The organism is Bradyrhizobium sp. BRP23, from assembly GCF_020194135.1.
In the GTDB taxonomy this organism is placed as follows: Bacteria; Pseudomonadota; Alphaproteobacteria; order Rhizobiales; family Xanthobacteraceae; genus Bradyrhizobium; species Bradyrhizobium yuanmingense.
Genome location: NZ_JADYVW010000026.1, coordinates 1 through 51,239, shown reverse-complemented (window position 1 = coordinate 51,239; position 51,239 = coordinate 1). Strand labels below are relative to the sequence as shown.

Annotated in this window: 37 protein-coding genes, 10 pseudogenes and 1 other annotated feature; of the genes and pseudogenes, 30 read left to right on the top strand and 17 right to left on the bottom strand. The window is 59.1% G+C overall.

Annotation, left to right across the window (positions count from 1 at the left end):
• Window positions 1-1,911: 1,911 nt before the first annotated feature.
• From I6F24_RS35930 to I6F24_RS35920, 3 genes and pseudogenes are all read right to left on the bottom strand, one after another.
• Window positions 1,912-2,711 (bottom strand): annotated as a pseudogene (locus I6F24_RS35930) (transposase); the annotation flags it as partial.
• A gap of 125 nt (window positions 2,712-2,836) precedes the next feature.
• Window positions 2,837-3,037 (bottom strand): annotated as a pseudogene (gene tnpB / locus I6F24_RS35925) (IS66 family insertion sequence element accessory protein TnpB); the annotation flags it as partial.
• Between the two features lie 132 nt (window positions 3,038-3,169).
• On the bottom strand, window positions 3,170-3,400 hold the full coding sequence (locus I6F24_RS35920) for a hypothetical protein (protein ID WP_249786645.1): 231 nt from the start codon (window positions 3,398-3,400) through the stop codon (window positions 3,170-3,172).
• A 464-nt stretch (window positions 3,401-3,864) separates the two neighbouring features.
• On the opposite strand from I6F24_RS35920, the gene I6F24_RS35915 reads away from it, so the two are divergent.
• Window positions 3,865-4,341, top strand: coding sequence for an Lrp/AsnC family transcriptional regulator (locus tag I6F24_RS35915; RefSeq protein WP_071917732.1), 477 nt, complete (start codon window positions 3,865-3,867; stop codon window positions 4,339-4,341).
• 378 nt (window positions 4,342-4,719) lie between these two features.
• On the opposite strand, the gene I6F24_RS35910 is transcribed toward I6F24_RS35915, so the two are convergent.
• Together I6F24_RS35910 and tnpB (I6F24_RS35905) are read right to left on the bottom strand one after the other, a co-directional pair.
• Window positions 4,720-5,517, bottom strand: a complete 798-nt coding sequence (locus I6F24_RS35910) for a polysaccharide deacetylase family protein (protein WP_225131281.1) — start codon at window positions 5,515-5,517, stop codon at window positions 4,720-4,722.
• Window positions 5,518-5,718: 201 nt separating this feature from the next.
• Window positions 5,719-5,874: an IS66 family insertion sequence element accessory protein TnpB gene (tnpB, locus tag I6F24_RS35905; protein ID WP_225131278.1), complete on the bottom strand. Its 156-nt coding sequence runs from the start codon at window positions 5,872-5,874 to the stop codon at window positions 5,719-5,721.
• Between the two features lie 222 nt (window positions 5,875-6,096).
• Between tnpB (I6F24_RS35905) and I6F24_RS35900 the strand changes: the two genes are divergently transcribed.
• Window positions 6,097-7,178, top strand: a protein-coding gene (locus tag I6F24_RS35900; protein ID WP_225148724.1) for an IS3 family transposase whose coding sequence is annotated in 2 segments (ribosomal slippage) — window positions 6,097-6,337 and window positions 6,337-7,178 — 1,083 coding nt in all. Because the reading frame shifts where the segments join, the coding sequence is not laid out codon by codon here.
• Here I6F24_RS35900 and I6F24_RS35895 read toward each other — a convergent pair.
• Window positions 7,179-8,411 (bottom strand): IS256 family transposase, encoded by a 1,233-nt coding sequence (locus I6F24_RS35895; protein ID WP_225131268.1) that lies wholly within the window; start codon window positions 8,409-8,411, stop codon window positions 7,179-7,181.
• On the opposite strand from I6F24_RS35895, the gene I6F24_RS35890 reads away from it, so the two are divergent.
• Together I6F24_RS35890 and I6F24_RS35885 are read left to right on the top strand one after the other, a co-directional pair.
• Window positions 8,410-8,583: a hypothetical protein gene (locus tag I6F24_RS35890; protein ID WP_225131267.1), complete on the top strand. Its 174-nt coding sequence runs from the start codon at window positions 8,410-8,412 to the stop codon at window positions 8,581-8,583. The genes I6F24_RS35895 and I6F24_RS35890 overlap by 2 nt on opposite strands.
• Window positions 8,584-8,891: 308 nt before the next feature.
• Entirely contained in the window at window positions 8,892-9,902 is a 1,011-nt protein-coding gene (locus tag I6F24_RS35885) for an IS110 family transposase (RefSeq protein ID WP_225131265.1), read from the top strand.
• Between the two features lie 610 nt (window positions 9,903-10,512).
• Here I6F24_RS35885 and I6F24_RS35880 read toward each other — a convergent pair.
• On the bottom strand, window positions 10,513-12,195 hold the full coding sequence (locus I6F24_RS35880) for an MFS transporter (RefSeq protein ID WP_225131263.1): 1,683 nt from the start codon (window positions 12,193-12,195) through the stop codon (window positions 10,513-10,515).
• A gap of 618 nt (window positions 12,196-12,813) precedes the next feature.
• A complete protein-coding gene (locus I6F24_RS35875) occupies window positions 12,814-13,287 on the bottom strand; it encodes an Lrp/AsnC family transcriptional regulator (protein ID WP_225131261.1) in 474 nt (157 codons plus the stop codon).
• A 582-nt stretch (window positions 13,288-13,869) separates the two neighbouring features.
• On the opposite strand from I6F24_RS35875, the gene I6F24_RS35870 reads away from it, so the two are divergent.
• The 5 genes and pseudogenes from I6F24_RS35870 to I6F24_RS35850 form a co-directional block, all read left to right on the top strand.
• A complete protein-coding gene (locus I6F24_RS35870) occupies window positions 13,870-15,273 on the top strand; it encodes an aspartate aminotransferase family protein (RefSeq protein ID WP_225131259.1) in 1,404 nt (467 codons plus the stop codon).
• Window positions 15,274-15,478: 205 nt separating this feature from the next.
• Window positions 15,479-16,918: an aldehyde dehydrogenase family protein gene (locus tag I6F24_RS35865; RefSeq protein WP_225131258.1), complete on the top strand. Its 1,440-nt coding sequence runs from the start codon at window positions 15,479-15,481 to the stop codon at window positions 16,916-16,918.
• 246 nt (window positions 16,919-17,164) lie between these two features.
• Entirely contained in the window at window positions 17,165-18,448 is a 1,284-nt protein-coding gene (locus I6F24_RS35860) for a methylaspartate ammonia-lyase (RefSeq protein WP_225131256.1), read from the top strand.
• On the top strand, window positions 18,445-19,578 hold the full coding sequence (locus tag I6F24_RS35855) for a CaiB/BaiF CoA-transferase family protein (protein WP_225131254.1): 1,134 nt from the start codon (window positions 18,445-18,447) through the stop codon (window positions 19,576-19,578). Before I6F24_RS35860 ends, I6F24_RS35855 begins: the two co-directional genes overlap by 4 nt.
• Before the next feature lie 248 nt (window positions 19,579-19,826).
• Window positions 19,827-19,982: pseudogene (locus tag I6F24_RS35850) on the top strand (transposase); the annotation flags it as partial.
• Window positions 19,983-20,019: 37 nt separating this feature from the next.
• Here the strand turns inward: I6F24_RS35850 and I6F24_RS35845 are convergent.
• Together I6F24_RS35845 and I6F24_RS35840 are read right to left on the bottom strand one after the other, a co-directional pair.
• Window positions 20,020-20,241, bottom strand: coding sequence for a hypothetical protein (locus I6F24_RS35845; RefSeq protein ID WP_225131252.1), 222 nt, complete (start codon window positions 20,239-20,241; stop codon window positions 20,020-20,022).
• Window positions 20,242-20,258: 17 nt separating this feature from the next.
• Window positions 20,259-20,510 carry a hypothetical protein gene (locus I6F24_RS35840; protein WP_225131243.1) on the bottom strand — a complete coding sequence of 84 codons (252 nt, stop codon included), beginning with the start codon at window positions 20,508-20,510 and terminating at the stop codon, window positions 20,259-20,261.
• A 518-nt stretch (window positions 20,511-21,028) separates the two neighbouring features.
• Here I6F24_RS35840 and I6F24_RS35835 point away from each other — a divergent pair.
• From I6F24_RS35835 to I6F24_RS35825, 3 genes are all read left to right on the top strand, one after another.
• Window positions 21,029-22,135 (top strand): ABC transporter substrate-binding protein, encoded by a 1,107-nt coding sequence (locus I6F24_RS35835; RefSeq protein WP_225131241.1) that lies wholly within the window; start codon window positions 21,029-21,031, stop codon window positions 22,133-22,135.
• Between the two features lie 165 nt (window positions 22,136-22,300).
• Window positions 22,301-23,350, top strand: coding sequence for an ABC transporter ATP-binding protein (locus I6F24_RS35830; RefSeq protein WP_225131276.1), 1,050 nt, complete (start codon window positions 22,301-22,303; stop codon window positions 23,348-23,350).
• Window positions 23,351-23,389: 39 nt separating this feature from the next.
• Window positions 23,390-25,165, top strand: a complete 1,776-nt coding sequence (locus I6F24_RS35825; protein ID WP_225131239.1) for an ABC transporter permease subunit — start codon at window positions 23,390-23,392, stop codon at window positions 25,163-25,165.
• Window positions 25,166-25,236: 71 nt separating this feature from the next.
• Here I6F24_RS35825 and I6F24_RS35820 read toward each other — a convergent pair.
• The 4 genes and pseudogenes from I6F24_RS35820 to istA all read right to left on the bottom strand — a co-directional run.
• Window positions 25,237-25,548, bottom strand: a pseudogene (locus tag I6F24_RS35820) (transposase); the annotation flags it as partial.
• Between the two features lie 7 nt (window positions 25,549-25,555).
• Window positions 25,556-25,918: pseudogene (locus I6F24_RS35815) on the bottom strand (IS3 family transposase); the annotation flags it as partial.
• Window positions 25,603-25,719, bottom strand: a sequence feature (AL1L pseudoknot). It overlaps the preceding pseudogene by 117 nt.
• A gap of 77 nt (window positions 25,919-25,995) precedes the next feature.
• Complete coding sequence (istB, locus tag I6F24_RS35810) at window positions 25,996-26,853, bottom strand: IS21-like element helper ATPase IstB (protein ID WP_225131228.1); 858 nt, start codon at window positions 26,851-26,853, stop codon at window positions 25,996-25,998.
• Window positions 26,850-28,112 (bottom strand): IS21 family transposase, encoded by a 1,263-nt coding sequence (istA, locus tag I6F24_RS35805; RefSeq protein ID WP_225131226.1) that lies wholly within the window; start codon window positions 28,110-28,112, stop codon window positions 26,850-26,852. The genes istB and istA overlap by 4 nt, the downstream gene beginning before the upstream one ends.
• A 574-nt stretch (window positions 28,113-28,686) precedes the next feature.
• On the opposite strand from istA, the gene I6F24_RS35800 reads away from it, so the two are divergent.
• From I6F24_RS35800 to I6F24_RS35780, 5 genes are all read left to right on the top strand, one after another.
• Window positions 28,687-29,781: a DUF2817 domain-containing protein gene (locus I6F24_RS35800; protein WP_225131225.1), complete on the top strand. Its 1,095-nt coding sequence runs from the start codon at window positions 28,687-28,689 to the stop codon at window positions 29,779-29,781.
• A 231-nt stretch (window positions 29,782-30,012) separates the two neighbouring features.
• Window positions 30,013-31,170, top strand: a complete 1,158-nt coding sequence (locus I6F24_RS35795) for a Xaa-Pro peptidase family protein (RefSeq protein WP_225131224.1) — start codon at window positions 30,013-30,015, stop codon at window positions 31,168-31,170.
• Between the two features lie 712 nt (window positions 31,171-31,882).
• Entirely contained in the window at window positions 31,883-32,590 is a 708-nt protein-coding gene (locus I6F24_RS35790) for a hypothetical protein (protein ID WP_225131223.1), read from the top strand.
• Window positions 32,591-34,190: 1,600 nt separating this feature from the next.
• The gene (locus I6F24_RS35785) at window positions 34,191-35,339 is read left to right on the top strand and encodes a RidA family protein (RefSeq protein ID WP_225131222.1); all 1,149 of its coding nucleotides are present in this window, start codon (window positions 34,191-34,193) and stop codon (window positions 35,337-35,339) included.
• A gap of 77 nt (window positions 35,340-35,416) precedes the next feature.
• Window positions 35,417-36,667, top strand: coding sequence for a serine hydrolase (locus tag I6F24_RS35780; protein WP_225131221.1), 1,251 nt, complete (start codon window positions 35,417-35,419; stop codon window positions 36,665-36,667).
• Window positions 36,668-36,856: 189 nt separating this feature from the next.
• Here the strand turns inward: I6F24_RS35780 and I6F24_RS35775 are convergent, their stop codons facing one another.
• Complete coding sequence (locus tag I6F24_RS35775; protein ID WP_225131220.1) at window positions 36,857-37,417, bottom strand: cupin domain-containing protein; 561 nt, start codon at window positions 37,415-37,417, stop codon at window positions 36,857-36,859.
• 727 nt (window positions 37,418-38,144) lie between these two features.
• On the opposite strand from I6F24_RS35775, the gene I6F24_RS35770 reads away from it, so the two are divergent.
• The 9 genes from I6F24_RS35770 (at window position 38,145) to I6F24_RS35730 (ending at window position 48,692) form a co-directional block, all read left to right on the top strand.
• Complete coding sequence (locus I6F24_RS35770; protein ID WP_225131219.1) at window positions 38,145-39,116, top strand: D-2-hydroxyacid dehydrogenase; 972 nt, start codon at window positions 38,145-38,147, stop codon at window positions 39,114-39,116.
• A 543-nt stretch (window positions 39,117-39,659) separates the two neighbouring features.
• Entirely contained in the window at window positions 39,660-40,406 is a 747-nt protein-coding gene (locus I6F24_RS35765; protein ID WP_225131218.1) for a class II aldolase/adducin family protein, read from the top strand.
• Between the two features lie 147 nt (window positions 40,407-40,553).
• Complete coding sequence (locus I6F24_RS35760) at window positions 40,554-41,795, top strand: Rid family hydrolase (protein WP_225131217.1); 1,242 nt, start codon at window positions 40,554-40,556, stop codon at window positions 41,793-41,795.
• Window positions 41,796-41,901: 106 nt separating this feature from the next.
• Window positions 41,902-42,285, top strand: coding sequence for a hypothetical protein (locus I6F24_RS35755; protein ID WP_225131216.1), 384 nt, complete (start codon window positions 41,902-41,904; stop codon window positions 42,283-42,285).
• Window positions 42,286-43,516: 1,231 nt separating this feature from the next.
• Window positions 43,517-44,632, top strand: coding sequence for an ABC transporter substrate-binding protein (locus tag I6F24_RS35750; RefSeq protein WP_225131215.1), 1,116 nt, complete (start codon window positions 43,517-43,519; stop codon window positions 44,630-44,632).
• A gap of 114 nt (window positions 44,633-44,746) precedes the next feature.
• Window positions 44,747-45,826, top strand: coding sequence for an ABC transporter ATP-binding protein (locus I6F24_RS35745; protein ID WP_225131274.1), 1,080 nt, complete (start codon window positions 44,747-44,749; stop codon window positions 45,824-45,826).
• A gap of 68 nt (window positions 45,827-45,894) precedes the next feature.
• Window positions 45,895-46,737: an ABC transporter permease gene (locus I6F24_RS35740; protein ID WP_225131210.1), complete on the top strand. Its 843-nt coding sequence runs from the start codon at window positions 45,895-45,897 to the stop codon at window positions 46,735-46,737.
• A complete protein-coding gene (locus I6F24_RS35735; protein WP_225131208.1) occupies window positions 46,734-47,525 on the top strand; it encodes an ABC transporter permease in 792 nt (263 codons plus the stop codon). Before I6F24_RS35740 ends, I6F24_RS35735 begins: the two co-directional genes overlap by 4 nt.
• A 345-nt stretch (window positions 47,526-47,870) precedes the next feature.
• The gene (locus tag I6F24_RS35730) at window positions 47,871-48,692 is read left to right on the top strand and encodes a Crp/Fnr family transcriptional regulator (RefSeq protein ID WP_225131206.1); all 822 of its coding nucleotides are present in this window, start codon (window positions 47,871-47,873) and stop codon (window positions 48,690-48,692) included.
• 421 nt (window positions 48,693-49,113) lie between these two features.
• Here the strand turns inward: I6F24_RS35730 and I6F24_RS35725 are convergent.
• Window positions 49,114-49,277: pseudogene (locus I6F24_RS35725) on the bottom strand (IS66 family transposase); the annotation flags it as partial.
• 105 nt (window positions 49,278-49,382) lie between these two features.
• On the opposite strand from I6F24_RS35725, the pseudogene I6F24_RS35720 reads away from it, so the two are divergent.
• The 4 genes and pseudogenes from I6F24_RS35720 to I6F24_RS35710 all read left to right on the top strand — a co-directional run.
• Window positions 49,383-49,538, top strand: a pseudogene (locus I6F24_RS35720) (transposase); the annotation flags it as partial.
• 236 nt (window positions 49,539-49,774) lie between these two features.
• Window positions 49,775-49,849, top strand: a pseudogene (locus I6F24_RS37850) (IS66 family insertion sequence element accessory protein TnpB); the annotation flags it as partial.
• 56 nt (window positions 49,850-49,905) lie between these two features.
• On the top strand, window positions 49,906-50,121 hold the full coding sequence (tnpB, locus tag I6F24_RS37495; RefSeq protein ID WP_346277235.1) for an IS66 family insertion sequence element accessory protein TnpB: 216 nt from the start codon (window positions 49,906-49,908) through the stop codon (window positions 50,119-50,121).
• A gap of 70 nt (window positions 50,122-50,191) precedes the next feature.
• Window positions 50,192-50,506, top strand: a pseudogene (locus tag I6F24_RS35710) (transposase); the annotation flags it as partial.
• Here I6F24_RS35710 and I6F24_RS35705 read toward each other — a convergent pair.
• Window positions 50,503-51,117, bottom strand: a pseudogene (locus I6F24_RS35705) (IS5/IS1182 family transposase); the annotation flags it as partial. The pseudogenes I6F24_RS35710 and I6F24_RS35705 sit on opposite strands and share 4 nt — an antisense overlap.
• Window positions 51,118-51,239: the final 122 nt, after the last annotated feature.

Genomic DNA, 51,239 nt, shown 5'->3' with positions numbered 1-51,239 from the left:
ATGAGGGAGGAGGACGGTGCGGACCATCCCATTAATGGTGACGCAAGCGGCCAAGCGGAAAGCTGTCGCCCATCTCCGTGGAGCCTTCGGGATGAGCGAACTGCGGGCGTGTAAAGTCATCGGCTGCTGCTTTATGACGATGAGCAAGGCGACCCGGGCGGATGATGCCGGCCAACGCCAAGCGCGAGAGGGTGATCGCCGAGGTAGGTCGCCGTTTCGGCTGTCGACGCCCGCACATGCTGCTCAAGCGGGAGGGCTATCTGGTCAACCACAAGGCTACGGCGCCATGGCGGCCGTAAGCGGGCAATTGGGACTATGGCGCTGATATGGCGGCCGATGATCTCCAACGATCGTTGGAGGCTCCCACTTTCTATCGGACCAGCTGACCGACGTCCGTCCCTTCCGTATTCTGACCATTGTCTGGCACTGGTGGCCGATCCCTTGCTCCCGGCACCCGGGTGGCGCGGGAGCTAGACCGGCTGATCACCGAACGCGGGAAGCCCAAGACGCTGGTCAGCGACAACGACACCGAACTCACAGCAACGCAATTCTGACGTAAGCCGATACAGAGCCGCGCTACCTAGCAGTACATCGCGGGGCAAGCCCATGCAGAACGCGTTCATCGGGAACTTTAACACGGCGACATTCGCCGAATTAAGGAGGCTCCCAACTGTGACAGGCCTATGAGTACTGTGGGCAGACCACTGGCAACGGTGCCGCGCCGGGCTTTCGGTGAGGATAACCGGTGCAGAAATTCTTGATGCAGTACGGATTCTTGCCGCTTCCGCACTTTTGGCAGCGGGTGACGCAATCCTCGTAGGTCACTCCGGGTCGTATCTGCTCAATCAGCATAGGTTCTCGCTGAGTTTTCTGAGCCAGAACTGGACCGAGGAGTAACACGGCAAGGAGTAGTCCAATCGGGTATTTCATATGCTCCTCCTCCTGTCGTAAAGGGAGATTCGATGCGGACGGTGATGTCTGCCGAACTCCTGGTCAAGGCAAGCTCACAGCCAAAGTCCCAGCGAGACCGCTCTCTGGGCGGATTCAAGCAGCTCAGAATGACACGTCAATATTCTCGCCAGCCCGCGGAGTATTTGGCGCGTCCCGTCCATCAGCGAAAAAAAGGTCTCACAGATTAATGGCGATCGCAGCTATGCGCAGCCGCTGCCAGATGAGTCGAATTTCGGCGACTGATCCGAGTTAGACGCAGGATTACAGCGACAAAGGGCGAATCGCGCATCAACTAGGATTGCAAACATTGGTATAGTTAGCTTGAAGATTTGGCTGGCGAGGCACGGGGATACAGCGTGCCGCTTCGCCAAGCAGGCGCACACCAGAGTCAACTGTTGCGCCGGTGTCAGTTGATGCAGGCACTTGAAATGCCGACGCCGCACGTGACGTGCGGGCGAGATGCGGCGCCACGACGGTGCGCGGCGACTCTCCGCATGGCATCAGCAGGAGGCGAGAATGCACAACAGCTCTCATAATACCCTCCATGTACAGTAAAGCGCTGTGGCGTCTGCGGCGGATAGTTCGGGCTGATCCGCCACGACTCTTGGCGAACTGTTCTTTGCTCCAGGAAATGCGTGGACCGTTTCACGGCTCGCCGGGAGGCCGACCAGAGATGGTTCGCGGGTCGCACTGGTTTAATGCGCCCCACTCAGTACCAAGCAGACTTTGACGGAGAGCTTAGGAAGGTCCGCACGCAGTTGTTTCATTGAGCGGCTGTGCTTGAAGCAACGCGAGCCTAGTGATTGAAGCTAAAGAAGGACGCGCTATGCGCCGCCGCAAGTGGAGCGCGCGGGGAACGTCGGCCGGTCGCCGTCTGCACCATGGTGGCGCTCGGGACCATTGGCTAAGCTCACCCCGGCCGACCCGCCACTTAAGTGGTCGGCGTTCAGGCGATCGGAGGGCATAGACATGGGAGACGCCCGGCGGATCGGCGCCCGCCCCATGGCCGGTCGTCCGCCGTATAGGCCCAGAGCTGACCCGTCTTGGGGCGCGTGTCGTCTCGTCGGCGAACAGCTTTGGCCGTTGCTTGAGCTTGCCAAGGAGGCGCTCATGTAACGGACGCAGATGGAAGACCGCCTGCCGCACCCGGTCCGCCACGGCCAAACTCAATACCCTGGCGGTAAATCTGGGCCTGCCGATAGAGCGGCAGGTGATCGGCATATTTAGACACCAGAACCTGGGCGACGGCGGCTTCGGTCGGCAGTCCGCCCTCGATCGACCGTGTCGGGGCCGGTGCCTGCATGACACCGTCTTAGCAAGCAGGGCAGGCGTATTTGGGACGCCGCGTCACGAGGATCCGGAACCGCGCCCGAACCGGGTCCGGCCGCTCGCTTCTATCCTCGCCAATCCGATGTAGCTCGCTCTGGCACCAGGCACATGTCTTGTTCTCAATGTCAACGACGAGCTCGATCCGCGCCAGGTGCGTCGGCTAGGCGTCACGGTTGCCGCGGCGCCTACGGCTCGCACCTCACGGCCTTCAGCTGGCGCTGACGTCCTGCGCCATCTCGCTGTACGCTGTCACCTGCTCGACGTCCTCCAGGCCCGGCAGCATCTGATCTTCAGGCAGTGTCTCTGCTGGCCGGCCAAACCGATGCCGCTGCAATTCCTTGATGATCTGACGCAGTCGTTCGCTCTCGCACCGCTCGGCAAGCAGCTTTGCACGTCTCGGGATCGTCAGGCAGGGCCTCGCTAACACCCAATTCAGAGCATATTCGCCGCCATCAGGGCGACGCGTCTGGCGCTTCTGATTCACTTCGCCGCAGCGCCGCCAACAACTATCCAGCTGCGTTGGCGCCGGCGTCTTTCGTCGCGCGTGGACACGCCGCCAGTCGAAGCCTTCGAGCAATGCCGACAATTCGCCGCCGACAGGTACTACGCCATACTCGAACTTCGGCCAGCGGAAGATCCCATCATCGAGCCGCTTGACGAACAAACACGGGCCCGTTCCGGCCCAGAACACTAGCTTGATCCGATCCGCCCGCTTCCGGAACACATAGACAGCTCCCGAGAACGGATTTGCCCCCATGCTCTCGCACGCCGGCTAACAAGCCCCTCCATTCCCATGGAGAAGTCTACCGGTTTGGTCGCCACCATCACCCGGACCGCACCCGACGGCCCGATCACCAGCTCACCTTCAGCGCCTGGATGATCGACGCAATCATCGTCGGGTCCGCACCACGGACGCCCGGATCGTGATGCCGTCAACTTCGATCTCGATGACCCCGGCCTTGGCCTTGCGGCGCACCGCTTTGCGCTCGCGCCCAAGTGCGGCCGCCGGCACTACGGCATCCACCACCGCCGGCACAAACTGTACTTTTTCTGCTTCGAAATGACCGCGCGCTGCTGCTCGCAACTGACGGCGCCAGCAAAACAGCTGCTGCGGCGACAATCCATGCTGTCGCGTTACCGAGCCGAGCCGCCACTCGTAACGATCTCCGCAACAGCCCGGGCCTTGTCCTCGTCGTTCCACTTCCGCCGACGGCCGGCTCGGTTGAAGACCTGGAGCCGCCGCACCGGCTCCGTGATAGTAGTATGCACTGTGCCCATTCTAAACCTAACGGGTCCAAACCGAACCGCAGCCTCGCAGATCACCCCGTCACCCCACCGAACAGCGCTTACCGTTAACCGGCTCGCGGCGTAAGTGTCCTTCTTGACGTGCTCAATCCCGAGATGATTCTGACGATCACAACTTCAGCGGGACCAGACGGGCTTCCTTGGGGTTGCCCGCAGCGACTTCTCATGGGGGCGGGAAGCAGGCGGCGTGTCGAAAACCTTTGCATTTCTTCTTCATTCGGTCGATTTTCTGTATACCGGTGGCATTTATCAATGAAGTTCATCTCCGTGGCAGCAACTATGCGATACGATCGAATAGACGCCCGCATCCTCGAGATCGTGCAAAAGAACAACCGACTGACTTCCGATGTCATCGGCGAAATGGTCGGGCTTTCCGCTACCGCGTGTCAGCGACGACTGAAGCGACTCCGCTCGGAAGGCATCATCGAGGCCGACATCTCGATCGTTTCGCCGAAGGCGGTTGGCAGACCCATTCAAATGCTACTGCTGGTAAGCCTGGAGCGGGAAAGTTCGGAAATAGTCGATAAGTTCAAAAAGGCCATCAAATCGTCCGCTGAAGTCGTGAATGGATTCTACGTTACTGGCGACGCGGACTTCCTTTTATACATTACTGCGCCCACCATGGAGGACTATGAGCAGTTCACCAGGCGGTTCTTCTATACGAACCCAAACATCAAGGCGGTCAAGACGATGGTCGTAGTAGACCGCGTAAAGGTAGGTTTCGCTGTGCCAGTTGAAGCCTCGTCGGAGGATTGACGAAAACTCCGATGTCCGCGCCTGCATCCAGGGGAATGTTGCAAACAGGAATGTAAGAGCTCGCTGAAGTGCGCGACACTGCGGCGAATGACCATAGTGGGGTCGATGCGGATCGCCAGAGTCGTGGTCGAGGCAGCGACCATAGGCATCGCCTCTATGTCCAAGGCGCCGATCGAATTCGTCGCGAAGTCGATGTAGCTCTTTTCAACGTTCTGCCCCGCCGTTCGCAAGTAGAAAATGGTGAGCAGAAGCTGGCGCCTAGCGCCCCGACTGACCTAAGTCGGCGTGATCTTTCACCCCGACTATCTAGCCTGCTAGGTTCACGACCCCCCGTCGTCCGCGCGACAAGTGCGAGTCGTTCAGTCGACCATGCGGGGATTAAGGGGGTATCTCAGCGTTCGTCACGGTCGGGGCAGCCGGCACCAGATGTACTATCCGATAATCGTTCTCATGCAGGTAGCGCAAGAACGGCATCGTGGCGGCCGTTCGGGCCTGGGCGTCGTGCAGCAGAATGACACCCTTTCTCGCGGTCGTTAGCCGCTCGATCAGATTCCGTAGTTCTCGATCTGGGGTTATATTCGCCCAATCGCTCGCCCAAAGGTCAGCACCGAACACAGCAATCCCGCGTGACTTCAAGTGGTCGAGCACCGCAGGGGGCGAGTCGAAATAGGGAAACCGAAAGAAATTTGCCGACGGAGTTGTGATCGAGACGCCGTTGAGCGCCAGTTCATCGGCCGCAATGCCTCGATCGATATCTTCCGTAGCCTGTTCGAGCGGAATCTTCGACATCATAGGATGCGACCAGCTATGGTGCCCAACTGTGTGCCCCTCGGTGGCAATGCGGCGGACGAGCTCGGGGAATGCTGCGGGGGACCTGCCGACCAGGAAGAACGTGGCCCGCACGCATTTCTGCGCGAGTGCCGTCGGCACCTTTTCTGTATTCGGGGGCCGTGGTCCATCATCGAAGGTAAGGACGACCTCATGGTCCGCCAGAGGAAGGGTTTCTGGAAAGCTTCCCAGCCCCACGCGCGGATAGGTCTCCGCATCGACAGCGAGCACGCGCGATGTGCCGAGCGCATACTGCCGCGGGCAGTTGGCGGAATTTGCCACCGCGCTGCCGGCAAACAACGCTGTCACAGCGCCGGCGAGCCGTTTAGCCAATCTGTGCAGGCGCATCCTTCTCATTGCGCTCGGCGCGACCTTGAGGCCAGTGTCGTGCCCGCAGGCTATTCGATGCACGTCGCCGGATTGCTGCGCATTGAGGTATATGGCGCGTAAAAACGTCATCAAGCCTAAGCGATGCGACGAAAGCGACGTCCATAACAATTGAACTCACTTTGGCTGCGTTCCTCATAGGTGGATCCTCAGCACTCCGTATCAAGTGCAATGGTACCAAAGGATCTTGATCAGCTTGCCGCGTTTGCCACGGAACACATAGAGGTCGCCGCCGTGCGGGTCGCACGTGAACGCTTCCTGCACCAGCAAGGCCAGCGAGTTCATGCCGCGACGCATATCGGTGTGAGCGGTCGCAATCTATACCCGCACGCCCGACACAATGGATATCATCACCGCCGTCCATCGGCCAGTGCCGCGACCGCGGCCTTCAGCATCGCCGCGTCGACGGTGCCTGGATCCGGGTATTGTCCAGAATGTTTCGCACTTTTGATCAGGCGATGATCTGAGACCGGCAAACTGGACCATTTTTGGCTAGAGTTGCGCTGCGTAAATCCCCTCGGCTGGGAGAAGCGGACAACGATGAAGGCCTCGAAGTTTTCGGACGCCCAGAAGGCGTTTATCCTGAAGCAGGGCAACGACGGGGTCCCAGCCGGGATCAGCCAGGCGACCTATTTCAACTGGAAGAAAAAGTACGACGGACTGCTGCCGACCGAGATGCGCCGGTTGAAGCAGCTCGAGGACGAGAACGCCAAGCTGAAGAAGCTGGTGGCGGACCTATCGCTCGACAAGGAGATGCTACAGGACGTGATCCGCCGAAAGCTGTGAAGCCTGGTCGGAAGCGCAAGCTCGTCGATGAGGTTTGCGGTGAGTGGCAGGTCTCGATCCGCAAGGCTTGCAAGGCCCTCGAGTTCGATCGATCGACCTATCACTACAAATCTCGTCGCTCCGGCCAGGCGGCCCTCGAAGCTCGGATCAAGGAGATCTGCCATGTTCGCGTCCGCTACGGCTATCGCCGTGTCCATGTGCTGTTGCGCCGCGAAGGATGGCGTCACGGCCAGAACAAGACCCGCCGCGTCTATCGCGAACTGGGCCTGCAATTGCGTAACAAATCGCCAAAGCGCCGGGTCAAGGCCAAGCTGCGCGATGACCGCCGGCCAGCGACGCGGGTCAACGAGATCTGGGCGATGGACTTTGTCCATGACCAGCTGGCAACCGGCGGCAAGCTCCGGGTGCTCACGATCATCGACATTTTCTCTCGCTTCTCGCCGGCGCTGGAGCCGCGGCTCACCTTCCGCGGCACCGATGTCGTGGATGTTCTGGAAAGGCTTTGCAATGAAGTGGGAATCCCTGCCACGATCCGCGTCGATCAAGGCAGCGAGTTTGTGTCGCGCGACCTCGATTTGTGGGCCTACCAGCGCGGTGTCACGCTGGACTTCTCACGGCCAGGCAAGCCGACCGACAACGCCTTTATCGAAGCCTTCAATGGGCGCTTCCGGGCCGAATGTCTCAATGCCCATTGGTTCCTGTCCCTTGCGGACGCCCAGGAAAAGGTTGAGACTTGGCGAAGATACTATAACGAGGAACGGCCCCACGGGGCGATCGGCAATCGGCCGCCGATTTTGCTGCAAAAACACGTCGGCGCTACCAGCCCGCCAACGTGATCAGAGGCGCAAAACTCTAATTCTAGCTGGTCCAAAGTTCGGTCTCGCTGCAGCGACGGCTCCGGTTTCAGAGAGTTGTGGCTGATAGAGCGGTCGCATGTTCATGTAGCATTTGGTCGACCACGCGGTTCCGGCAATGTGCCGCAGCCGGGCCGCCGCCAAGTTGAGACAGGATTGACCGTCGGGGAAGGCGCCGACGACACGGGTTCGTCGCCGGATCTTCTTCATGATGCGCTCGAGCGGATTGTTCGTTCGAATCTTCCGCCAATGGATGTCCGGAAAGGCATAGTAGGCGAGCGTCTCGTGAACCGCCTGCTCGACGAGATCAGCAGCTTTGGCCATACGGCTTGCCCGCAGATCCGCGATGACGGTCCTGGCTTTGTCGTCGGCCGCGGCGCGGCTCTCCTGGGCATGAATGGCCTTGAGCATGTGGCTCACCTCGCGGACCCGGGTCGACGGCACGTGGCTGAAGACATTGCGATAAAAATGCACCATGCATCGTTGATAGCGGGCCTCCGGCAGATAATCCGCAACGCTTTCGACATGACCTCGGCACGCATCGGAAACAACCAACTGCACGCCCCTGAGACCGCGATCGACGAGATGCCGCAGAAACGATGACCAGCCGGATTTGTCCTCCTTGGCGCCCTCACAGAAGCCGAGGATCTCTCGGAACCCCTCGGCATTGACCGCCGAGGCCACCAGCAGCGAGACGTTGCGAACCTCACCAGCCCAGCTGCGCTTCATCACGATGCCGTCGAGATAGAGATATGGATGCTCGCCTTCGATCCTGCGATTCCGCCACGCCTCGATCTTGGTATAGATCTTGTTCAGGTTCGACACTGTGCTCGGGCTGACCCGGGTGCCCCACAGCGCCTCCGTGATGTCTTCGACCCGCCGAACCGAAATTCCGGCCAGATACATCTCGATCAGCGCCTCCTCGACCGAGCTCTCCCGCCTCCGGTAGCGCTCGATAATCGCCGTCTCGAAGGTTTGCCGCCGTAGCTTCGGGACCTTCAGATTGACGTCGCCCCCCTTGGTGTGCAGCGTTCGCTCGTAGCTGCCTGCCCGTGTGTCCTGCCGGGCCGGGCTGCGCTCATACTGCCCAGCCCCGCACAGCTGGTCCGCTTCGGCCTCCAGCATGGCGTTCAGGGTCTCTTCCACCGTCCCGCGGACCATCTCGCCCAGGTGATCTCGAATCCGGGCCTCATCAATTTGGATCACCTGACCCATGGCATTCCCATCGTTCATTCAAAGCCCCTTCATTCTAGAAGAAGCCGTCAATCCTGAAAGTGCGAAAGACTCTGTACGTTATCGTGATCCGCATCCGAACCCCGGCAGCAAACTCGATCTCGATCAATCCGCCGCTGCTTGCCGGCGCGACTGGACAAGGCGCCGGCGCTGATTCCGCGACCACCATCTCCGTTACGAAGCTAGGTTGATGGGCGGCATCCTTCGGCTCAGGCCGAGCGACCGTCGCCATCGCGGAAACAATGAGCGCGAAACAGCGTTGCCGCGACTTGACGCGGCGCCTGTAAACTCTCCAGGACGATCTTGAGCTTCTCATCCTCGGACCAGCGCAGTCGCCGGCCCGTGTCCACCACTTCAAGCCCTTCGACTTGGGCACTGCGCCTATCACTGATGGGGTGGACGCCCCCTCACAGCTTCATTGTGGCAAAGTGGCGCCGCGCATCATTCGAAACGGAGGTTCCCATGTCAGGAGTTGGTACAATTGGGCTGGATCTTGCGAAACACGTGTTTCAAGTACATGGCTCGAGCGTTTCAGGAGCCGTGGTCTTCCGCAAGAAGCTGCGACGGGATCAGGTACTCAAGTTTTTCGCCACGCAGCCGGCCTCTACGGTCGCCATGGAAGCATGCGCGAGCAGCCATCATTGGGGGCGAGAGATCGCAAAATTGGGGCATCAGATTCGTCTCATTGCACCGTCTTACGTCAAGCCGTTTGTGAAGCGGCAAAAGAACGACGCAGCCGATGCGGAAGCGATCTGTGAAGCCGCACAGCGGCCAACCATGCGTTTCGTAGCAATAAAAACAGAGGAGCAACAGGCAGCGTCCCTAGTATTTCGTGCTCGCGTTCTACTGGTTCGCCAGCGAACCCAGGTCATCAATGCAATACGAGGCCATCTGGCTGAGTTCGGGATCGTCGTCGCAAAGGGGCCGTGTCACGTCGCCAAACTCCTGGAAAGGATAGCAGATACTCCCACGATGGCCCAATCGATCCTACAATTGCTCGTCGATCTGTTGCAGTCCCTGGATGAGAAGATCGCACGTTTAGACCAAGAACTTGCCCATCGTATTAAAGCGGATACGGAAGCCAAGCGATTGATGACTATTCCTGGTATAGGACCTGTTACCGCGACAGCGCTTGTTGCATTAGCCCCGACTGCTCAGGCCTTCAAGAAGGGCCGCGATTTTGCAGCTTGGCTCGGTCTAACACCGCTGCAGCGCTCAACCGGAGGAAAACAGAAGCTTGGCGAGACCTCTCGAATGGGTGAGCGAACACTGCGCAGACTACTGATCATCGGCGCAAGTGCTGCGGTGCGATGGGCAAGGCTCAAGGGCTCTTCTAACCAATGGCTCATGAACATGCTGAATCGTAAGCCACCCATCCTGGTGACTGTGGCGCTTGCCAACAAGATGGCGCGCATAGTCTGGGCATTGATGGCAAGAGGCGGAACGTATCGAGCTCCCGCTATGGCGGGCTAGCTTCACTGCTACCCGCGGTGCGAGAAGGTCGAACGGAGAGTATGGCGCAAAGGTCAGAGACGGGATCGGGAAAACCAGGTTATGGACACGCGCCCCGAGCGCGCATCACTGAATTGGACCCGCTCCGCGAACTCCCATGCGGGCCGGCGGCACGTAACGGCCGCATCAGAGGCCGGACACATGTCAGCACCCGACCGCGCTCCTTGCTCGTTCCAAAGATTCTTCTTGCATCATTGGGGGCGTCCACACATGTCCATAAGGACAGTACTCAACAACACGCCTCATTCGGCAACGCGGCCTTCACCGCACGGATACGGAAAGCAGACATCAAGTACGCACCAAACCGGCACTCTCCTGCGCTAAAGCCATCGGTGCCGGTGTTCACAATCCTTCCACGTTAAGGACCGAGCAGCGGCGCCGGGCACGTTCACAGATGGCTAGCTTGTTCCGGGGATGTTGATTGAACACACCGGCGAACCGGGCGTACCCGGTGTCCGACGTCTGAGCACACGCGTCGTCGCATCAGGTTCTCTCGCTGCGGAGAGCCTTGCAACCGAGAGTTTCGCCTCGGTTGGACCGTAGATGTCCTGGCTCCAGCGGAGGACTAACGCTATCTGCCGCCACGTTTAGGATCATCGAGCGGCATTTCGGACGCAGTGCGGTCGGGCACGTCTTCCTTCCATCGCACTGATCCGAATGGGCGCTCCAGCAAGCGGCGGACGCGTACCGGGTCAGGACCAACATGAAAAGCCGAAGCGCGCCGATCTAGCGCGCGCTCCGACTGAGTCGAGCGATTGCGCTGGCGCAAATAGTCTAGCCAAGTCGGGCAGTGATAGCGCTCGATCCATAGTTCTGGGTCGGCGATGTCACGCGCAATCGACCAACCATAGGCCCCGTTGCGTTGTCGCAATAGCTGCACATTCTGCATGACGTTGTGAAAGGCCCGCGCATTCTCCTGCGAGACGCGATATGCGATCTCGACTACCAGCGGGCCACTCCGAGCGGTGAGCGTTAGCCGTACCTCGGGATCGGCGAGCGACTCGGTATCCTGCTCACTTGCCGTGATGGGGGGCATTCGAAGCCAGAGTCCTAGGAGTGGAGAGAGTAGCATGAGTGCCGAGGAAGCCAGCAGCGCGACCTCAACACCGGCGCCATCCGTGAGGCGCCCCCAGACCCAGCTGCCGATCGCAATTCCTCCCGAGATTGCAGCCTGGTAGGCCGCAAGCGATCGGCCAGCCACCCAACGCGGAGCGGAGAGCTGTACGGCAATGTTGAACAGCGTCATCGTCGTCGTCCACACCGCGCCTGCCAACAGCAGAGCGGCCGCCGTGATTATCGAATTATCGCTCAGGGCGACCGCAGCGATGGCGCTCCCCATCGACAGGGCGCAGGCACGCACCGCTGCCTCGCCGCTCATTCGCTTGCGCACCTCGCCTATGAAGACCGCTCCCACAACCGCTCCAAGGCCGAAGGCGCCAAGTATGACGCCATAGGTCTGCGCACCTCCATGCAAGAGATCGCGCGCAATAAGCGGCATCAGCGCCGAAATCGAACCGCCCATCATACCGGTCAAAAACGTGCGCGTCAGCACGATCTTGATTGACGGCGAGTTGGTAATATAGCGTACGCCTGAGACAATGGCGCGGCTCAGTTGTTCGCGCGGCAGCCGCGACGGCTCGGCGACGCGCTTCCAAAGGAACAGTGCGACCAGCAGCGGCAGATAGAAGCATGCATTCAGCGCGAAGGCGGCAACGGCGCCCGCGGTCGCAACCACAATACCGCCGATTGCGGGCCCAAAGCTGCGCGCAATGTTGTAACTGATCCCGTTGAGCGCAACCGCAGCCGGCAGCGTGGCGGGCGGCACCTGCTCGCTGACAGAGGATTGCCAGGCAGGCCCCCTCAATGCCATGCCGCTGCCCATAACAAAGCAAAGCACCAGCAACAAGGTCGGCGTAGTGAAGCCCGACCATTCGACTATGGTTAGCGCGATGGCGCCGCAAAGCTCAATCCAGAGCGCAACCAGAGCGACAATGCGACGGTCGTGCATGTCGGCAATAGCGCCAGCTGGCATTGCAATCAGCATTATCGGCAGCAGAAGCGCCGTCTGCACCAGCGCGACCTGGTCCGCGGACGACGTCATCTGAGTCATTGCCCAGGCCGCTCCGACGCCTTGCATCAGGATGCCAAAATTGGCGAGCAAGCTGGCGAGCCAGACGCGTCGGTAGGTCCGAAAGCGTAATGGAACGATGATCCCGTCGGAGCTGAATGTCTGTGGCCTGGATGGATCGATCATTCCTCTCGACCTCGCCCCTTCCCGCATGATTTCCGGATCAGATCTGTTCCGCCAAGCTTGACCGCAACCAACTGCTCAAGTGCTTTCCCAATTCCGTTTGGGCATTTGCGTTTGGGAGCAGCGCCAAAGAGCCACAGTTCTCGGGCAAATCTGTTTGGTACTTGTCTCCTCGCGCAGCGTGAGTGTGACCTCTCGCTGTGAGCATGGACGCAACCGAGACTTGTGAGTTGCTTGGACGGAGTTGGGCCATCGTCCGGAAGAAGTGCCATGATGTCCCGTGACTGGAACAGAATCGCGGCGCCCGAATACGCTCGTCTGCCGGGTCAGGCGCTTCAGTTGAAAAACGCTTAGGCCGATTGCATGACGTCGTGAACGTGACATTGAGGTCACGATGATTCGGTGTGATGTCGCTACCTTTGTGTCGCAACGGATGGGGCGCGATCCTCGCTTGTTTGACGCTCACTGCTACCCGCGAAATCTGAAGAGAATTCTCAGACCCTCGATAGCAGCGGAAAGTACAGCAGCGAGAAAGCCGGTTTTTCGCGTTCTATGCGAGTGAGCGGTGAAAACGCGCACAAACGGGTCCATCTGTGGAGCAAGATGTCGAGTCCAGCTCACTCAATCGTCTGCAGACTCAATTGGAATTGCAAAGCCAACCTTTACACGGTCTACAATAACCATCGTCTTAAAACCCTTGATGTTTGGGTTCTCATAGAAGAAGCGACGCGTGAACTGCTCATAATCGTCCATGGTGCGCGCTGTAACGTACAGGACAAAATCAGCATCGCCGGTGACGTAAAATCCATTCACGACCTCAGCTGACGATTTGATGGCCTTCTTGAATCTATCGATTATATCCGTGCGCTCCCGCTCGAGGCTCACTAGCACGAGCATCTGAAGAGGTCTTCCTACAGCTTTTGGCGAGACGATCGAGACATCGGCCTCAATGATACCGTCTGAACGAAGCCGCTTCAGGCGTCGTTGACATGCAGTAGCAGAAAGCCCTGCCATTTCGCCAATCACCTCGGAAGTTAGACGATTGTTCTTTTGCACGATCTCGAGGATGCGGGCGTCTGTTCGATCATACTGCATAACGGCTCCAGCCTTGGGGTGAATCGCAGCGCCAACTGCCTGTACGTTGCAGGAAATCTTCCGAACGTCAGGAGATACGACGCAAATATGTGCGTCACATCAGTATCCTGAATGCATAGGCATTTCAACAAAAGGGCGTGCCGGACTTACAGATGGTCTTTCAAACTATCCAGCAGCCGGTGCCCGCGCCGCCGGAAGGAGTAAGGCTGCGCGGAGTAATCCGTCGCAGCGGATGTCGTGCTCGTGGCGTGAGTGAAGGTGTGTTGTTTGCAAGGGAAGCGGCGTTCGAAGTGCCGCCATCGTTCGCCTCGGTGATGAGCGGAAACGCATTGCGGCCGCCGACGAGTCCGGCGTTGGGCGCGCCGCCTTGGTCTTGTGTGCGACTTCGACCCGATTCATGCGCCTGAACTTACGCGAGTATAGGTGTGGGGGCGATCGTCGCCTCAAAGTTGGTTGGCCGATATCCATCCATGTACTGATGGAAGCGGCTGGTCTCGTCCATCAAGACTCAACGTGCGGTCTCGTTGAGCCAAAATACGTTCGCTTCGCGAACCTCGCAGCTTGAACAGAGGGTGGTGCACAATGGCAATCAACATCAAAGAAATTAGTGAAAAAGACAAAAACAGCGTTCTGCATCCTTTCACGCATCTCAAGGACTTTGCGACCGGTAAGCTTGGCGAGCCGACGGTCATCGAAACCGGAAAGGGTATCCGAATCCAGGACGCCAGCGGCAATCAGCTCATCGATGGTTTCGCCGGCATGTACTGCGTCAATGTAGGTTATGGTCGAACCGAAGTCGCTGAAGCGATCTCACGTCAGGCCTATCGCCTCGCGTACTACCATTGCTACGCGGCGCATACGACGGATGAGCTCGCGATCCTCTCCGATCGTCTCGTCAAGATGGCCCCGGGGAAGATGAGTAAGGTCTTCTACGGCATGTCCGGTTCGGATGCCAATGAGACGCAGGCGAAGCTCGTCTGGTACTACAACAATCTTCGAGGTAAGCCCAAAAAGAAGAAGATCATCGCGCGCGAGCGTGGCTATCACGGTTGCAGCGTCCTTTCCGGTTCAATGACCGGTATGAGCTTCTACCATGACTATATGGATCTTCCGCTGTCGCAGATTGTGCGCACTGGTGCCCCGCATTACTACTGGGGCTGCGATCCTGGGGAGACCGAGCGCGAATTCTCGGCGCGTCGCGCCGCTGAGCTCGACCAGCTCATTGAGCGTCTCGGTCCGGACACTGTGGGCGCCTTCATCGCCGAGCCGGTGCTCGGCACGGGCGGTATCACGCCGCCTCCGGTGTGCTACTGGGAAGCAATCCAGGCTGTGCTCAAGAAGCACGACGTTCTTTTGATCGCCGACGAGGTAATCACCGGCTTCGGTCGCACTGGCTCGATGTTTGGCTCGGAGCACTATGGAATCGAGCCCGACCTGATCACGATCGCGAAGGGGCTCACTTCGGGCTACTTCCCGCTCTCCGCAGCGATCGTCGGAGACAAGGTCTACAAGGTTTTCGAAGGCGGCGCTGACAAGGTCGGCGCATTTTCGCATGGCTATACCTATTCGGGTCACCCCATCGGAGCTGCTACGGCAAACGCCGTACTTGACATTGTGGAACGAGAGAATCTTCCTGGCAATGCGCGGGAAGTCGGCGCCTACTTCCAAGCCCAGCTCAAGGAGAAATTCGCGCAGCTGCCGATTGTCGGGGAAGTGCGCGGGGTCGGACTGATGGGAGCCATCGAGTTCGTTGCCGATCGCGATAAGAAGAAGCGGTTTGATGCGTCTCTTAAAGTTGGTGCCCGCGTTTCCAAGGCGGCCCGCGACCGGGGTCTGATCGCTCGCCCGATGCCGCACGGCGACATTCTCGGTTTCGCCCCGCCGCTCGTCACCACCAAGGCTGAAATCGATGAAATCGTTTCAATTGCCGAGAGTGCTATCCGCTCGATCATGGACGAGCTCGTTCGCGACAGTGAGAAAATCTAAGAAAGGCTAAAGAGTGGTGGCCGCAGACGTTGCGGCCGCCATTTTCAAGAAAAGCTCCTGCGCTGAAAGCCGATTGTGAGCATCATCGGATTGTCTCACGCGCTCATGGATCTTTCCGGCGACGGCCTTTTTCCAGGGGTAACGGTATTGGGCATCGTGCCAAGAAATCAACCAAGACACCGAACGGCAGAGCGGCAAGAGACTTATGTCCGACAGCATCAACTACAAACTCTTCATCAACGGAGCGTGGCGCTCAGGCGGAAACGGCACCGATTTGCCCATCATCGATCCTGCCAACGAGCGGGAATTCGGCCGAGTGGCCGTCGCGTCCGCGTTGGATCTTGACGATGCGTTAACGACTGCACAGGCGAGTCTGCGGCGATGGTCGAATACTCCGGCCGCCGAACGGGGAGCGCTCCTCGTTCGTGCCGCGCGGATCCTACGAGGAAAGATCGAGTTTGCGGCGGCGGCACTCTCAAAGGAGCAAGGCAAGACGCTGGCCGAAGCCAAGGGTGAGTACGCCCGCGCAGTCGAAATGCTCGAGTGGAATGGTGCTCAGGCAGGGAAATTGTCTGCTCCATTTCCGATAGACGAAAAGCGGCGGATCGTACCAGAAGCGATTGGTGTAGTTGCTGCGTTTACGCCTTGGAACTACCCGGCAGTCCTCAACGCCCGAAAACTTGCCGCGTCTATTGCCGCCGGCTGCCCTGTCATCCTGAAAGCGGCGGAGGAGGCTCCGAGTGCTGGGGTCTATATACTCGAGGCCCTAGAGGAGGCGGAAGTCCCGCCGGGTGTTGTAAGTCTGGTCTTCGGACATCCACCGATGATCTCGGAGCACCTGCTCGCTTCGCCTGTTGTCCGAGCGTTGTCGTTCACCGGCTCTACACCGGTTGGCAAACAGCTCGCGAAGCTTGCTGCCGGCAATCTGCAGCGCTGCGTGCTAGAGCTCGGTGGCCACTCTCCCGTTGTCGTCTTTGAAGACACGGATATCTCGAAGGCCGCTTGGGCAATATCGGAATACAAGTTTGAGTGTGCAGGTCAAAGCTGCAACGCTCCCAGTCGGATTCTGGTTGCGAGATCAATCTACAAGGAGTTTCTGGCCACGCTTGTCCGCGCGGCGGAAAAGATCAGAGTCGGCGCGCCGGATGATCCTGGAACGGATATGGGGCCAATGGTGAATGCGAGGCGTATTGAAGCGATGGAGCGCCTGACCAGGGATGCTGTCAATCGCGGAGCGAAGATTGAAACCGGTGGTAAGCGCATTGATCGACCGGGCTTTTATTGGGCGCCTACAATTCTAAGCAATGTCCACCCCGAGTCACAGATTCTTCATGACGAACCGTTCGGGCCGATTCTCACGGTTGCCCCGTTCGATACGATTGATGAGGCAATTGATGAAGCGAACGCCACCGAATATGGCCTTGCTGCCTATTTCTTCACCGGATCTCTCGAGATTCAGAAGCGCATGATCCGCAGCCTTGCGGCGGGTGCCATCAGCGTGAACCACCTCAAGGGCGTATCTGCGGATGCACCAAACGCAGGAATCAAACAGAGCGGCTATGGCTACGAAGGTGGTGTCGAAGGGGTGAGGGCCTTTCAGAACCTGAAGCTCGTCAACGGAGTCACAGCCGCTTCCGTGGCATGAGCGACAAAACAGGAAGATCACTGTCCTGCCCCTGACTCGTTTCTGGAGCAGTAGCCAACCGTTTCTAAAGCACGAGTGGCTTGCAATATCCAGATGCTTATCGAAGTCGCCTAAGCGCCGAAGGCCAAGGCTGCTCGTTGAATCTGCGGCCGGAGGTTCGAAGGCCAGTTTGCCATAAGTGATGTAAGGCCTTGGTTTATCGGGATGAATGGCAGTCGAGATGGCTGCGCTTAGATAGAGTGCGCAATGAGAAACTCTCCCACCATAAGAGATGTGATTCTGGCTCCAGGGAACGGAAGCTTCTTCTACGACGATCAAGCTGCAATACGCGCCGGCGCGGCTCAAGATGGCTTTTGTTATTTGGGTGCGCCTCTGACGCCCGGTTTCCCGACCATCCGCATTCCATCGCGGTCGCTCAGCATCGGCCTCGTCATGTCAGACGACACGATCGTGTGGGGTGACATGATGAACGTGCAGTACTCAGGCGCGGGCGGTCGCGAGCCGGTCTTTCAGGTCGACACAGTCGAAGCACTCACGAGATCCGTTGTGATCCCGCGGCTACTCGCTGGCGACGTTTCCAATTTCCTTGGCTCTTGTAACCGTGTTCTCGCACACTATGAGGGCAAGCGCCTACCTCTCGCCGTTGAATATGGTGTGAGCCAAGCTTTACTTCGCGCCGCTGCGTATATTGGCCGGACTACGCTCGCCGAGGTGATCTGCTCCGAATATCGCCTGCCTTTACCCGACAAGCCAGTCCCGATCTACGCTCAGAGCGGAGATTCGAGAGAAATCAACGTTGATAAGATGATTCTCAAGTCGGTTGATGTGCTTCCGCATGGCTTGATCAACTCGCGAGAGAAGTTCGGTCCTTCCGGGGAGAAGTTTCGCGAGTTCGTCAAATGGGTCGTTAAACGCACGAAAGAAATCGGCCAGCCTGGATATCATCCCGTTTTGCATTTCGACGTTTACGGTTGGATCGGCCTCGAGATTGGAATGCAGGCGCAGAAGATTGCCGATTTCATTGCGCGCGTTGCGGATGACGCGCCGGGATACCGACTTCATATTGAATGCCCGGCGGACTTTGGATCAACGGAAGCTCAGCTTGAGGAGTACGCCAAGATCGTCGCACTTCTCGATAGCCGCGCTACCGAAGCCCGCGTCGTCGTCGACGAGCAATGCAACACGCTTGACGACATCCGGCTATTCGCCGAAGCAAAAGCGGCTCATCTGATTCAGATCAAGATGCCTGACGTGGGCTCGATCGCTGACTCCGCCAGGGCCGTGCTGGTCTGCAAGGAGAATGGCGTGGGCGCGTATATGGGTGGGAGCTGCACGGAAACGGATTTGTCGGCAAGGGCGGCAGTTAACATTGCAGTGGCAACACAGGCCGACATGATGCTCGCAAGACCTGGGATGGGCGTTGACGAGGGCATCTCGATCGTCGGAAATGAGCAGAGCAGACTGCTCTCCGTTCTTGGCTACCGCCGGTCGCAGAACTCCCGTCAGAATGTCGGAGGGGCGTCCGTATGAGGACGGCGTTAGTAGGTATTACCGTCGTTGCCGTCGAGCAGGCGGTAGCGGCGCCTTATGCGTCGTCCCGCCTCGCCGATGCCGGCGCTCGTGTCATCAAAGTCGAACGCCCTGAGGGCGACTTCGCACGAAATTACGATAAGCTCGTTCACGGCCAAAGTGCATATTTCGTCTGGTTGAACCGCGGAAAAGAATCCATCTGCCTCGACCTCACGGTCGAGCAAGATCGTGCAGTCCTCGAAGCGATGGTCGCTCAGGCTGATGTCTTCATTCAAAATCTCAAGCCCGGCAGCATCACGAAACTTGGATTTGGATCGGTGGATCTTCGGAAGCGCCATCCCCGGTTGATCACCTGTGACATCTCCGGCTTCGGCTATGGCGGTGCTTTGTCGCATCTCAAAGCGTATGACCTGATCGTGCAAGCCGAGACCGGGCTTTGCGCGATCACCGGAACAGCGGAGGGCCCAGCGCGCGTCGGGGTCTCCGTATGTGACATTTCGGCCGGCATGACCGCTCTCAACGCCATCTTGCAGGCGCTGCTCCTTAGGGAGCGAACCGGGGAAGGAACGGCCATTCAGGTCTCACTATTTGACGCCATCGCAGACTGGATGAACGTTCCGGTTCTTCAGTTCGATTACAGCGCCTATCATACAGCGCGCGCGGGCGTGAACCATCCATCTCTCGCGCCATATGGGGCGTACCGCTGTGCGGACGGCAAGGACGTCATCTTCTCCGTTCAAAACGACCGCGAATGGGTCAACTTCTGCACCAAATTCCTCAAACGACCGGAACTCATCCGCCACCCCGATTTTGCCGAGAACATGGACCGTATCCGCAACAGGACCAGTTTGGATGAAATCGTGGTAAATCGGTTTGCTCAAACGCCGAGCGACGAAGCCATGCGTGAGCTGGAAGCCGCCGGACTCGCGTACGGACGGCTGAACCAGATAGAGGACGTAGCCAAGCACCCACATCTCCGTCGAATACCTGTGTCAACGCCAGCAGGCCATGTCGACGTGATCGCGCCGGGCGCGATTTTTGACGGTGAGATAGCGCCGGTGTCGCGACCGGTTCCTGCTCGCGGAGCCCATTCTGAAACGTTGCGCAAGGAGTTTCGGCACTCCTCCTAGCCGCGGACGGCCGTCTGGCTGCTCATTTGTCCACACAATGAATGTTGCTTGTCGATCGCATCGTCCAGAGTCGCTGCCGCTGCAGTCAAACGACAGCCTTAAAGCTGGGACGAATCGCAATTTGGCAAATCGCGTCGTTGTGTTGCTTCTACGAGCGTAGACACAAGTCGCGGGTGAAAGACACGCGGCGATCGCATCTCTTCGCCGCTTCTACGATTTGAACCGCACGCGGGAGGGCGAGTGGCGCAAGGTCCGCGCGACGTGCAGCCTATTTTGGCCGGACTTCGCGACGCTGGCAGTCCGGCTCCTCGATCGACGTCCAGGGCCGGATCAGCATGGCCCGCGACGCCGACGTGCGCCGCGCGCTGTACGAGGCGGCGAGCGCGCTGCTGAGCCGCTACAAGAAGTCGTCGCGGGTGACTTGTGAGGCCAATGGAGGGCTCAAAGATTGCCAACAGCCTCGCCCGTTCGATCGCGCAAATATCGCCGATTGCGCTGGAAGGGCATGGCTCGCCACACGTCCATTTCCCAATAGTCACCGACAGGGACGCCAGTCGACATCCACTCGGCCATTACTTTGCCACCGCCACCAGAAGAGTCGATACCGCATGAATTGAACCCTGCGGCCACGTAGAGGTTGGCGATATTCGTCGACCGGTCCATGGCGGCGGGCTCGTGCATCACAGCGACACGCCGACCTCGATCTTCAGCGCGGCGTCCTGCCTGGCGCGCGTTGACAGCTTGGCGAGATCGAGCCGTTTGGCCACATTGGCGTCATAGGTCGAGGGGCGATCGGCAACACCTTGCAGTGGGCGCGGGCCGTGGCGCAGCTTCGAGGCCGTCGAGCTCGCAACCCTGGAATGGGTGGATTGTTCAACAACCGAAGGCTCCTCGAGCCCATCGGCAACATACCGCCGCCCGAAGTTGAGCAACGCTGCTACACCATGCTGGAACAACCGGCCAGGGCAGCATAACTTAAACCAAATGGCCTCCGGCAAACCCGGGCCGGTTCAAAGACCCGCGCGCTCGGCGCTTTGAGTCGGCCGGAGGTGACTCGAGGAATGGAGGAAACAAAATACGCGTGACCACGACGCTCAGGAAAGGAGATGATTCGCTATGATCCGGCCGCAGCGAGCGTGAGTGGGGTGGCAGTCACTACCTGCAGCGTTCATGACTAGAAAGCTCACGTTGCTCGATAGCGGTGGCAAGGAAGAGCTCTTATGGAATTCCTAACGGCCACTGAGCGGCTTCGGATGGCGAGATACCGGTGCCTTGCTTCCGTGAAGCAGGGGCGAAAGCCTAAAAGCGTCGCAATCGTGCAAATCAATGGGCGTTTCCAGCTGAATAAGCCTCTACATTGAAGAAAATCGGCTCTGAACACTCCTAATATTCACGCAACAAAAATGATTCAAATTCCGAACGTCACGCAATCACACTAAGGGAGCGAAGCATGAGTCTATTGATGAATCGCAGACGCGTCCTGCAAGCCGGCTCTTCCGCCGTCTTGGCAGGCGCCATGAATTCGATCGCCGGCAGTCCCGTGGCGGCGACAACGGACGAGCTGCGGGTCGTGGTCTATGGTGGGGACATAGCGAAGACATACATTGAGTGTTTTGTGAAGCCATTCGAGGCGGAGACCGGGATCAAGGTAGTCCCGATCACCGACCAAATTAGCTCTGCGCAGCTCGAGCTTATGGTGACCAACAAAAACGTGACGGTTGACGTTGCTCCCATGACTCAGGGCGCTACCATCATTGGTGGCGAGAAAGGTTTGCTCGAGCCAATCGACTATTCCAGCTTTAAGAAGGAGGAGGTGGATGGCCTCTTTGATTTTGTCAAACACCCGTTTGGGGTAGGGCAACTGATCTTTTCCTACGTGATGGTTTACAATACCGAGAAGTATCCAGCGGGAAAACCGCGACCGAACACGTGGGCTGAGTTCTGGGATACCAAGACATTTCCTGGCGTACGGACCTTGGTCTCAGGTCGATATGGGGGTGAGGGGCCTTGGGAGGAGGCGCTGCTGGCGGATGGCGTAGCTCCGGACAAGATCTATCCCATGGACATAAATCGCGTTTTCGCCAGTCTGGATAAAATCAAACCGCACATTCGGAAATGGTGGACTGTCGGCTCCGAGATTCAGCAGATTATGACAGATAAGGCAGCCGACCTTATGCAATCCTATAGCGGACGAACGGGTGTGGTGATTTCCCGGGGCGCGCCTATGGAGATGAACCGTAGTCAATCCAAGCTGCAGTGGGACAGTTGGGTCATCCCAAAGGGCAGCCCCAATGCCGCGAAGGCTCAAAAGTTTATTGAATTCGCTACCCGCGCCGAGCGCCAGGCTGCTTTGGCAAAGCTTTGGCCGGAAGGTCCTACCAATCGGAACGCATTCAAGCTCCTGCCTGAGGAGCTTGCCCGTAAGCTTCCTAGCCATCCTGACTACTTGGCCAGTGGCATCGTCATGAACGGGAAGTGGTACAGCGAGCGAGGGGCCGACGGGAAAACCAATTCCGACAGGCTCCGCGAACGCTGGAACGAGTGGATCCTTAGCTAATTCTGGATCTCTTTGAGGCTATGTGGCATGGCGACGACGGACCTCGTCGATCGCTATGCCGCTTTCCATGTTGATGGAGCCAGCATGCCTAACCGTTTCGACAATCAAGATCTAGTTGATGGGCCGGCGAATGCGCCTCTCGTTCCCATTGCCGGCAATGAAGCGATGGAGAAAGACGTGCACTTCGCTCAGATCGAATTTCGGAACGTCACGAAGACGTACGGATCAGTTACCGCAGTCAAGGACCTCTCATTGAGCGTTCGCCGCGGCGAGTTCCTGACAATTCTTGGTCCTAGCGGCTCGGGCAAGACGACAGCCCTAATGCTGCTCGCTGGCTTTCAGACACCAAATCAGGGCAACATCTTTATCGCTGGAAAATCCGTCGCCGCTGTTCCTTCCTACCGACGCGATCAGGGTATTGTCTTCCAGAGCTACGCGCTGTTCCCGCACCTCACCGTGCGCCGAAATCTTGAATTTCCGCTCGAAATGCGCGGCGTGATAGTTGCCGAGAGGGCAAAGCGCGTCGATCGGATTCTAGCGCGTGTGCATCTCAATGGATTGGACAACCGTATGCCGTCGCAACTGAGCGGGGGGCAGCAACAGCGAGTGGCACTTGCTCGCGCGCTGATAGCCGATCCACCGATTCTTCTGCTCGACGAGCCGCTCGGCGCGCTTGATCGCAACCTGCGCGAGCAAATGCAGACCGAAATCAAGAGCCTGCACAAAGAGTTTGGCATCACTACTGTCTGCGTTACGCACGATCAAGACGAGGCGTTGACGCTGTCGGACCGTGTCGTTGTCATGCAAGCCGGTCGGATCGAGCAAACTGACACGCCGGAGGCCATCTACGACCGGCCCACCACGAAGTTCGTGGCGAAGTTTCTGGGCGAGGCGAATATCCTTGATAAGGCTGGTTTTATGATCGAATCCGACGCCCCGCAGCCGGAGGGCACTATTCCTATGATTCGGCCAGAGCGAATCTGCGTCGCCCCACTTGACGCGCCGAAGCGCGTCGATGCGGACCAGTGTCAGTCCGTCAAGGGAACCGTGGACAACATGATCTATGCTGGCCCGCTGAGGAAATACCATGTGCGCGTCGCTAGCACAGTGCTTGTCGTGCGCGAGCACGTTGCATCGGGGCGACGGGCTCTCCAGCCGGGCGAAGAGGCGCGGCTTGAATGGCTTCGCTCCGATGTACGGTTCGTCAGAGCCTAGGACCAGAGCGAATACGACAAGAGAATAAGGCTAATCAACATGCTCCACAAGCTTGGCCAGATAACCATTGCGCTTACCGTTCCGGCTTTTGCCATTTTGCTCGCGGTTTTTGGTATACCGGCCGTTCTGCTATTTCTGACCAGCCTCAATGCGCCGGCCTTCTCGCTTGCCAACTACGAGGCGTTCTTCAGTCGCGGGGCGAATGTGCGCGTGCTCCTGCAGACCGTCGAGGTAAGCGTCGTGGCTACGTCCATGTGCGTAATCATTGGCTATCCGATGGCTTATCTAATCGCAGCTGCCTCGAAGGGCTTGCGTACGGTACTTCTCGCGCTCGTGGTCATTCCCTATCTTACCAGCTTTCTGGTGCGCACCTACGCGTGGATCATAATTCTTGGCGATGGCGGCTTGATCAACAATCTACTGCTCGACCTCGGACTCATCTCTAGCCCCATATCGCTCATCTACAACCGCATGGCTGTCTACATCGGCATGGTCCACATCATGCTTCCTGTCATGGTTCTCCCTCTGGTCAGTGTCATGCTAGGCATTGATAAGTCCCTCACTGCCGCTGCCCGTAGCATGGGTGCCCATCCGTTTGCCGCTTTCTGGCGCGTATTCTTTCCGCTTAGTCTGCCGGGCGTCCGCAGCGGCTCGCTGCTGGTCTTCGTCCTCTGTCTTGGCTTCTATATAACGCCCGCCGCCCTGGGCGGGTTGGGCGACGCCATGCTATCGACTTTCATTGCAACTCAGGTCGAAACCTCTCTGGACTTGGGGCGTATTGCCGCCTCAGCTTTCATCCTCCTGGGGCTTGCCGTGGTCATGCTTGCCATTTTTGGGCTGGACCTTTCTGGTGCTCAAGGTCGAGCCGCGACAAAAAGATGGAAGTCTCCGCAGCAGAATTGGCTACCCTCATTCAGTCCGTCGATCCGCTACTTCGAAGAGCTTGCTACCCTGTATCGGGCAAAGCGTTGGGCGGCTACGCTCTACCAAGCCGTTGGCAGCAAGCATCTATGGAGGATAATTGGTGCGTCTTTCGTCGCGCTTGTCATGTTCTACCTGCTCTTTCCGAGCCTTGTCGTCATCGTCATGTCGTTTAGCGCAGGACCATCACTACAATTTCCGCCGGCAGCCCTTTCGCTCCATTGGTACCAAAGCTTCTTTGACAATCCGTCCTGGACCGACGCTGCATGGACCAGCATCCAGATCGGTATCGCCGTCGCCCTTCTCTCGACTGTTGTTGGTACGCTTGCAGCCTATGGCCTTAGTCGCGCCTCTTCGACGCTACGTAGTATCTCGACAATGGCGCTCCTCACTCCCATTACCATTCCGAGCATCATTGTCGGCATCGCCGCGTACCTCGGCTTGCTCAAGCTTGGCCTCATCGGCACACAAGTCGGCATCGTCCTGACACATAGCATCGGTGCTACAGCCTATGTCGTCGTAATCGTCTCAGCGACGCTAGCAAATTTCGACCGGCGCTTGGAGCTGGCGGCGAAGAGCATGCGGGCCAATCCGCTGCAGACCTTTACGAAAGTGACGCTGCCGCTGGTCCGGCCAGGCGTCATCGGCGGGGCCCTGTTTGCCTTCCTTCACTCTTTTGATGAGGTTGTCAAAACGTCTCTGGTCAGCGGATTTGCGATCCGCACTCTCCCATTGAAGATGTGGGAAAACATACGCCATGAGATCGATCCGACGATTGCGGCAATAGCATCGATGCTGATGCTTCTGCCTGTAGCTTGGCTAATTGTTCTCTACATCACTTGGTGGAGGTCGAGGACGATAGTTCCGAACGCGCTCCAAGAGACCACGCCTTGAACCTGAGGTTTGAAGATTGAAGGCGCTCTTGTTCCCCGCTGACCCGCCACTGAGTTTTCATCCAGCGGCGGTTAGGGCCTCGGCGCACTTGTAGCGAGACCGAAGTTTGGAGCAGCCAGAACTAAAGTTTTGCGCTCTGATCCCGTTGGCGAGCTGGATGCGCCGACGTGGTTTTGCAGCAAAATCGGCGGCCGATTGCCGATCGCCCCGTGGGGCCGTTCTTCGTTACGCTATCTGCGCCAAGTCTCCACGTTTTCCTGGGCATCCGCAAGGGACTGGAAGCAGTGGGCGTTGAGGCATTCGGCTCGGAAGCGCCCATTGAAGGCCTCGATGAACGCGTTGTCGGTTGGCTTGCCGGGCCGTGAGAAGTCCAACGAGACACCGCGTTGACAGCTTGGCGGGATCGCGCCGTTTGGCCACATGGGCGTGATAGGTCGGGGGGCGATCGGCAACACCTTGCAGATCGGCTCGGCACCATGCGCCCCTCGATGATCGTCAATGAAGGCGATCATGGCTTGGACCGGCGGTCGAGCTCCGCCATCGCAAAATAAGCGGTGGCCTTGCGCAGGATCTCGTTGGCCTGCCGAAGCTCTCGGTTCTCCCCCGGCTAGCAGCTTCTCGGCGGTATCGGCGCGGAACGCCGGCCCGCTGCCCGCTGTCGACCTCGGCTTTCTTGACCCACTCATGCAGCGTCTGGGGCGTACAGCCAAACTTGGCCGCAATCGAGGTCACCGCGGCCCAGCGCGAGGGATGCGTGTCAACGGGCAGCGAACTTTCCGTGAGAATGGGCTTCCAAATTTCCCTAGGTGACGGCGATTGTGGTTCGGGGATCAGCCGCTATCGGGATCGTCATTGGTCCTTCCAGGCGGGCGGCCGCGGCGCTTGGGCTGCGGCGGGTTTGTGAGCGGGCGCGAGCGGACGTTTTCCGGGACGAGGGCGGCGTGCTGGCGGAGCCGATAGCTCGATCCCTCGATTTGGATAACAACGGAGTGGTGAAGCAGGCGATCAAGCAATGCTGTGGCGACGACGGCATCACCAAAGACCTCGCCCCATTCAGCAAAGCCGCGGTTCGAAGTGAGGATCATCGCGCCCTTTTCATAGCGGGCGTTGACCAACTGGAAGAACAGATTGCCGCCGCCGGGCACGACCGGGAGGTAACCGATCTCGTCGACGACAAGGAGGGAGGCGCGGGCGAGGAACCGCAGGCGCTCGCGCAAAGTGCCTTCGCGTTCGGCTTTTGCGAGGGTGGTGACGATGTCGGCGAGCGTGGCGAACGCGACGCTCTTTCCCGCCTTCACGGCCTCGACCGCGAGTGCTGTCGCGAGATGGCTCTTGCCGGTGCCGGGCGGCCCAAGCAGATGGACCACCTCGGCGCGGTCGATGAACTTCAATTCGGCAAGCGCCAGGATGCGATTGCGATCGAGCGAGGGCTGGAACGCGAAGTCGAAGCCGGCGAGCGTTTTGACGGTGGTCAGACGAGACATTCTCAGCGCGGTACTGACACGGCGATTGTCGCGCAGCGTCAGCTCCTCGATAAGCAGCTGATCGAGCGCCTCAATCCAGGTTACCTCACCCTGTTCGATTCGCCGCAGCGTGGTGTCCAGTATTTCCAGCGCACGTGGCATCTTGAGTGCGACCAGGCTTTTCTTGACGCTGTCGATCGCTGCCGGCTGCGTGTGGATGGTCATGGCCGGCCTCCCGATTGGGCGAGCCGTTTGCCGACAGCTTGGTAAAACTCGAGCGACCGTCGTGGGATGTGATCGCCGGCCCGACCGACGAGGGCTTCGGACACGCCAGGTCGCGACCTGGACCGGTTGACCGCCTGGCGATGCTCGGGTGCGACGCGAGTTCGCCGGCGGCCTTCCAGAACGGGATGGACGGCGACGATTTCGCCTTGATCGAGAATGCGGATTACATCGGGCAATTGCTGCACCTCGACAATGCGGCGCGTGCGGTCCGGGACGCTGTAATAGTTGCCACCAATCGACACGAGCCCGTCGTGGCTGACACGGCGCTCGAGTTTGAGCAGCGCGTCGAACGGCCCCGCTGGCAACGCCTGCAGCTCGGGTCTCTCGGCGGCAAACGCCTCGGCAACGACTTTCTGCGTGGTGCCGTGTACGCGCACGTTGGCGACGTTGGCCAGCCAGTCGTCGAGCTGGGTGTTGAGATCGTCGAGATTGCAAAAGCTGCGAGCGAGGAAGAAGTCCTGCCGGATGTAGCTGAACGGACGCTCGACCTTGCCCTTGGTCTTGGCGCGGTACGGCCGGCAGGCCCTCGGATGGAAGCCGTAATGTTGTGCGAGCGCCAGCAGCGACCGGTTATAGACGATGTGTCCATCGCCGTCCTCGCCCGTCACGGCCGTCTTCATGCGGTCGTAAAGGATCTCGATCGGCACGCCGCCGATGACCGCAAAAGCCTGCATGTGGCAGCGCAGCAGCGTCTGCAGGTCCTGATGCATGACGAAGCGGGCGAAGATGAAGCGCGAATGCCCGAGCACCATCGAGAACAGCCAAATGATCCGTGTCACATCGGGCTCGTCGGTGAAGATGGTCACGAAGCGAGCAAAGTCGACTTGCGCTTGCTGGCCAGCCGGGGTTTCGAACCGTACTTCGAAGGGCTTAGGTGCGTTATCGGGACGGATCGCCGCCGCGAACCGCTTTACGGCTGTATAGGCGCCGGTATAGCCGCGCTCCCGAAGCTCTCGGGTCAGCCGGACAGCACTCAAGTCCGGGAAGGCGGCGATGCGCTCTCGCAGATAGTCGAGATAGGGTGCGAGCTTGCTCGGCCGGCCAGCCGGCCGAGGGCCATAGGCGGGTGGCTCGAGACCCCGCGCAATGTATTTGCGGATCGTTTTCGGGTCGCGCCCCGTGCGCCGGGCAATCGCGCTGATCGACAAGCCCTGACGGTGAAGGTCCAAAATCACGATGAGATCTCCAAGCTGGATCATCCGTTCCGCCCCCGAATCACTTCGGGGACAGGATCGGATGCGGAAAGCCTGAAGGGGCCGCAGCGCTCCGGTATGTGGGGCCTCCGCGCCGCGGCCCCTTCAGGCTGGGATGCCAGCTAGGGAATTTTCGATGCCCATATTTGGGGAGTATTCACCGCCCAGTGACAGGATGCTCGCTGGCGTGATCCAAAACCATCCGGACCCGTCGGGCCCGGACCTCGGGTGAGAACTTGTTCGTCGTCCTGCTTGTCATGGCTCCATCTCTCAGGAGGTGGAGCCTCCGGCAAACCCGGGCCGGTTCAGCGCAGTCTGGTCTGTTTAGAGCGCCTAGAGTAGAAAAGGCTTCGTGTCCCCGGTAGGCCGCAGAATTTCTGGAATATAAGGCTTTACATTGCAGAAATTCGGCTTGGAGACCCGATAGCCTTTACTAAAGGGTAGACAACCTGATCGATGCGCCGATTTGAAATTGCGCCGCGGTGGCCCTGTGGGTCGCGTCCCGGTCAATCAGGATAGGTCACGGTAAGTTTGGACAATTCGTCCCCATCGGACGAATTGACTGTGGAGGTAAGGCGGCGTGAACTTTGACGTTGTGAAGCAAATTGCTGCGGTCAATTTCTCTGACACCTATCTGGAGGCCAGGCAGAAATTTTTGTCAGCGGCACCGAAGTCGAAGGCGTATCAGTGCAGTGCAAAGGGACCATCTCGCGAGGCTCTCTTTACCGATGCGGCATATTTCGGCCCCTCAGATGCAAAGAAGCTCTTGGTCCTGGTCTCCGGCACGCACGGTCCAGAGGGTTACCATGGCTCGGCAGCGCAGCTGCTGTTTTTGCAGGCAAAGTTGCACGAGGAGCTTCCGCCCTCGACGGCTGTGCTCTTCGTCCATGCGCTGAACTGCTACGGCTTTGCCTGGGATCGCAGGTCTACTGCAGAGGGATGCGACCTCAATCGTAACTTTATTGACTTTTCAAAACCGGCGCCTGCAAATCCCGAGTATGAGGAGTTGGATCAGTACTGCGTTCCTGCGGACAGAACAGAGGAGGGGCTCCGGCGCGCTGAAGCTGTGATAGCCGAATATCGCAAGTTGCATGGGGAAGAGGTTTACCGTTCAGCGAGGTCGCGTGGTCAGTACACCAGGCCCGGTGGCCTGTTTTACGGCGGAAGCGAGCCTACCGAAGCGCGACGAACCCTCGAGAAAATAGTAGCCGACTTTGACGTGGCAGCCCGCGATAATGTCATCATCATCGATTACCATACCGGGCTCGGTCCTTATGGCTACGGGGAGTTGCAATGCGAGCAACCGTCCGGGTTAAGGGGGTACGAGCGAGCAGCAAAAATCTTCGGGCCCTCAGTAACCTTGCCCGATCTAGGAACGTCCTCCTCGGTCAACTTGCACGGCACGCAAGACGAATACTGGCAGCGGATTTTGGGCGATCGTCACACCTACGTTGCCCTCGAATATGGAACCTACACTGGTTCGACGATACTGCGTGATGAACACTGGCTGTTCAGATACAGACCGGACGCGATTGATTCGGAACTCGGGCGGCAGATACGGAGGGCCACCAAGCAATACTTTTATCCCCAAAAACCGGATTGGAACGAGATGGTTCTTTGGAGAGCGCACTTGGTGCATCGACAGGCACTTGAGGGGTGTACATCTGGACACTAGCTGTTTGCCGAAAAGCCAAGTCCAGTGATGTCTCGCGTCAAGTGCCCATCCGACCCTGACGGCTCACTTCTATCGCTGGACCTCAGCGAGCATGCGATTGGCAAAGACTCCTGGAGTGGCCATCCGATGGCTTCGCTATGCCGAACTACGAGGCAAGGGGCGGATGTTGAGTGGTTGACGGACTAGCGCAAGCTTAGAATGAACGTCTGTGGTTACTAAAAGGAACGATCCATGACCGCACTTAAAGCAATTCCTTTCACCAATGCCCCGTTTCAGAAATCAGAGTATGAGCGGCGGCAGAAGAATGTGCTTGAAGCGGTGGCCAGAGCTGAGCTTGACGCGCTCGTGGTCACTGCCCACGGCCATCTCAAGTATCTTAGCGGATACGATGGGATGGGCGCGTACTTCATGCCGTTTCCGCTGATCTTCGTGCCAGGAAGAGCGCCAACATATGTCGTGCGCGAGTTCGAGCTCAATGGCGTACGTGCCGAAAGCTGTATCGACGAGATTGTTGGTTACACGGAGCAGCCTGACTTCGCCAGAGTGTGCGCCGATGTTCTCCGCCAGCTGGGCCTGGCAGGCAAGAGAATCGGGTTCGAACTGGGCTGTTGGAATCTTGCACCTGCAGATGTAAGTGCACTTCAGGCGCGCCTTCCGAACATGAACGTCGTCGATGCTTCTTGTCTGGTCCCGTCGGTGATGGCCGTGAAAAGCGACCTCGAAATCAGTGCAATGCGCGATGCGATGACTATGACCGATGTGGCGGTGCGTGCATTTCAGCAGTCGCTTAGGGAAGGCATCACCGAAACGGAGATGGCCGTAGCCATCCAGAGCGAAGTCAGAAAAGCCGGTGGTGAGGACGTGAGGCTGGTCTCAATCGGGTTCGGTGAGCGGACGAAATTGCCACATACTAGGCTTACACGCCATCCAATGGGTAACAACGAACCTGCAATGGTAGAACTCGGCGGTGTAAAACAAGGATACGCCGGAGCACTGGTCCGCGGCGCTGTACTCGGCCGACACCCTGAGTCGGAACGCTTGCATGCGTTGGCGGAAGAGGCACTTGAAGCCGCGATCGCCGTAATCAAGCCAGGCGTGACAGCTGGCGAAGTGGACACCGCCGCGCGCAAAGTGATCGAGCGTTCTGGTCGACCGCAAGCGCTCAATCATCGGGTGGGTTACCAAACCGGCGCCCCCTGGAATGAACGCGGCAACATCAGCTTGGAGCCCGGCGCAACCGAGATCCTTCAGGCCAACATGACCGTTCACATGCCAATGATTCTCCTTGGAGAGGACGGTTATATGATTGGTTGTAGCGAGACCGTATTGGTAACGGGACGCGGCGCGGAGGTGCTTAGCCGTACGCCACATACGCTGTATCGCGCATAATACCTTGGCACGCAGCCGTCAGCGCCGCGACTGTATAGCATCTCGGCGGTACCAACCGGCGGGCAGCCCCATGCTTCCCGCCTTCTTCTCTGATGGACTAGCCAGTCGCTAGTAGTGCTCCCTCGAAGCAGACGCGCATGCCCGGCGCAATCGTAGCCAGGCGTGCGCTAGATGGGTGCTTCAACTCGAGGCCCTCAGTCTCGGTGTGGAAACCTGTCGAGCTGGACCGGTCGTGCTCGTAGGTTGATTCCGCTACGCCGATGCGGCGAAACGCGATGATGCTGCATTGCCGATCCACTGCGCCAAATATTGTTCAAGTTCGCTGCGTTTCTCGCAAACGCGTGAGCGGCGTGATTGAGCGTAGGTGGCGGTGCTCGGCAAATGCCATCCCGCTTCTGGTCGGCGCACTCCTGCTCGAATAGAACACGCGCGGCCGCCGAGCGTCGGTGCATTGATGGGACTTGAAAACGATCGCCCCCGCTATGCGGTCATTCCGCCGCCAGCTTCGCGGAATCGCCAGCTGAGCGATCCGGTCCAACCATCGAACGTGGTGATCTCTGAGCTCCCGCAACAGATCTAATCGTGCGAAAAGTATGTACTTCCATTGTTCGAGCATGGAATTGCTGCGCGAAGCTGAACAAATTGCGGGATTTCAGCTTAGGATCGCGCTAAGCTCAAGCAATCATCTGTCATAAAGTTAGCGGAGTCATAAATGGCATTGCAAATCCCGCGCTCTCTCGGAATTCTGAATTTGGAACGGGGAATGACGACCGATGCCAACACGCCAGCGCCGCTACGCGGCTCCTTAATGAGTTCAGCTACTTTCGATCTTCCCATCATTTCAGAAACAGTTATTGGTGCATGGGCTGATATCGTTATTCCTGGCGCGCCAGAGCTGGAGCCTGCCTGCGTGGCGGCGGCGAAGCGCTTAGTCGAGAGGGGCGCTGTTGCAATAAGCTCCAACTGTGGCTACTTCATCCGACATCAAGCGGCTGTGGCCGCGGCGGTGGACGTACCGGTCGTTACGTCGAGCCTACTGCTCCTGCCGGCTCTACTCCGCCAATTGCCGGCCGCCGCTAAGCTCGCGGTTGTCGTCGCTCAGCCGAAGCACTTAAGCGAGGACATGCTCGGGATCGACGACCCGGCTGCGCGGGCGAGGGTGGTCATAGGGGGAATCGAAAACAGCTCACTCGTGCGAAATGAGAATATGCGACCGCCGCCGCGGACCGATATCGCGGAAATCGAAAGGGATGTCGTCGCCTGCACCACTCAACTCCGGGACTCACATCCTGATATTGCGGTATTTTTGTTCGAGTGCACGGGAATGCCACTGACGGCGCCGGCGGTCCGCCGGATAACGGGTCTGCCTGTCTACGATATTACGACCCTTTGCCGAATGACGTTGGCCTCCGTCCTGTAAGGGACTTTGCGTCACGTTGCTGAGTCCGCAATCCGCGCCATCACTGGCGGCCCAATCGAGTTGAGCGGGCTGCCATCCGGATAGGGAGCGTCGTAGGCCCGTTGCGCTGGCCTTCTGCTTGCTAGCAGCGCCGGTCTTGTATCTGCCAATACTAGAGGGGAACGCTCGTGTGCGTCGGGTCCGATCATTCACGATCGGTCGCCGCCTGACTGAGCCATTAGGTGAAATAGGGCGGCGCTGAGTTTGCATTGCGAAGCAGACGGCTGGACCGACTTTTCTGATTGCTATTTGGAAGCTAGGCAGCAATTCTTGATAGGTTTTGGTCGTAGTTTTCGGCGCGCACGGTCCAGAGGGTTACCAATGGGTCGGCGACACCGCTGTTGTTCTTGCGAGGGTAGCTTCACGAAGGGGCCACGTGAGCCGTGCGCTTCAACTGCTACGGGTTTGCCTGGGATCACGGTCGATTGCGAGGACTGAGAATCCAGTCGGAACTTTATCGACTTTTCCAGGCCAGTGCTCCAAATTCCGAGCATGAGGATGAGTATTGCGCTTTAGCGGACAGTGCGGAGGGGCTCCGGCGCGTAGAGGCGGCAATTGCCGAATATCGCAAGCTGCGGAGTTGGCTTCCGATCAGCGCGGGCGCGTAGTCATGTTCATTCAGCGACTGCGCGGAGTTTTGGCGAGGATCAACCTCAATACTTCGTCTATTAAGCTCGTCTCCACGCGACTGCGGAAGCGCTCGCGTTCGTTTGCCACCACGCCGCTGACGTTGGGCTCCTGAGCATGCGCGAAGGCCCGCAACTAGAGGTGGTAGCGTTCAGGTGCGTTCGGCAAGATCGCGAACGAGCTCGCGTTCGGTGTGTCGACGTCCTTAATCCGTTGTGACAGCTAGACCGTTGTCTCCCCAAATTTGCCTTCGGCTTGTGACCGTCCGTCTGGCCCGGCGCGACGCTGCCGGTCTCCTCGACTAAATGATCCAGCTGATTGCTGTTCTGTTCGCAGTTCCGATGCTTGGCGGCCTAATGCGGGACATCCCGCCCTCGATTGCGGTCACGACAGGCTTGCGAAGATGCAGAGGAAAGGCTTGCCCACCATGCTCGCCTTCTTCCCACCAGCACGATTATTCAGAAAAGCCGATTCGGATTCCAAAACCTTCAACCTACCCTCATCCCGCTCTGGTTTGCTGATTTAGACGGCAAGCGCTGACCTCAGCCGAAGACTTCCGCCAAGAGCTTTGGGCAACAATGACAGTGAACTCCCATGTTCAGGATTTGTCACGGTTAGCCGAAATCGGCTGACCGTTAGTCCACGACCGTCGAGGATTCTGGCACGTCAATCTTCGGATAGGCCAAAGCTTGTGAACGAGTGCGATGTTCGATTTATGAAACGCTACCTTGAGTTTTCAACGAGTTGCTAGGCTAAAGAAAACGTCTTTTCAACGTTGAGGACGAAGGTAACCTGCTGTTACTACGGCGAGCTAATTCGCCAAAGCGTCAACGTCGCAGGCGAAACCGGTTGCAGATATATGGTAACGAGAGCGCCTCTCATCTGGACTCTGCCAATTGCGCATACCCACTGTTTGTCGGGTAGCGCAGGCGCATTGAGTTTCGTTGGCGGCGCAGGTGATTTTGACGCGGCGGGACGGATTCGCAATCCGGATGACTTCGACAAGCAGATCGAAGGCACGATGGCGAACTTGGCAGAGGCACTTGCTAGCGAAGCCTGCACGTTCGACGACGTGGTGCGGCTAAAGGCGCACTACACCGCCGAACGCGACGATTGGGAGGTGATTGCGGCGCTGGCCCGTTTCTTTAAGGCGGACCCATGCCAGCGATCAGTACGATCCCGGAGCCCTTGCAGCCCTTCTCCGGCCAAACTATACAAATTCAAGCTATTGCCCAGCGCGGCTGGCGGACGCATCCCGAAGTCCGAGCGCTCCCGCGCCCCGTACCGCCTCAGAGGCAAGCGCTATTCGGTGAGCGAGCGGTCCCTGGGGGCTTGCGCGGGCGAGTTCATTGCCGTTGCGAACCGCGCAGCCGAGGATGTAGACGGCGTGGTGGGACAGCCAGATGACGGCGTGGCTCAGAGCCACTTCATCATAGAGAAACACGCGGAGACACTGGCCGCACTCGGCGCCTCCTTTCAGGATTGCGTCAAACTGGAGGGTTACTACTTCGGCAACACACGCGAGCAATGGGCGCCGCTTTCCAAGGCGCGGGCGAGTCATTTTCGCGAGCCGGGTCCCGCCGGGACCGTGGTCCCCTGCCACCGGCTCAATCCAAAGGGCGCCTTGACCAAGGTCGAGGTCCTGGCCATGCGCGAGCTGCGCAACGGCTGCGACAAATACATCCCGCGCGAGGACCATTGGCCCGCACGCGTTTGGGACTGGACCTACCCCACACCTTGCCGTCAAGCTATCCGGTTGCGAAATACCGTGTGGCTTGGTGGCCAAGTGCCCTCGGAGCCTTACTGCAATAAGGGGCACTCCGTCATGGAGGGGCAGCTCATGCCGCAGACCCGCGTCACCATGAGTTATATCCAGAACCTCCTGCGGGCGTTCGGCCGGTCACTCGCGGACCTGAAGCTCATGGTCTGCTACTTCACCGAGACGATTGCCTTCGCCAAGACCCTCGCGGATTGCGTGGGCGGAGCGCTTCCACCTATGACGGCTCGTGCTGAAGCCAATGATGCACAATCCCAAGACTACCGTGGAGATTTGGGGCGTCGCTCAAGGTTGACGGCACTTTGATCTGCAAATGGGGGAGAGATTATGAGAGAACTCGAATTGGGTGTCCTTCTCGAAACGCTTTGGAAGGGACGTAGTCGATGAGCTTTCTCGAATTCGACGGAAAACGCTTTCTCGATGGCCGCGCGTCCGATCCGCGCGAACTCTGCTGGATGCGCGGTGCGCCGCCGCCAGCAGACAAGTGCATCACATTCGAGAGCGGCACGTTTTTCGATTTCCCGCAGATCCGTTGGTCGCTGTCGCATAGGCGCGAGCTTGCGGCGAGTGTCAACGTGTGGCGCGGGCGGGGCGGGCCGTCGCCGCTCGATCGCAGCGACAAGGCCGCGAACATTGAGGCGCTGACCTTCGCCGATAAGGACGGCCGCACCCGCCGCTTCGACGAGGCGCTGTTCGACACCTACTGCGACGGCATCGTGGTGCTGCATCGCGGGCGCATTGTGTATGAGCGCTACTTCGGGGCGCTCGAGCCACAGTTGGCGCATGCGTGCTTCTCGGTCACGAAGTCGTACGCTGGTACCCTCGCCGCCGCGCTCGTCCACGAGGGCGTGCTCGATGATGGGAAGGCAATCCCACATTACCTACCGGAGCTCCGGGGGACTGCTTGGGGTGATGCCACGCTGCGTCAGGTGATGGATATGCAGACTGGTCTGGCATACACCGAGATCTACGACGACGAGCGCTCCGGCGTTCGGGCGTATTCGCGCGCCTGTGGTGGGCGACCACGGCCGGTCGGTTACGACGGGCCGCGGACATTATGCGACTACCTGCGCACCATGAAGAAGGAGGGGGCACACGGCCACGAGTTCGCGTATAAGACCGTCAACACGGACGTAATGGCTTGGGTGATGGCGCGCGTGACCGGCCGCTCGTTCGCACAGCTGCTGCACGAGCGCCTGTGGGCGCCACTGGGCTGCGAGGAGGATGGCTACGTCCTTGTCGACCCGGTTGGCACGCCGCTGGTCGGCGGCGGGCTGAACGCGACCCTGCGCGACCTCGCGCGCTTTGGCGAGCTCATGCGTCGCGAAGGCGACTGGCACGGAAAGCAGCTCATTCCCGCCTCCGTCGTGCACGAGGTGCGAAAGGGCGATGACCCGGACAAATTCCACTACGCGTGGTTACCAGGCTATTCGTATCGGAGCATGTGGTGGGTGAGCCACAATGAGCTGGACGCCTTCGAAGCCAAGGGCATCCACGGCCAGCGCCTCTATGTCGCGCCGAAGGCGGAGATGGTGGTCGCGCGATTCGCGTCACACCCGGTGGCATCGAGTATCGCCAATGACCCGATCACTTTGCCTCAGATGCTGGCATTGGGGCGGTTACTGCGCACATAGCTGCAAAGATGCGCCGTTTCTATTTCGCCAAATCTGGTGGATCGCAAGATCGCAATGAAGCGATCCACATGTCGTCCGCGCCTCGATGCTATCTTCACGTTTCGAAGCAAACTCACACCTTAGAAATCTCTTGCGCACCCCCCTTCAGTACGGCGCGTTATCAACTCTTGCCTGATCAGCTCTCGTTCACTAGACCGTTGGCGGCGCGCACGCACTCACTACTTCACATATTTCTTTGCCGATACACCTAAACCGGTGTGGTCGGCGGCTGGAGAAGTAGTAAGCGTCGCCAGGGCATAGCACGCGCCTTTGATCGTCAACTGTGACCTCCAAACGTCCACTAATGACAATTCCGCCTTCTTCACCATCATGAGTAAGGCACACTTTCCCTGTGTCGGAGCCAGGCTTGTACGTCTCCTGCAGAATCTGGACTGATCGACCAACCATGGTGCTGCCAACCTGGAGAAGGGAGACTCCGCCCTTGCCGATCTCGGTCAGGTCATTCTTCTTAAAAAAGATCTGTTCCCTTCTCTCGTCCGGTTGCGAAAAAAATTGTGCCAAACTGATCGGAATGGCTTCCAAGATACGCTTCAAGGCGCCCACGGACGGATTTGTCTGCCCTGATTCGATCAAAGATATGGTTGAGTTGACTACTCCGGCCCGCCTTGCCAGCGCACGCTGTGAAAGGCCGTTGCGCAGCCTGACGTGACGCAGCCGAGCCCCGATGTTTTCATTTGCGCCGTCGGTCATCGGCGGCCCCTCCAACGCTTTGCTCTCCGGCGCGCTTCATCCGACATCTTCAACGGCGGCTGCCGCCGCGCACGTCATGAGCCAACTCTAGCCACGCTTTGAGGCTGAATTCCCCAACATTGGGCCATAATCGCCGTAATTGTGCGTCTGACCGATCGATTGTGGCGTTTTCCCTCGCGCCGATAGTCTGGAATCTGTCTTCAGTTGAGGCCGAACGACGCCGCTTACGCTGGCGGCAAACTTCAGACTCTTATCATAGCGCTTAATCGATATCGACGAGCCATCGATGACGTGGCCATCACGATGTGTCGGCTGGCCCACACCATCGGCCGCCCACCAGGAGGGCGGTAAAGGATGAGGACGGTTTGCGGGAGGTAGCCAGGGGCCCAGGATCCGACGCCCGAGGCTAATCGGAGATCCGTCGGGCCGAAAATTGGCAATCCCGTTGCAGGGCACCAACATCAGCGCGGCTTCGGGGCCGTGCGCTGTCGAGTGCGGTGTTCGATTTAGAAAACACCAGCAATGATATTCAATGACTTACGATATCAAAGAAAACGTCTATTCAAGGACAGTGGCCATGATAGTCCTGTCGCGCAATGTGGCGTGACGCGATCCGCACACTCTCGTGGCTGATAGTGTTTATGGGGCGCCACAATGCCGGGGTTCAGTTGTTGCTCCTGCAATGCCGCGGGTTTAATCCAAGAAATTTGATCAAGGTCCAACTACAATGTCATCAACGTCTGCGGCTGAAAATGTCGTCACAGTCCTCCTCTATGCCTTTGCCGGTGATGATTATGCGGCCTCGATTCACAAGCGTTTTTCCCATGTTCGCGTGTTGATCGCGAAAGATCAGGCGTCGCTTGATCAGCACGTGGCGGAGGCAGATGTTCTCCTCGCCCACAGTTTTCCTGCCGAGATCTTTGACAAAGCGCGGCGGCTGCGCTGGTTCCAATGCGCCAGCGCGGGCGTTGACTCAGTCTTATCGATCCGCGACCGCGTCGGCGACCTCGTCGTCACCAATGTCCGCGGTATGCACGGCGAAGTCATCGCGGACTTTGTCATGGCGGGCATGACCATGATGCACTGGGACTTCCCGCGGTTCATGCGGGAGCAATCTCGCAAGGAATGGCGTCCACGATCGATCGCACCGCTCGCGGAACGGACGCTTGGTGTTGTCGGGCTCGGATCGATCGGTACAGCCATCGCTCGCCGAGCCAAGAGTGCGGGCATGACTGTGATCGGCTCGAAGCGTGATGTGACCCAGCCGGTTTCAGGCATCGACACGCTTTTCCCGCCGGAGGGGCTCGCCGAGGTCCTGGGGCTCTCCGACTTCGTCGTCCTTGCTGTTCCACACGTTTCGGAAACCACCAGGCTTATCGGTCGCAAGGAGCTGCAGCTCATGCGCCGCACGGCGTTTCTGATCAATATCGCTCGCGGTTCGGTGATTGCGGAAAACGAGCTCGTCGAGGCGCTTCAGGGGGGCACGATCGCCGGAGCTCTCCTCGACGTATTCGAGCGGGAACCACTTCCGGTGGACAGTCCTCTATGGACGATGCCGAACGTCATCGTCACTCCCCATGTTGCCGGTTGGCTGAGCGACTACAACGCTCGCGCATTGGAGATCTTCAACGACAACCTGCAGCGTTTCCTCGACAGAAAGCCGTTGCGTAACGTAGTCGACCTGAAGCGTGGCTACTGATCGGCGCGCTTGTGCTTTGAGGCTGTCATGACGTGGTTCTGATCTACACTCAGTTATCGGCACGGGTGCCTGGCAACGGACATCCTTCATGAAGGAATTGACGGCGCTTGCAGCCGCTCGTCAGTTGCGCAACGCCAACTCACGAGTCAGACCCTTACACGCTTCTTTGTTTGAGAACTATGAGCAGCGCGCGACACTGGACGCCTACGAAAAAAGGCCTTGCGCGCGCTCATGATGCTCGATTGGCGTGAGTCACTCTGTTCGGGGATTACGATGTATTCCTGGTACCTGCCGCGGCTGGCAAAGCGCCAGAAGGTTTGGGCAACACCGTCGACGCCCGCTTCAACGGAGCTTGGACGATGCTGCGCTTGCCTTGCCTAACTCTGCCAGTGGGCCGGCGTCCTGCGGACCTGCCTATCGAATTACAACTGGTCGCCGCGCGAGGCGACGATGCTACGTTGCTGCGCGCTGCCACCTTCGCCGAAGCGTGCCAAGCGGGTTAGGGGGCAGCGCACAATGGATGGACATTAGGGAGGACGAGACATGCGTACCGTTGATACTCGGGAATGGGAGATCCGCTGCGATCTGGCTGCGGCTTACCGTTTGATAGCCCATTTTGGCATGGACGACCTGATCTTCACTCATTTATCGGCGCGTCTGCCTGGCAAGGAACATCGTTTCCTGCTCAATCCGTATGGCATGATGTTCGATGAAATCACCGCCTCGAGCCTCGTGGTCGTCGACCCCGAAGGACACGCCGTCGAGAAGGCGGAGGTGTCCGAGATCAATAGCGCAGGATTCACCATCCATTCAGCCGTGCACATGAATCGCCATAATGCCCAGTGTGTCATGCACACACATACCCTGGCCGGCATGGCCGTGGCAGCGCAGGACCAAGGGCTGCTGCCGTTGAACCAAATATCGATGGAGCTCTTTGGCCGTGTTGCCTATCACGACTTTGAAGGCATTGCGGATGACCTGGAGGAGCGTGAACGGCTGGCGCGTGATCTCGGCGACAAGGACGCAATGATCCTCAAGCATCATGGCTTGCTCACGGTTGGGCGTAGCGTGGCTGAAGCGTTCTTTAATATGTACTACTTGGACCAATCCTGCCGCATCCAGATCGCAGCTACACAGGGCGGACAAAAAGTTTCCTTGCCGCCCGATGAAGTCGTCGCGCACACGATGGAGCAGAGCAATCGCTATCGCGAGAGTCCGACCTTTGCCTCCCGCACGTGGGCAGCACTCAAACGACGCCTCGATCGTATCAGCCCTGGGTACGGGACCTAATGGTCCGGCACGTGCGCGCCTGAAGCACAGAGAGTAGTGTACGTTGCACCGCGGAATATTCTTGGTCGTTTGGTCGGTGCTTCCGCGGTGGTGCGGCCTCAACGGGTGCGACCGTGACTTCGATTTACAGTTGAAATGAGGGACGACATGACTGCATCGACCATCTGGCATCTGCCGATCGCGGACACCCATAATCTGTCCGCCAGCGCGGGCGCGTTGAGCTTCGTCGGCGGCGCGGCTGACTTCGATACAGCCGGACGGATTCTCAATCCGGGCGACCTCAACAAGCAGATCGAGGGCGCGGTGACCAACATGGCGGAGGCGCTCGCCAGCGAATCCTGCACGCTTGACGACGTGGTCCGACTCAAAGCGCATTACACTGCTGATTGCGATGATTGGGAGGTGATCGCGGCACTGGCCCGCTTCTTCAAGGCAGACCCCATGCCGGCCATCAGCACGGTGCCTGAACCCTTGCAGCCGTTTTCCGGCCAGACGATCCAGATACAGGCCATCGCTCAGCGCGGGTGGCGGACGCACTCCGATGTCCGGGCGGTGCCGCGACCGGTGCCACCGCAGAGGCAGGCGCTGTTCGGCGACCGAGCGATTACCGCGGGCTTGCGCGCGGGCGAGTTCATCGCAGTTGCCAACCGCACGGCGGAGGACACCGACGGCGTTGTGCGCCATCCGGACGACGGCGTGGCCCAGAGCCACTTCATCATGGAGAGGCACGCGGAGACGCTGGCTGCGCTCGGCGCCTCTTTCCAAGACTGCGTCAAGCTGGAGGGTTATTATTTCGGCACAAAGCGCGAGGACTGGGCGCCGCTCGCCAAGGCGCGGGCGACCCACTTTCGCGAGCCTGGGCCGGCCGGTACTGTGGTTCCCTGCCACCGTCTTAATCCAAAGGGCGCCCTGACCAAGGTCGAAGTTATGGCCATGCGCGAACTGTGGAACGGCCGCGACAAATACATCCCGCGCGAGGACCATTGGCCCAAGCGCGTGTGGGACTGGGCGATCCCTGCGGGCTTTCACGGTTGGCCGTACCGCCAAGCCATCCGATTGCGCGATACTGTGTGGCTCGGTGGACAGGTGCCCTTGCGTCCCTACAGCAACACGGGTGGGTGTGTTATGGAAGGCCAGCTCATACCGCAGACCCGCTTCACCATGAGCTATATCGAAGACCTCCTCCGCCCCTTCGGCCGGAGGCCTGCGGATTTGAAGCTTATGGTCTGCTACTTCACCTCGACGGGTACTGAGGCCGAAACGATGGCTTTTGCCAAGACTCTCGCCGATTGCGTGGGTGGCGCGCTTCCGCCCATGACGCTCGTACCAAAGCCCATGATGCACAGCCCCAACACCACTGTGGAGATTTGGGGCGTGGCGCAAGGTTGAGGGTGCTTCGATCCGCTGGGCTACGCGACCTGCTGCCAGCGATGATCGTGGGCCTTACCAGTCATTCGTTGCGCATAATAATTAACCAAGTCATCACGAGGAAAGCATGAAGGCCTTCACGAAGATTATCCTGTTCACCGACAAGGACGGCCGCGCGCGCTTTCGCGAAGAAACGATAGATCTCTCCGAAGGCACGTCGCAAATGCAGCTGTCGGCACGACTTCCGTGCAGCGGTTATCAGGTCCGCCAGAGTCCCGTGGGTTTTGCCTGGAGCTTTCATTGCTCCGGCAGCCCGTTATGGGTCTTCATTCTTAGAGGGCAAATGGAGATCACTCTGCAGGATGGGAGCTCGCGCGTTTTCAAACCTGGCGATTGCTTTTACGCGGCCGACACGCTGCCCGCCGGCGCGACTTTCAATGAGAAAGTGCATGGGCACTCGACACGTCAGGTCGGCTCCGATCCGCTGATCACTATGTTCGTGCACGATTGAGCCAATCTCTTTTGGAAGTCGATCTGCTCTGTATTGTCGCTGATAATCTCAGGTAGGCCACCACAGTAGTGGCGCGTACACTGGTCTGTACGCGGTTCTTCACGCCTGCGGCCCCAGGATCCCGCTGTGCGTTGATCCATAAGTGGCCGTGAAAATTCGCATGTCGACAGCTTGGGATGCAGCGTGACCACAGCTATTGGCGAAGTGCCTCGTCAAGAGCCTTGCAGTCGAGACCGTCAACGCAGTGCGAGGGCCGCGCTGGATTCAAGGCGGTAGCGCAGGCGTCAACTCGGTCTGGTCGATGCGATAGCTCGGCAAGTGAGGCCGAGTGCAGTCACTCGTTGAGGGCGGATGTCGCGCAATCGGGCCGCCAAGCAGTTTTGGGGTAGCGATCAGTATTGCTATCGGTCGGCTGGATGCAGCGGGTCGAGGAGCTCCTGGCCGGATGGGCGGTCACAAGCCGAGGGCGGTTTCGGTAGAGCACGCAGTCTGGGCTTAGCGGGCGAAGTATCAAGGTCGCGTCGAAGCTGAGCGGCCGGCCCTCATCGACGAGATTGGACCCGGCCCGACGTGGGTCCGCTGCGGGGGCTCCGCGCGGCACAGACTTCCGGCCAAGGTTCTCCACGGCGCCGCTGGAAGACCATGACCTCCCTGGCGGCCCTGCGTCACGACCGCATCGATGCGCCATGGTTCATCGAGACGCGGTCTGCGCCGCGATCGGTCACGCACTGGAAGCTTTCACCTCCGAGGAATGAGCCAACTACCTCAGGCTATCGAACTTAATGCCATCACGCTCTAAAAACCAAGTTTGTGTACTTTAAGCGCAGGGCACAGTCGTTTGCGTTGTTCGTTTTAGAAAACATAGCTCGATATTCCTCAATGATTTAGGGCATCGAAGAAAACGTCTGTTCAATTGTTCCCGCATTGATAGTCTTGGCGCGAGATGGCGTTCAGCGCTCTCCAAAAAACAATCCAAATGGCAGGGGGAATACCAAGACAATCTCACTTAATTTGATTCGTGAGGTGCATCCGACCGGGGGCGCCGCGCGCATGGGCGAGTCTGTGAAGCAATGGGCGAGGGCGACTACCTCATCCATGCCCGACGTGAGTCGCCGCGCATCCCTGAGATGGAGCGGGCTAATGCGGCGGTGCAGGACCTCAGCCTGATACGCATTGACTACGATACAAGCACTTTCGCCACAACCTTCTTTACTTCATGAGGGACGAGCCCATGCGCAAAGACCGCTCTCGACTGCTTCTCAATCGCCGCCGCGCTGTCGGCCTGATCACCGCCGGACTCGCGACACCTTTCATCATCCGCTCGGCAGATGCCCAACCGGCCTGGCCCGAGCAGACGACGGTCCCGGATGTCCTCAAGGGCTCGGGAGAACTCCGCGTCGCCAACTACGGTGGCACGGCGCATGAGGCACAGCAGAAGGCATATTTCGAGCCATTCGAGAGAGCGACAGGCATTCAGGTTCGCGCGTTTCCCAGCGCTGATACAACCAAAGTCAAGGCGATGGTCGATACGGGCAATCTCGAATGGGATCTCATACACACCAGCCGCAGCGGGATCATGAGGCTGACGAAGACCGGCGACTATTTCGAGAGGATCGACTACTCGCTGATCGATGACGGCGTGGGCAAAGAGTACCGCTTCGAATATGGGGTGGATATGCTGGTGTGGGCCAACGTGATGGCCTACCGCACCGACGCGTTCAATGGTGCCGCACCTGCAAACTGGGAGGATTTCTGGGACACCAAGAAGTTCCCGGGCGATCGGGCCATGTACGGCATCGGGGCTGGTATGAATCCCGAGATGGAATGCGCGCTGATGGCAGCCGGGGTGCCGGCCGACAAGCTCTATCCGCTCGACGTCGACAAGGCACTGGCAAGCTACGACAAGATCAGGAAGAGCGTGGTCAAGTGGTGGGAGACTGGCGCCCAGCCGCCGCAGATGCTGACGGACCGGGAGGTTGTCATGACCACGGTTTGGAACGGTCGCATGGCGGCGTTGCAGGAGCAAGGCCTACCTGTGGCGATTTGCTGGAATCAAGGACTGGCCATGCGCGATGCTTGGGGCATCCTCAAGGGCGCCAAGAATAAGGTGAATGCCATGAAATTCGTGGCCTATTCGACCATGGCGATCCCGCAGGCGCGCTTCGCGCTCGCGATTCCCTACGGCTCGGTCAACGAAGGGTCCAACAAGTACATCCCACCCGAGCGCCTAAAGGTGCTGCCGAGTGCGCCGGACATCAAGAAGCAACTCGTGCCCTACGACTTCGACTGGTGGACCGACAACCGCGAGATGGCTCGAGCCAAGTTCACCAAGTGGATGCTGGGCTGATGCGCCGATTGCCCGTCCCGAGCGTGTCGAGGGGCTTAGGGCCAAACCCAAAAGCTATTAGATTCTATGGAGCGTGAGTTAATGCCTTTGACTTTGCCTCAGGACGGCAGTTGTATGCGCGGCGCGTCGGTGTCGCTGACCGATCTGAAGAAGAGTTATGGAGGTGTCGCGGCCGTGGCCGGCGTGTCCATCGACGTTCGTTCCGGCGAATTCCTCACTTTGTTGGGCCCTAGCGGCTCGGGCAAGACCACGACGCTCATGATGATCGCGGGCTTTCAGAATCCCAACGCAGGCGACATCTCCATTGACGGGGTCTCGGTGGTCGCCATGCCACCCTATCGCCGCAACATCGGCATGGTATTCCAAAATTATGCCCTCTTCCCGCACCTGACCGTAGCCGAAAATATCGGATTTCCGCTGAAGCAGCGCGGTGTCCCGAAGGCGGAGCGAGCTAGGCTGGTGGGGGAGGCACTCGAGTTGGTGCACCTGCCGGACTATGGCGGGCGCTATCCGCGTCAGCTCTCCGGCGGTCAGCAGCAGCGTGTGGCGGTAGCGCGGGCGATTGTGTTCAAGCCGCGGCTGCTTTTGATGGACGAGCCGCTGGGTGCACTCGACAAGCAGCTGCGCGAAAATCTGCAGTCCGAGATGCGACGCCTGCACGCTGAACTAGGCGTCACCTGCATCTTGGTCACGCACGATCAGGACGAGGCGCTCACCATGTCCGACCGCATCGCCGTCATGAACGATGGCAAAGTGGCGCAGATCGGGCGTCCGGAGGATCTCTACGACCGCCCCAACAATCGCTTTGTGGCGGGCTTCATCGGCCAGTCCAACTTCTTGCCGGCCGTCGTATGCGGTTTGGAGAACGGCGTCGTCGTGGCCAAGTGCGAAGACGTGTTGGTGCGGGCCGTGACTTCACTGCGTCCGACAATCGGCGCTGAAGTCGCTCTGACCATCCGGCCCGAGCGTTTGCGTTTCGCCGACGGGCTTGTCGCACCCGGACCAGACGTCAACCGCATGAGTGTTACCGTGACCGAAGCCGTGTTCGCTGGCGAGCGCTGCCGCTACCAGCTGAAGTCCGACGACCGGACCATTCTAGTACTTAAGGAAGCATCGAGTGCGGCCATACGCCGCCGAGCCGTTGGCCAGCGCGCAGAAATTGCTTGGTCGGTCGCGGACACGATCCTTGTGTAGGGCGAGCTATGTCTGAGGCGATCACAACACTATTCTCAGCCCGTTCGGTAAGCCAAAGAGAATTGTCTGTGTGGAATCGTGCGCGCTCATGCATCATTCCGCTGCTGCTTGCCGCGCCGCTGCTGGTCTACATGGTGGTGTTCTATGCCGTACCCGTCGTATCGATGCTGCTGCGCAGCCTCAACGATCCTAGCTGGTCTCTGGATCACTATGCGGCGCTGCTGGGTGACGTCATCTTCCTCAAGGTCTTCTGGATCACGCTCAGCACGTCGTTTTCGGTCACGCTCAGCACGCTCGTGCTGGCTTATCCGGTGGCGCTTGCGTTGTCACGCGCGCGCTCGAGTGCACCTCTCATTCTGATCGTGATCCTGCTGCCGTTCTGGACGTCGGTGCTGGTGCGCAGTTACGCCTGGATGGTGCTGCTGGGCCGGCATGGTCTGATCAATGAAGCCTTACTGGCGCTTGGTTTGGTTGAAGAACCGATCCGGCTACTCAACACGACCTTCGCAACCGAAATCGCTATGACGCACATCATGCTGCCGTACATGATCCTGCCGATCGCGAACGCCCTGCGACAGATCGACCCCTCACTGGCGCTCGCCGCCTCGGGCCTGGGCGCCACGCCATGGAACACCTTCCGAGAGGTCATCTTGCCCCTGTCCATGCCGGGCGTGGCCGTCGGCGTACTGCTGGTGTTCGTGCTGGCGCTCGGGTTCTACATTACGCCCGCCATGGTGGGCGACGCGCGCGAGATCACCCTCTCGATGCTAATCGCCAACGAGGTCGACCAGCTCAATTGGGGATATGCGGCGACGCTATCTACCGTGCTGCTCGCGACCGCGCTCGGCCTGATCGCCCTTGTACAGCTCCTGCCCGGGGTGGGCAGCGCCTTCAGGATGAACCTCCAATGACTGCCTTCCGCCTCTTGCCTACGTTGATAGTCGGCCTGATCCTGCTGTTCCTCGCCTTTCCGATCATAGTGGTTTTCGTCCTGTCCTTCTCGTCGGCGAACTACCTCACTTTCCCACCACCCGGCTTTGGATTCAGATGGTACATCGTCTACTTTGGCAGCGTCGACTGGCTGCGCGCAACTTGGATCAGCCTCTGGGTGGCGACAGCCGTGGTGGGGCTGTCGACGACGCTCGGCACGCTCGCCGCGGTCGGCATCACCCGCTTGCCGCGGGCGCTTCGGGTCCTCGCGGCCGGCCTCATCCTGTCGCCACTGATCGTGCCCGTGATAGTTGTTGCGATCGGCATCTACTACGCTTTCTCCCGCTACGGGCTGGTCGGCACGCCGGCGGCGATCATGCTGGCGCACACCTGCCTTGCTGTGCCGTTTGTCGTCACCAGCGTAAGCGCCAGCCTATCCGGCATCGATCCTAGACTTGAGCAGGCAGCGTTGAGCCTCGGCGCGACGCCAAGCAGTACGTTCTGGCAAATAACGTTGCCGCTGATCCGGCCAGGCATCCTTGTCGGCGGGCTGTTCGCGTTCATCACCTCATTCGATGAAGTGGTCGTGTCCCTGTTTCTGTCAGGATCAGGTGCCGTCACGTTGCCACGCCGCATGTGGGACGATCTTCGCTTCCAGATTGAGCCTACGATAGCGGCCGTGTCGACTATCACGGTTGTTCTGACGGCATCGCTACTTGCAAGCGCTCACATTCTGCGCAAGCGCACCGAGCAACTGCGAACTGTCTGAAGAATGGGCGAGGACATGTGAACCGGCCCGGGTTTGCCGGAGGCCATTGGTTTAAGTTATGCTGCCATGGCCGGTTGTTCCAGCATGGCGTAGCAGCGTTGCTCACGCAAAAAATGTACTGAGCTCCCTCTCTAGTAACGATATGCCAGGAGATGGGTGCAGGTATGTGCGACCGGGGTTCGTCGGAATGAATCGACGGAGGCTGTTCTGTCGCAGGATTTCTTCGTCGAAAGGCGTCTCATTGCACGAAGAGGGAGTGCCGTCTCGCTAGACTGAGAATCAATAGTTCGTGAAGGTCGAACCGGTTGACTTAGTAATCTTCCTAACAAAGAGGCGGACCGCAGCATGGCCGACCAAGTTCTTGCCGTCCTCGACGCGCTTGATGGGCGCAGCGCTGCGGTTCTCACGCGGACCTCTGATGCACATCGTTGGCCCGGTGCCGTCCGCTCTAGTGCACGGCGCTTTCTCAAAAACGAGATTCTGGCGAGGATTTCGCTTCAAGAGCTCGCGGCAATAGGAGAATTCCTCGAGCCGATTGTTTTAAAAGAGCGGATGGTGCTGCAAGAGCCGAAAAGGCCACTCGATCATGTCTATTTTATAGAGTCCGGACTTGTCTCGCTCAGAATAGTTGCCGCCGGAAGCGTTCTTGAAACAGCGGTGATAGGACACTGCGGAGCTATCGGCGCTTCGCTCTTATTCGGACCGCATCTTGCGACTCATCAATCTGTTGTACTTTTTCCGGGCAGCGCGCACAGAATTGGTGTCGAGGATCTGCGACGCGTGATGCATGATCACTCTGAAATTCGAGAACATCTTCTCCGGTACGTCCATGCGTTGGACTTGCATTGCGCTCAGAGCGGGTTGTGCGGCGTGCGCCACGATCGGGAGAAACGGCTCGCGTGCTGGCTGTGTTTGGCGAGTGATGCCCTCGATGCTAATGTGCTTCCGGTTACGCATGATTACCTTTCTTCCGTCTTGGCACTGCGCCGCGCTGGGGTAACGGAAACCCTAATCCGATTCGAAGAACAAAAACTGATCCGCAAAACTCGCGGCGTGCTGCGGATTGAAGAACGTTCGTGCCTCGAGCAAAGGGCATGCGGTTGTTACAAGCTTATTTCAGCCGCCTACGCCTCAACCGAACCCGCAATGTCAGCCACCAACCCATAGCGCCAGGTGACGAACGGCGCGACGTTGGGTGTGGGCTACTATTTCTAGCGAGAGTATGCCGACCCGCGTGTCGCGTGTTCGGTTCGACACGGAGTGCTCCGCGTTGCCGGTACTCCAGAGTGTGGGGCGATTATCCAGAGTTTTGCGCCGTGACGACAATGCTGAAGCGGCGCCTCCCACGCAACGCAAGGTGCAGCTCATTGCGATCGCCCAAGCGGCTTGGGTTCGCAATGTATTCGTACAGTATACAATACGATTGACTTTTCAGAGGGCAAATCATCGTCGCCAATGCGCTTCGCGTCTTCCGGCGTGCGCATGGCGCGACGCCTATGTCTTACAAGCCGCGTGTTCGTTTTTCGCTTGTCAGTAGGTGCATCGTTCCTTCCGACCTTTTCCGAGGCATCGCACATGCGCGCCGCTGGGGGCGGCTCAGCGTCTGTCGCACGCTCAGACGCCCTTCGGGGCTCTTGCCATTATGGAGCGTTCAATCTCGAACAGCGCATCAATCCGCCTCACGACCTCGATCGCAATCGGAGAGAGCAGGATTTCCTTCTTTCCGGCGCCCTTGCGCCGCGCATTCTCTTGTCGGCATGGCAAAGAAGAGTATCCCTCCGGCGGCGGCCGCCTTGTGTCGTTTGAGAGGCGGCCCAAGAATTTGACCTTAAATCTAGCGTTAAGGTCACGTGGCGAATGCAAGTCAATGTGTTGGGCGCCGAGCGTCGGCGGCGATGGAGTTACGACGAGAAGGTTCGCCTTGTCGAAGAGACCTTGCAGGCTGGCGAGACGGTCTGCGGCGTCGCGCGCCGGCACGGGGTGGCTCACAGCCTGCTGTTCACCTGGCGTCGACAAGCGCGCCAGGGTCGACTGGGCGGTGATGCCGTGCTAGCTCTCATTCCCGTCGAGATCACGCCCGTGGCGGCTCCGATCTCGAGCGAGGCGCCACAACCAGTGGCTTCACCGCCTGCGCAGCGCGCAAGGGCTGGAATCATTGAAATCGAGCTTGGCGGCGGCTGTCGCGTTCGCGTTGACCGTGACGTGGACGGCGAGGCCCTGCAGCGAGTACTTGAGCTGCTGCGGCGACGATGATCCCGATTCCGAGCGGCGTCAGGGTTTGGATCGCCACTGGCCACACCGACATGCGTCGCGGCATGCAAAGCCTGGCTCTTACGGTTCAAGAGAGCTTGAAGCGCGATCCCATGCCGGCGAACTCTATATCTTCCGGGGCCGCCGCGGTGACCTCGTCAAGATTCTTTGGCACGACGGGCTGGGCATGTCGCTCTACGCCAAGCGCCTTGATCGTGGCAAGTTCATCTGGCCGTCGGCGTCGGCCGGCGCGGTATCGATCTCAGCGGCGCAGATGGCTTATATGCTGGAGGGCATCGACTGGCGGAATCCGCAACTAAGCTGGCGGCCGCAAAGTGTGGGCTGAGCGAAGAAATCTGCGGTTGCTGCCATTTTCGGGAGTCCCATCGCGTCCAATCTGTGATTCACTGCGTCGCATGGATGCCGACCGCGACGCTGTTCCGGATGACATTGCCGTCCTGAAGGAGGCGCTGGCGGTCGAGCGCGCGAAGGGTTTGGAGATAGCCGCCGAGCTCGCGGTCGCCCGCGCGAAAGCGTCGGAAGACGAAGCGCTGATCGCCCAGCAGCAGTTGCAGATCGCCAAGCTGAAACATCAGATCTATGGGCAACGGTCGGAACGTTCGGCGCGGCTGATGGAGCAGTTGGCGCTGACGTTCGAAGAGCTGGAAGCCGACGCCACCGAGGACGAACTGGCGGCCGAACGAGCCGTGGCGAAGACGACGACGGTGCGCTGCGGGTGGTTGTGACCGCGATATCCTTTGTCGACGTGGATACCGCGAGCCTCCACCCCGGTGAGCTTCTCCATGTCGGCGATTACGGGACCGAGCGTGTGCCCATCGAAGGGATTGCCATGCAGCGCCTTGGCATGGAGCACGAACTGGCCGCCCTTCGGAGACGTCACAGGGGTGGCGATGCTGACCTTACAGCCGAACTCGTAGGGGGCGCGGGCTTTACCCTTGCCGATGCACTCAACCTCCGGAGCATGTAACGCATAGACCTTCGGACCGCGCTGATGCTGATCCTGGCTGCGCACCTGCTGCGCTAAACCCAGCAACGGGCCGAAGCGAGCTTCCAGTACCGTATCGCCATCAATCTTGCGGCGGACGTCGCGGATGATCCGGCCAAGCCGTGTCCGCAGGAACTTGAGCTGCCGCCGGGCGCGTTTGAACTGGTGGGCGTGGGTATAGCGGCCGGTCATGATGGCGGCGCGCTTGGCCAAGCGCAAATAGCTCTGGCGTAGCGGCACACGGTTGCGCTTGGCGAGCCCGACCAGCTTGATGATTGCTCGATGCAGCAGCCGCGCGTCAGTCGGATGCGCGACCGCCTTGGGCTGCACCGTGGTATGTGCGCCATGACGGCGCGAAGAAGGAGGTTGAGTATGTAGACCATCTTCCGAGCAGCCTTGCTGCGCAAGAGATGAGGGCAGGCCCCTCGGACTCGGATTGCAGGATCAGAGTCCAAACC

Bases quoted from the DNA above. Each gene is read 5' to 3' on its own strand.
- I6F24_RS35795 (WP_225131224.1), top strand. From the start codon at position 30,013: ATGACCGCACTTAAAGCAATTCCTTTCACCAATGCCCCGTTTCAGAAA.
- istB (WP_225131228.1), bottom strand. From the start codon at position 26,853: ATGACCATCCACACGCAGCCGGCAGCGATCGACAGCGTCAAGAAAAGC.
- I6F24_RS35860 (WP_225131256.1), top strand. From the start codon at position 17,165: ATGAGAAACTCTCCCACCATAAGAGATGTGATTCTGGCTCCAGGGAAC.
- I6F24_RS35880 (WP_225131263.1), bottom strand. From the start codon at position 12,195: ATGATCGATCCATCCAGGCCACAGACATTCAGCTCCGACGGGATCATC.
- I6F24_RS35835 (WP_225131241.1), top strand. From the start codon at position 21,029: ATGAGTCTATTGATGAATCGCAGACGCGTCCTGCAAGCCGGCTCTTCC.
- I6F24_RS35730 (WP_225131206.1), top strand. From the start codon at position 47,871: ATGGCCGACCAAGTTCTTGCCGTCCTCGACGCGCTTGATGGGCGCAGC.
- I6F24_RS35890 (WP_225131267.1), top strand. From the start codon at position 8,410: ATGGCATTCCCATCGTTCATTCAAAGCCCCTTCATTCTAGAAGAAGCC.
- I6F24_RS35760 (WP_225131217.1), top strand. From the start codon at position 40,554: ATGACTGCATCGACCATCTGGCATCTGCCGATCGCGGACACCCATAAT.
- I6F24_RS35750 (WP_225131215.1), top strand. From the start codon at position 43,517: ATGCGCAAAGACCGCTCTCGACTGCTTCTCAATCGCCGCCGCGCTGTC.
- I6F24_RS35885 (WP_225131265.1), top strand. From the start codon at position 8,892: ATGTCAGGAGTTGGTACAATTGGGCTGGATCTTGCGAAACACGTGTTT.
- I6F24_RS35865 (WP_225131258.1), top strand. From the start codon at position 15,479: ATGTCCGACAGCATCAACTACAAACTCTTCATCAACGGAGCGTGGCGC.
- I6F24_RS35825 (WP_225131239.1), top strand. From the start codon at position 23,390: ATGCTCCACAAGCTTGGCCAGATAACCATTGCGCTTACCGTTCCGGCT.
- I6F24_RS35915 (WP_071917732.1), top strand. From the start codon at position 3,865: ATGCGATACGATCGAATAGACGCCCGCATCCTCGAGATCGTGCAAAAG.
- I6F24_RS35790 (WP_225131223.1), top strand. From the start codon at position 31,883: ATGGCATTGCAAATCCCGCGCTCTCTCGGAATTCTGAATTTGGAACGG.
- istA (WP_225131226.1), bottom strand. From the start codon at position 28,112: ATGATCCAGCTTGGAGATCTCATCGTGATTTTGGACCTTCACCGTCAG.
- I6F24_RS35910 (WP_225131281.1), bottom strand. From the start codon at position 5,517: ATGCGCCTGCACAGATTGGCTAAACGGCTCGCCGGCGCTGTGACAGCG.
- I6F24_RS35780 (WP_225131221.1), top strand. From the start codon at position 35,417: ATGAGCTTTCTCGAATTCGACGGAAAACGCTTTCTCGATGGCCGCGCG.
- I6F24_RS35895 (WP_225131268.1), bottom strand. From the start codon at position 8,411: ATGGGTCAGGTGATCCAAATTGATGAGGCCCGGATTCGAGATCACCTG.
- I6F24_RS35855 (WP_225131254.1), top strand. From the start codon at position 18,445: ATGAGGACGGCGTTAGTAGGTATTACCGTCGTTGCCGTCGAGCAGGCG.
- I6F24_RS35870 (WP_225131259.1), top strand. From the start codon at position 13,870: ATGGCAATCAACATCAAAGAAATTAGTGAAAAAGACAAAAACAGCGTT.
- I6F24_RS35775 (WP_225131220.1), bottom strand. From the start codon at position 37,417: ATGACCGACGGCGCAAATGAAAACATCGGGGCTCGGCTGCGTCACGTC.
- I6F24_RS35765 (WP_225131218.1), top strand. From the start codon at position 39,660: ATGCGTACCGTTGATACTCGGGAATGGGAGATCCGCTGCGATCTGGCT.
- I6F24_RS35830 (WP_225131276.1), top strand. From the start codon at position 22,301: ATGGAGAAAGACGTGCACTTCGCTCAGATCGAATTTCGGAACGTCACG.
- I6F24_RS35745 (WP_225131274.1), top strand. From the start codon at position 44,747: ATGCGCGGCGCGTCGGTGTCGCTGACCGATCTGAAGAAGAGTTATGGA.
- I6F24_RS35770 (WP_225131219.1), top strand. From the start codon at position 38,145: ATGTCATCAACGTCTGCGGCTGAAAATGTCGTCACAGTCCTCCTCTAT.
- I6F24_RS35735 (WP_225131208.1), top strand. From the start codon at position 46,734: ATGACTGCCTTCCGCCTCTTGCCTACGTTGATAGTCGGCCTGATCCTG.
- I6F24_RS35755 (WP_225131216.1), top strand. From the start codon at position 41,902: ATGAAGGCCTTCACGAAGATTATCCTGTTCACCGACAAGGACGGCCGC.
- I6F24_RS35845 (WP_225131252.1), bottom strand. From the start codon at position 20,241: ATGGACCGGTCGACGAATATCGCCAACCTCTACGTGGCCGCAGGGTTC.
- I6F24_RS35875 (WP_225131261.1), bottom strand. From the start codon at position 13,287: ATGCAGTATGATCGAACAGACGCCCGCATCCTCGAGATCGTGCAAAAG.